This window comes from Dyella sp., assembly GCF_051954575.1.
In the GTDB taxonomy this organism is placed as follows: Bacteria; Pseudomonadota; Gammaproteobacteria; order Xanthomonadales; family Rhodanobacteraceae; genus Dyella_B.
This window is the reverse complement of record NZ_JBQCHP010000036.1, coordinates 1-47,607: the sequence shown is the minus strand read 5'-3', so window position 1 is coordinate 47,607 and position 47,607 is coordinate 1. Positions and strand designations below refer to the sequence as shown.

41 protein-coding genes and 1 tRNA gene are annotated in these 47,607 nt (G+C 61.9%); 27 read left to right on the top strand and 15 right to left on the bottom strand.

The annotated features are described in order from the left end of the window. The 15 genes from ACTHNE_RS05570 to tssJ (ACTHNE_RS05500) all read left to right on the top strand — a co-directional run. A partial coding sequence (locus tag ACTHNE_RS05570; protein ID WP_440268725.1) for a DUF2345 domain-containing protein occupies positions 1–982 on the top strand: 982 nt, incomplete at its 5' end. A gap of 10 nt (positions 983–992) precedes the next feature. Beyond that, positions 993–1,856, top strand: a complete 864-nt coding sequence (locus ACTHNE_RS05565; protein ID WP_440268724.1) for a DUF4123 domain-containing protein — start codon at positions 993–995, stop codon at positions 1,854–1,856. Positions 1,857–2,542: 686 nt separating this feature from the next. Further along, positions 2,543–3,037, top strand: coding sequence for a DUF3304 domain-containing protein (locus ACTHNE_RS05560; RefSeq protein ID WP_324937223.1), 495 nt, complete (start codon positions 2,543–2,545; stop codon positions 3,035–3,037). A 30-nt stretch (positions 3,038–3,067) separates the two neighbouring features. Beyond that, complete coding sequence (locus ACTHNE_RS05555; protein WP_324937221.1) at positions 3,068–4,801, top strand: T6SS phospholipase effector Tle1-like catalytic domain-containing protein; 1,734 nt, start codon at positions 3,068–3,070, stop codon at positions 4,799–4,801. Positions 4,802–4,827: 26 nt separating this feature from the next. After that, positions 4,828–5,079: a PAAR domain-containing protein gene (locus ACTHNE_RS05550; RefSeq protein WP_414649685.1), complete on the top strand. Its 252-nt coding sequence runs from the start codon at positions 4,828–4,830 to the stop codon at positions 5,077–5,079. 10 nt (positions 5,080–5,089) lie between these two features. Beyond that, positions 5,090–6,109, top strand: coding sequence for a hypothetical protein (locus tag ACTHNE_RS05545; RefSeq protein ID WP_324937219.1), 1,020 nt, complete (start codon positions 5,090–5,092; stop codon positions 6,107–6,109). Then, positions 6,106–7,179, top strand: a complete 1,074-nt coding sequence (locus ACTHNE_RS05540; protein ID WP_324937217.1) for a T6SS immunity protein Tli4 family protein — start codon at positions 6,106–6,108, stop codon at positions 7,177–7,179. Before ACTHNE_RS05545 ends, ACTHNE_RS05540 begins: the two co-directional genes overlap by 4 nt. A 116-nt stretch (positions 7,180–7,295) precedes the next feature. Beyond that, on the top strand, positions 7,296–7,544 hold the full coding sequence (locus tag ACTHNE_RS05535; RefSeq protein WP_324937214.1) for a PAAR domain-containing protein: 249 nt from the start codon (positions 7,296–7,298) through the stop codon (positions 7,542–7,544). 85 nt (positions 7,545–7,629) lie between these two features. Continuing rightward, on the top strand, positions 7,630–8,790 hold the full coding sequence (locus ACTHNE_RS05530) for a hypothetical protein (protein WP_324937212.1): 1,161 nt from the start codon (positions 7,630–7,632) through the stop codon (positions 8,788–8,790). A gap of 251 nt (positions 8,791–9,041) precedes the next feature. Then, positions 9,042–12,188, top strand: a complete 3,147-nt coding sequence (locus tag ACTHNE_RS05525; RefSeq protein WP_324937210.1) for an ImcF-related family protein — start codon at positions 9,042–9,044, stop codon at positions 12,186–12,188. Between the two features lie 20 nt (positions 12,189–12,208). Further along, positions 12,209–12,706: a type VI secretion system lipoprotein TssJ gene (gene tssJ / locus ACTHNE_RS05520; protein ID WP_440268723.1), complete on the top strand. Its 498-nt coding sequence runs from the start codon at positions 12,209–12,211 to the stop codon at positions 12,704–12,706. Positions 12,707–12,735: 29 nt separating this feature from the next. Continuing rightward, complete coding sequence (gene tssA, locus ACTHNE_RS05515) at positions 12,736–14,310, top strand: type VI secretion system protein TssA (protein WP_324937206.1); 1,575 nt, start codon at positions 12,736–12,738, stop codon at positions 14,308–14,310. Between the two features lie 22 nt (positions 14,311–14,332). Further along, positions 14,333–16,153 (top strand): type VI secretion system baseplate subunit TssF, encoded by a 1,821-nt coding sequence (tssF, locus tag ACTHNE_RS05510; protein ID WP_324937204.1) that lies wholly within the window; start codon positions 14,333–14,335, stop codon positions 16,151–16,153. Continuing rightward, positions 16,150–17,178, top strand: coding sequence for a type VI secretion system baseplate subunit TssG (tssG, locus tag ACTHNE_RS05505; protein ID WP_324937203.1), 1,029 nt, complete (start codon positions 16,150–16,152; stop codon positions 17,176–17,178). Before tssF ends, tssG begins: the two co-directional genes overlap by 4 nt. A 31-nt stretch (positions 17,179–17,209) precedes the next feature. Next, positions 17,210–17,710: a type VI secretion system lipoprotein TssJ gene (tssJ, locus tag ACTHNE_RS05500; protein WP_324937201.1), complete on the top strand. Its 501-nt coding sequence runs from the start codon at positions 17,210–17,212 to the stop codon at positions 17,708–17,710. 498 nt (positions 17,711–18,208) lie between these two features. Here tssJ (ACTHNE_RS05500) and ACTHNE_RS05495 read toward each other — a convergent pair. The 4 genes from ACTHNE_RS05495 to ACTHNE_RS05480 all read right to left on the bottom strand — a co-directional run bounded on the left by ACTHNE_RS05495 (position 18,209) and on the right by ACTHNE_RS05480 (position 21,699). Beyond that, a tRNA-Gly gene (locus tag ACTHNE_RS05495) sits at positions 18,209–18,284 on the bottom strand. A gap of 37 nt (positions 18,285–18,321) precedes the next feature. Further along, a complete protein-coding gene (gene pgsA / locus ACTHNE_RS05490; protein ID WP_324937199.1) occupies positions 18,322–18,939 on the bottom strand; it encodes a CDP-diacylglycerol--glycerol-3-phosphate 3-phosphatidyltransferase in 618 nt (205 codons plus the stop codon). A gap of 312 nt (positions 18,940–19,251) precedes the next feature. After that, entirely contained in the window at positions 19,252–21,078 is a 1,827-nt protein-coding gene (gene uvrC, locus ACTHNE_RS05485; RefSeq protein ID WP_324937197.1) for an excinuclease ABC subunit UvrC, read from the bottom strand. Positions 21,079–21,132: 54 nt separating this feature from the next. Continuing rightward, the gene (locus ACTHNE_RS05480) at positions 21,133–21,699 is read right to left on the bottom strand and encodes a low molecular weight protein-tyrosine-phosphatase (protein WP_324937194.1); all 567 of its coding nucleotides are present in this window, start codon (positions 21,697–21,699) and stop codon (positions 21,133–21,135) included. Between the two features lie 29 nt (positions 21,700–21,728). On the opposite strand from ACTHNE_RS05480, the gene ACTHNE_RS05475 reads away from it, so the two are divergent. Continuing rightward, positions 21,729–22,106 (top strand): type II toxin-antitoxin system RelE/ParE family toxin, encoded by a 378-nt coding sequence (locus ACTHNE_RS05475; RefSeq protein WP_324937192.1) that lies wholly within the window; start codon positions 21,729–21,731, stop codon positions 22,104–22,106. Continuing rightward, on the top strand, positions 22,103–22,384 hold the full coding sequence (locus ACTHNE_RS05470; protein WP_324937190.1) for a helix-turn-helix domain-containing protein: 282 nt from the start codon (positions 22,103–22,105) through the stop codon (positions 22,382–22,384). Before ACTHNE_RS05475 ends, ACTHNE_RS05470 begins: the two co-directional genes overlap by 4 nt. A gap of 19 nt (positions 22,385–22,403) precedes the next feature. On the opposite strand, the gene kdsB is transcribed toward ACTHNE_RS05470, so the two are convergent. The 5 genes from kdsB to ACTHNE_RS05445 all read right to left on the bottom strand — a co-directional run bounded on the left by kdsB (position 22,404) and on the right by ACTHNE_RS05445 (position 27,743). Next, entirely contained in the window at positions 22,404–23,177 is a 774-nt protein-coding gene (gene kdsB, locus ACTHNE_RS05465) for a 3-deoxy-manno-octulosonate cytidylyltransferase (RefSeq protein ID WP_324937188.1), read from the bottom strand. Between the two features lie 140 nt (positions 23,178–23,317). Further along, entirely contained in the window at positions 23,318–24,625 is a 1,308-nt protein-coding gene (aroA, locus tag ACTHNE_RS05460; RefSeq protein WP_324937186.1) for a 3-phosphoshikimate 1-carboxyvinyltransferase, read from the bottom strand. After that, complete coding sequence (pheA, locus tag ACTHNE_RS05455; protein ID WP_324937184.1) at positions 24,622–25,710, bottom strand: prephenate dehydratase; 1,089 nt, start codon at positions 25,708–25,710, stop codon at positions 24,622–24,624. The genes aroA and pheA overlap by 4 nt, the downstream gene beginning before the upstream one ends. 63 nt (positions 25,711–25,773) lie before the next feature. Next, positions 25,774–26,859, bottom strand: coding sequence for a 3-phosphoserine/phosphohydroxythreonine transaminase (gene serC / locus ACTHNE_RS05450; RefSeq protein ID WP_324937182.1), 1,086 nt, complete (start codon positions 26,857–26,859; stop codon positions 25,774–25,776). 113 nt (positions 26,860–26,972) lie between these two features. Beyond that, on the bottom strand, positions 26,973–27,743 hold the full coding sequence (locus ACTHNE_RS05445) for an FHA domain-containing protein (RefSeq protein ID WP_324937179.1): 771 nt from the start codon (positions 27,741–27,743) through the stop codon (positions 26,973–26,975). Positions 27,744–28,121: 378 nt separating this feature from the next. Between ACTHNE_RS05445 and ACTHNE_RS05440 the strand changes: the two genes are divergently transcribed. Both ACTHNE_RS05440 and infA read left to right on the top strand, forming a co-directional pair. Beyond that, positions 28,122–28,400 carry a polyhydroxyalkanoic acid system family protein gene (locus ACTHNE_RS05440; protein WP_324937177.1) on the top strand — a complete coding sequence of 93 codons (279 nt, stop codon included), beginning with the start codon at positions 28,122–28,124 and terminating at the stop codon, positions 28,398–28,400. A gap of 115 nt (positions 28,401–28,515) precedes the next feature. Further along, entirely contained in the window at positions 28,516–28,734 is a 219-nt protein-coding gene (gene infA / locus ACTHNE_RS05435) for a translation initiation factor IF-1 (protein WP_126686694.1), read from the top strand. A 70-nt stretch (positions 28,735–28,804) separates the two neighbouring features. On the opposite strand, the gene clpA is transcribed toward infA, so the two are convergent. Together clpA and clpS are read right to left on the bottom strand one after the other, a co-directional pair. Next, positions 28,805–31,075, bottom strand: a complete 2,271-nt coding sequence (clpA, locus tag ACTHNE_RS05430; protein ID WP_440268722.1) for an ATP-dependent Clp protease ATP-binding subunit ClpA — start codon at positions 31,073–31,075, stop codon at positions 28,805–28,807. 120 nt (positions 31,076–31,195) lie between these two features. Further along, positions 31,196–31,522: an ATP-dependent Clp protease adapter ClpS gene (gene clpS, locus ACTHNE_RS05425; RefSeq protein WP_188796280.1), complete on the bottom strand. Its 327-nt coding sequence runs from the start codon at positions 31,520–31,522 to the stop codon at positions 31,196–31,198. Positions 31,523–31,659: 137 nt separating this feature from the next. Here clpS and ACTHNE_RS05420 point away from each other — a divergent pair, with 137 nt between their 5' ends. The 3 genes from ACTHNE_RS05420 to hflD are packed head-to-tail and all read left to right on the top strand — an operon-like array spanning position 31,660 to position 33,900. Beyond that, positions 31,660–32,151: an NUDIX hydrolase gene (locus ACTHNE_RS05420; RefSeq protein ID WP_324940611.1), complete on the top strand. Its 492-nt coding sequence runs from the start codon at positions 31,660–31,662 to the stop codon at positions 32,149–32,151. Then, positions 32,148–33,275, top strand: coding sequence for a tRNA 2-thiouridine(34) synthase MnmA (gene mnmA / locus ACTHNE_RS05415; RefSeq protein ID WP_324940614.1), 1,128 nt, complete (start codon positions 32,148–32,150; stop codon positions 33,273–33,275). Before ACTHNE_RS05420 ends, mnmA begins: the two co-directional genes overlap by 4 nt. A 10-nt stretch (positions 33,276–33,285) precedes the next feature. Beyond that, complete coding sequence (gene hflD, locus ACTHNE_RS05410) at positions 33,286–33,900, top strand: high frequency lysogenization protein HflD (RefSeq protein ID WP_440268726.1); 615 nt, start codon at positions 33,286–33,288, stop codon at positions 33,898–33,900. Positions 33,901–33,961: 61 nt separating this feature from the next. Here the strand turns inward: hflD and ACTHNE_RS05405 are convergent, their stop codons facing one another. Then, positions 33,962–34,858 carry a LysR family transcriptional regulator gene (locus ACTHNE_RS05405; protein WP_440268721.1) on the bottom strand — a complete coding sequence of 299 codons (897 nt, stop codon included), beginning with the start codon at positions 34,856–34,858 and terminating at the stop codon, positions 33,962–33,964. A gap of 188 nt (positions 34,859–35,046) precedes the next feature. Next, the gene (gene acnB / locus ACTHNE_RS05400; protein ID WP_440268720.1) at positions 35,047–37,638 is read right to left on the bottom strand and encodes a bifunctional aconitate hydratase 2/2-methylisocitrate dehydratase; all 2,592 of its coding nucleotides are present in this window, start codon (positions 37,636–37,638) and stop codon (positions 35,047–35,049) included. A 297-nt stretch (positions 37,639–37,935) separates the two neighbouring features. Here acnB and acnA point away from each other — a divergent pair, with 297 nt between their 5' ends. Beyond that, on the top strand, positions 37,936–40,686 hold the full coding sequence (acnA, locus tag ACTHNE_RS05395; protein WP_440268719.1) for an aconitate hydratase AcnA: 2,751 nt from the start codon (positions 37,936–37,938) through the stop codon (positions 40,684–40,686). A 64-nt stretch (positions 40,687–40,750) separates the two neighbouring features. On the opposite strand, the gene ACTHNE_RS05390 is transcribed toward acnA, so the two are convergent. Beyond that, positions 40,751–41,185, bottom strand: a complete 435-nt coding sequence (locus ACTHNE_RS05390) for a hypothetical protein (RefSeq protein WP_440268718.1) — start codon at positions 41,183–41,185, stop codon at positions 40,751–40,753. Positions 41,186–41,334: 149 nt separating this feature from the next. Between ACTHNE_RS05390 and ACTHNE_RS05385 the strand changes: the two genes are divergently transcribed. Next, entirely contained in the window at positions 41,335–43,023 is a 1,689-nt protein-coding gene (locus tag ACTHNE_RS05385; RefSeq protein WP_440268717.1) for a long-chain-fatty-acid--CoA ligase, read from the top strand. A gap of 86 nt (positions 43,024–43,109) precedes the next feature. Here the strand turns inward: ACTHNE_RS05385 and ACTHNE_RS05380 are convergent, their stop codons facing one another. Next, positions 43,110–43,478: a PilZ domain-containing protein gene (locus ACTHNE_RS05380; protein WP_440268716.1), complete on the bottom strand. Its 369-nt coding sequence runs from the start codon at positions 43,476–43,478 to the stop codon at positions 43,110–43,112. 785 nt (positions 43,479–44,263) lie between these two features. Here ACTHNE_RS05380 and ACTHNE_RS05375 point away from each other — a divergent pair. The 3 genes from ACTHNE_RS05375 to ACTHNE_RS05365 are packed head-to-tail and all read left to right on the top strand — an operon-like array spanning position 44,264 to position 47,548. Next, positions 44,264–45,196 (top strand): segregation and condensation protein A, encoded by a 933-nt coding sequence (locus ACTHNE_RS05375; protein ID WP_440268715.1) that lies wholly within the window; start codon positions 44,264–44,266, stop codon positions 45,194–45,196. A 52-nt stretch (positions 45,197–45,248) separates the two neighbouring features. Beyond that, positions 45,249–46,202 (top strand): SMC-Scp complex subunit ScpB, encoded by a 954-nt coding sequence (scpB, locus tag ACTHNE_RS05370; RefSeq protein ID WP_440268714.1) that lies wholly within the window; start codon positions 45,249–45,251, stop codon positions 46,200–46,202. Next, positions 46,199–47,548: a pseudouridine synthase gene (locus tag ACTHNE_RS05365; RefSeq protein WP_440268713.1), complete on the top strand. Its 1,350-nt coding sequence runs from the start codon at positions 46,199–46,201 to the stop codon at positions 47,546–47,548. Before scpB ends, ACTHNE_RS05365 begins: the two co-directional genes overlap by 4 nt. The last annotated feature ends 59 nt before the right edge of the window (positions 47,549–47,607 follow it).

Genomic DNA, 47,607 nt, shown 5'->3' with positions numbered 1-47,607 from the left:
CATCGCGGCGTTCCACCACCACAGCCAATCTGTCGACCTGATCACCAATCAGGATCGCTGGATGTCGCGCAACGTGATTCGCACGCAGGCCGACAACAAGCTGGAGATGGAAGACTGGGAAGGCCAGGAGCATGTCAAGCTGTCGACAGAGCATTCCGGCAAGAGTCAGCTCACGCTCGGCCATATGGTCGACGGGCAACGGCAGAAGCGCGGCGAAGGGTTTGAACTGCGTACCTCCGCCTACGGTGCCGTGCGCGCTGGCGGTGGTTTGTTCGTTTCGTCCAATGACCGCCCGAACGCAAAAGGCAAGCAGCTCGATATGCGGGAAGCGTTGGAGCAGCTTATCGCCGCCCAGTCTCAGATGGAGCAACTGGCGCAAGCCGCGCAGACAGCCCAAGCCGATGCCGCCGATGCCAAGGCCATGAACGAGGTCCTGCAGAAGCAGATCAAGGACCTGCAGCAAGCGGTCATATTGCTGTCCGCGAGTTCCTCCATCGCCCTCACCTCACCTGAGACGATCCAGCACAGCGCCGGACACAACCTCACGTTCACTGCGGGCGAAAACGCCGACATGGGAGTGCTGCGCCGATTCACCGTCGCTGCTGGCGAGAAGATCAGCCTGTTCGCGCAAAAGCTTGGCATGAAACTCTTTGCCAACCAGGGCAAGGTGGAGATTCAAGCCCAGGGCGACGAAATGGCCCTCGCCGCCCTCAAAGACCTCACCATTACTAGCACCAACGGTCGGCTCGTGCTTTCCGCTTCCAAGGAAGTGTGGATCGGCGCCGGCGGCTCGTATATCCGCATCAATGGTAATCGCATCGAGAACGTTTCGCCCGGTGACATCCTAGAAAAATGTGCTTTCTGGGACACCGTTGAACCGGCTTCTGAAACCATACCGCTGCCACAGTTTCCCCGAACCACCTGCAAGAGCTGCCTGATCGACGCCATGCGTCGAGGAGCTCCCGGCGTGTACGTCAGCTAGGTGACCCGCCATGTTCCGCTACATCCTTCTCGATTCCTGCCAGCATCCGCGGTTTCACCAGAAATTGCAGCAATGGAACGTGCTATGTCGCTCCCTATTTGAGGGGCACGCCGAAGAAGCGCTCCCTGAAATAGCACCGCTACTCATCGATGTCACGACTGACGGCGAAGCGACCCGAAAGGTGACTGAAGAAACGACTCGAATTGGCCAGCTGAAACCGTGTGTCAGCGTGCTCGAATCAACGCTACCGTTGCTCTCATTGACCGAACATCTCGCTCAATTCCATCTGATTGAAATGCCGGATGGACGATCCATGCTGATGCGATGGTATGACACCCGCATCTTGCCCGTCTGGCTGAACGTCCTGACGGCGGAACAGCGCATGTTCTTTACACGCAACATCACGCGATGGACCAGCATCGATCGGTTTGGCATCGAGCAGGAACACGTACTTCCAGAACGCGACATGACAACGCCTCAAGCCCTGAGTTTTCCACTGCAACTTGATGAGCATCAAGCCGATCAGCTGTTCTCTGCTGCAGAACCCGACGCCTTGATCTTCGAGCTGCGCAAAACCATCCGCGCAGAAATTGACCGTGTACCGCAGCATGTACTCTATCCCTTCGTTCAAAAGCATTGGCAAATGGCTCGATTGAACGGTCTAAGCAAGACGGCCGAACAGCTTCAGCTTCTAATGCTCGCGCTCTACTCCTCTGGTGCCTTCATCGAACACCCATGCATTACGGAACTTTTTGCGTCATTAACCGCTCGCCAGCAATCCTTTTCATACCAATTCAACACCTTGCCTGAGAGCGTTTGGAGTACCGGCAAGCCTTTGTGGGAGCATCACACGGAACTGTTGAAGGAGCCATGACATGAGCGGGATTCACATTTTCGAGAGCAGCAGAACGTGTAGGCAAGCAACGCGAAGGTTTCGGCTCGCCTCGCCAAGCGTTCGTTTTATGCAAAACAATGCAAAACAGCACATCGCACCATGAAAGACGCAGTCAAAAATAGAAGGCTCCTACTTGCGATTGCTGCCCTTGGCCTTTTTACGGCGCTAGCTTTCTGGCTTTACGAATCGCTGTACGGGCCGTCCTTCTGCATTCTCGGCGAACACATCCAAGATTTGCAAACCCGTTGGGAGTGGCCAACCCAGAAAGGACAACGCAACAGGGACGAATTGCTTCGCGACGAAATTGCCTGCATGTGCACACAAGGCCCTCCGGGAGTACCAACCGAATGCGAGTCGGACTACCCCATCAAGCCAGGCACGTCCGTGCAAAGATTGGAGGAGATGGCCGATTACTATTCACACATAGGCTCCCAAGAACCCAAAGAGAAATGTATGGCGAAAAAGGGATACGAGCCTGTCTTGCACAAACAGTGGATTTGTTACTCACGATGGTCTCCCTAAACCACGCTTGACGAAAGACCCGATGAGGGCAAAGGGCGTTCACATGGCCTCTGCCACGACAACACACACCTCAACCTGTTTCAGCAAATGGAAACAGAGCCCCACGTTGTAATGCGCCTGTTGACGTTATAAGGACCACAATCATGTCTGCAACGCTACCCATTACCGGCTCGATGCTTGTCAACAGTTATCGTAGTTATCGCACACGCTCGTCCAGTAAAGTAACGGTGCGACTACTCACTACTGTTTTGCTGTGTCTGTTTTTATCGAGTTGCCGAGCCAGCGACGACACCATGGGTTTGGATGTCGTCGGCTATAACCATACAAACCAAGATATCGGCTGGTTTGCGGTCGCCAATGGTGGGGGGGGATATCTTGGAAAACATGAGCAAGGTGGCTTCGCCTGCTGCGCCTCCATTCCACGTAAATACATGCCAGGGATGACTGTCACCGTGCGTTGGGGCGGGGTGGATAGGGAAACGCAGGAACGAGTCGTCGAAGTCCCTCCTTACACATCAGCAGATGGAGGACATTTTTCCGTTCATTTCCTTCGCAATGGCGATATCAAAGTCTTCGTCACAATGTATTACCCAAGGCACCCCGATTACCCCCTCAAGGGTGACGAAGCCAAGATGTGAAATACTGTTGAGGCTATAAGGACCACACATATGTCTATCGCACTATCCATGCCCGATCCAATGCCCGCGGACGGGTACCGCACACTGTCACCTCGAGAAATGGCGCAGAGACAACGCGCCTTGACCTGTATTGAGAGCAAAGAGTCCGCGCAATGTCAGGGCCAGGTTTACGTCACGGTGTTCTTTGACGGCACCGGCAACAACATGGATTGGAAGGAACCCGGAACTCTGGGCAAACAAGAAGAGCTAGGCAAGCACAGTAATGTTGCGAGGCTCTACAGCGCTGCCATCGCCGAACCTGATAACGGTTTTTTTCCCTATTACATCCCCGGCGTCGGCACGCCTTTCGAGCAAATCGGCGATCGTTATGGTGGTCTCCTCGCGCACGGTCAGCGTAATCTGGGCGGCGTCAGCGGCTATATGGGTGCAGACCGCATAAATTGGGGCATCACCCGTATCTATAACGCTGTTCATCACTATCTGACCGATATCGATCTAATTGGTGACGACCAAGCGAAAACCATTGTCAACAATATAAGCTCGGCAGTTGGCGCACTTTCCTTCGAGAACGGCTATCGCCGAATGGTATTGCGCAATTGGGAAGAAAAACTCACCGCCGTCGTTAAAGGAAGTCAACGCAAAATCACGCAGATCAACGTCGCTGTGTTCGGCTTCTCGCGCGGATCCGCTGAGGCAAGAGCCTTTGTCAATTGGCTAAGCGAGCTGTTGAGGCAAAACGATGGCGGATACGCGTTAGCAGGCGTACCACTACGCATCTATTTCACGGGACTGTTCGATACGGTCGCCTCCGTCGGCATTCCTAACGCCATCCCGGGCATCGACGGCCATCTGGCGTGGGCGGACGGCAACATGCGCATACCTCCTGCTGTGGAGCAGTGCGTCCACTTCGTCGCGTTGCACGAACAGCGCGCCTGTTTTCCGCTGGAAACGGCGGCGAATGTACGACAGGTCGTTTATCCGGGCATGCACTCGGACGTGGGCGGCGGTTATTTACCTACCGAGCAAGGCAAGGTGTCACAACTATCGCAAATCCCTCTGAACGACATGCACTACGAGGCATTCAAGGCAGGAGTCCCCTTGCGTTCCAGAGAGGAGATTGAAGGACGTCCCGACCTGAAGAACGACTTTTTTATTCCTCCGGAACTCGTCAAGGCCTATAACGCATTCTGGCGAGACTGTGGCATCGGAAGCGCCTCCGGCACAGAAGCCACCCGTGATCTCGTTCACCAACATACGCACCAATATCTGCAATGGCGCGGCAGCCTGATGGAGCGCTGGCAAGCTCTTAGCACCCGCGGCTTTTATCAGCGCGCAAATAGGAACGATCAAAAAGAACTCGCTGCTGCCCAGGATGGTCTGGCCAAGCAGGTCGCCGAAGTACGTGAACGCATGCGTATAACTGACAGCGGCTCACCCGACGTGCTCGGTATTTTGCCCACCACAAGGCTTTATCGGCTTTTCTATGACGACCCGACTCAACCGGTGGACGCCACGACCATCGAGTTGCTTGGAGCCATCAACGATCATGCGAGGCTCCACGAGTCTGTTCGAACGTTTATGGACGACTATGTTCACGACTCGCGTGCGGGATTTCTCGAACCCTACCGGGTAACCGGCGGCTACCTCCGCTACCGAAACATTTTCCAGAACGAGCGCAGTCCCGCAAAAATGGCATCCTCCGAGACCGCATTTCCTGCTCCTGGTGCGGTGTCTACCTCAGATGCAGCCATGGAATTGGCATAACTCTTTACAACGGAGCGGCAAACTTCATGAGCAAGTTAATTCGACTCGGCGACAGCACCGACCACGGCGGGAAAGTAATAAGTGCATCGAGGAAGATGCGCATGCGAGGCCGCTTCGTCGCACGCAAAGGCGACGAAGTGTCATGTCCCAAGCACCCAGATGTTCGACCGAATCGAATCATCGAGGGTGACTCCAAGACTACCGATGGAAGGATTCCCGTTGCCCGCGAAGGGCATCGCGCAACATGCGGTTGTCACTTGATATCCAGCCTGAACTGACCATCGTTTCATGCCCGTCGAACTGCCTTCCGCACAGTGGGATACCACGCCCCCATCGCCACCTAGACTGATCGTCTGGCTGGCGGCGTTTGTCATCATCATGTTGACGGGAGTGATTTCCACATTGCTGACATGGCCCAAAGGGGAGCCGACCAATACAGCGTGGTTCTGGATTCGCCTGTTGGCCTTCCCGGCCTTGGCCTGGTCCTTCCTCTACGGTTTGCGTCTGCTCTATCACGATCAGGAAACCGCTCGCCTTCGTGCCGAAAACGATGCTTTGACTGAAGACCGTGACAAAGCCGTCGAATTCGCCCAGGAGCCCTTGGTAGTTCTGGACGTGGGCTATCTGTGCGCCATGGGTAACAACGAGGTCGCCGGACAGATTGCGGGTGGCCATGTCAAACTCGGATCGAGAGATGCCATAACTGGCGCTGCCTCGATTCGGCACACCTCGGTATCCGTTGAAGGCATCACGCAGATGGAGCGACTCGGAGCGTGTTTCATCGTGTTACTGCGCCGCATCAACACGTCACTACTGCAGTTTCCTGGCCGGGCACCGCTCGAGGTCTATCTGCAGTTGCCTCCTGACGCTCCACACGACGACATCCGTGACCTTTGGCAACACTGCTGGAATGCAGAGAAGCACCCTCCAGTGGAAGCATCGTTCCTTTCGTCCGAGCAAGGCATTTTGGCACTCGATGAATTGCTCGATATTCCGGGCGGCCCCGCGCTGGAGAAATTCGCCCTATTCGTTGCCGTGCAACTTCATGACATCCCTCCCGCCAATAGCGGTGAAGCCGCGATTGCGCTACTGCTTGGCTGGGCACCGCTCACGAAACGAAAAGGACTGACGTACCAAGCCCTGCTTCATCGACCGGTAGAAGTCGATCGTAGTGGTGGTGCCGCCATCCAACAGCAACTTGGCATTCCATGTATCGAGCATGAGCCGGCGTATCACCATATGACAGCACATCTCTTCGCGTTGTATGCGCTACAGAAGATCGCAGCCAAGGCCAAGGTAACGGCATGAAAGTGTTTTGGCGGCATGCGCTCAGCGCTCTACTCATCGTTTCATTGACCGCATGCGGTCCGACGTCCAAGGAAAAACAGATGATCGCGGACTTGACCACCCACATGAAACCCGTTTGCGTCGGACGCTTCGTCATGAACGTACCGCAGGACATGACGTTCGGCGGCTACGTCACGCTGTACTACGGCCTGGACGAAAACTACCAAACGGTCGACGTGCGAATCGAATCACTGGATGCCACGCTCGAATCCATGCGCAATCAAATGAATGCCACGGCGAGAGAGATCGATCAGGGGGACAAGAATCGGCAGACCAAAAAATCGATGCTTCTTGACTACCGTTTTCTCGAAAACAACATGATCTATTTGCGCAAGCAGGGGGATCTCATAAGTGCGACCGGAAGTGATCATGAGCTACATCTGCTGGTCGGAAAAACTCAACTGATCCTAAAGGCAGACTCTTATGAAGGCGTTCCCGAGGCTGGTCGTTACGCCCCGAATGGCAAAGTGGAAACGCCTGAACAAGTGGCTGCACGTTTATTCAAGGTCGCGAGCCAGATTCGCGCTGTGGACGATCCCGAGACGGCCGGCCCGGGCTTCTGTCTTGGTCCCGTGGTGATCGATAGCGACAACGACGAAGAGGCCGCTCAACTCTATCTTAAAACGGAGAAATATCCTGATTTGCTTATCACCATCTACAGCAAGGCGCTGACACCTGATGGAGACGAGAAACCGCTCCTCGAACGCGCCACTCATACCGAGAGTCGATTCGAGGTTGATGTGATACGCAAAGGCAACATCGCCATGGCCGGCATGAAGGGACAAGAATGGTTAGTCAAGGGCACTGACGATCACGACAAGCGTGTTTTGCTTTTTCGGACTGAATCCATGCACTCTGATCCCACACTGTCACGGCCTTTCCTGTCAATGAAATTGCGAGCCGGCGGGCAACCCCCTGACAAACGCGAATACGTCGACTCGTCACTAACGCCGCGCGAAGCTATGGCGCTGTGGGACGCCATCATCTCGTCCGTTCAACCGCGAGCAAATGCAGTACGTCCTAAACCATAAAAGTGACCAACAGATAAGGCAGAAGGCGTGAAGGAAGCGGGCACTGGTGACATACCGCACTATTGGCCGTCTCGCGCTTACCCCCAACATTTCAGATGTGACGCGAGGTAGAGAAAATGGATTTCATTCGTCTTGGCGACGCCACGGATCACGGCGGCAAAGTCATCAGTGCATCGTCCACCATGGACTACGACGGGCGACCTTTGGCTCGCAAAGGCGATGAAGTATCCTGCCCGAAACACCCCGATGTCCGTCCCAACCGCATCATCGACGGCGATGAGTCCATGACCGATCACGGCATCTCTCTTGCACGACACGGCTATCGCGCGACATGTGGATGTCGCGTGATCTCCAGCCTCACGTAACACTGCGCTCATGCCGGTTGAATTACCCACCCCAAAGGGAGACACCGCACCACCACAACCTCCTAGACCTGTTGTGTGGTTGATCGTGTCCATCGTCATTGTCGTTGGCGGCGCGGTATCGACGCTCCTGACTTGGCCCAAAGGCGAACCCACCAACACCGTTTGGTTCTGGCTACGCCTGCTCGGATTTCCTGCGCTTGCCAGTCTGCTCGCATACGGATTGCGTCTACATTACTGCGAGCAAGAAACCGCCCGCCTTCAGGCTGAGGATGATGTGCTGGCAGAGGACACGGCAAAGGCCATTCAATTTGCGCGCGAACCGCTGGCTGTACTTGCGAGCACTTATGTCTGCGCCTTTGAGAATAATGCTGCGGAAAAGATCGTGGCGCGTCAGTCCCGACTTGAAGCACACCGCCCTGCCAACGGTAAATTTGCGATTCGCCATACAGCCCTGTCGCAGTTCAACCAAACATCGTTACTCAACCGCTATCGGTCTTGTTTTGATGGCTTATTGCAACACATAGGCCCATCGCTTCACCAACTCCCCACCAAAGTGCCACTCGAGGTGCATCTGCAACTGCCGACGGATGCAGTCCATGACGGCATCGTTGAGGCATGGCGAGACTGTTGGCAATCCGCCGGATTTCAGTCTGTTGAAACTACCCTAGTTCCGCAGGAACTGGGCGTCATGGCGCTCGATGCCTGGCTGGATATTCGAGGCGGCCCTGGACTCGAGAAATTTGCTTTGTTCGTGGCCGCACAACTGCATGATAAGCCACCGGCAAACAGCGCCGAAGCGGTCGCTGCGCTGCTGCTCGGTTGGGCACCCCTCACCGAACGGAAAGGGCTGACGGCGAGTGCTCTCTTGCATCGTCCCGTGCAGGAGGAAAAAGACAACGTGAACGAGGCGATGTCACGAGCCATCCAGTGGGGTAATAGCGAAGCGACCAAGATCCATGATCTGTGGCAGACGGGACTTGAGCCTTCAGATCGGTCGGCGTTAATGCAAACAGCAGCCGACCTGTCCCTTGGTCTTTCGCAATCAGAAGACGGTGGCGGGATATACGATGTTGACGCGGCCGTTGGTCACGCAGGCGTTGCCTCTGCGTGGCTAGCTCTTGCGCTGGCCGTTGAACACACGTCTCACACGCAGAGACCACAAGCTGTGGCGACACGACAAACCACGCTTCGCGTGACTGTCATTCAACCCGCCACAACCATCATGGAGTCAGGACAGCAGGGATGAGCATTCGGAAGTTATCGGGCTATTGGATAGTCATACTCGTGATCACGGCCGGTGCGGCCGTGGCTGCGTGGTATCAAGGTGCAGCGCTGCATCCCTCCCCTCTCGTGAGGGTACTTGTTGTGCTGCTGATAGGCGCCGTTCTGCTGTCCGGGCGAGGTTTGCTGACGGCCGCGTGGCATTGGGCGGCACGCCACGCACCTCACCGTGACACGGATCGCTACATCCGCGACACGGCAGCGCGCGTTGGCGCGATGAAGACCCCCCACACCATCATCGTCGAGCGACGTTGGCAGGACGAGCTGAAGCACGTCCTACGCGAACGCCACGGTTGGCGCTGGCGTTACCGCCAACCGTGGCTACTGCTCACTGGCAACGAAAAAACCATCGCACGGCTACTACCCGAGCTGACCGAACACGGCTACGTGATCACCGACGACGTCCTCCTGCTGTGGCAAGCTGGTGATGCGAATGGACAACCAAACGAAGCGTGGCTGAAGCAGCTTTGCACGATGCGCCGTCGCCGTCCGATCGATGGCGTGGTGCTGGTCGTCAACGGCATCGAAGATAAATTCGCACCAGCGCGAGGCATGCGCGCTCCCGATGTCAACCTCACACACATCGCACAGACGCTGCGCTGGTCCGCACCGGTCTATGTGCTCGACGTGGCACAGGTCGATGACGTCAACGACGGCCACACCGCCATCGCTGGGTGCGAGTTCAAAGCGGATGCGGGCGCGAAACCGATCGAAGCCGACATGCTCACCTTGCGCGACCAGTTGGCCCGGCTTGGCGTGCGACACCTGGGCGCCGACCCCAACGATCTTTACACCGCGAAGCTTTCCGAGCGTCTCGACGGACGGGCGAGTTTGCTGGCCATCTGGATCGCCAGCCTCGCCGCGCGCCGCGTGTCGGTGTGTGGTGTTTTCTTCGCGCCCTTCCCCGCCCAATCCCCCGAGGCGACCGACGCGTCGAGCAGCCTTACCCTGCCCGTCTGGTCGCACCTGGGCAGCCTGACACGACGGGGTCGAGGCCGGCGCGTGGGCATGCATCCGATCACCGTGTGTTCGGTAATCACTCTTTCGCTCGTCGGTCTCTGGACAAGCGGCATGCTGATCTCCGCCTTCGCCAATGCCCATGATCTTCATCGTTCACAAACGGCCGTGCAGTCGTTGAACAAGAATGACGATGCGGCACGCCTGCACGCGCTGCTGGCCTTGCAGCAACGCATCAGCGTGTACGAAGAGCGGGCGCGCCATCACGCGCCGAGCTTACGCGGTTTCGGCCTCAATCACGATCGCCAAACACTCGATGCACTGTGGACGCGTTATGCCGCCGGGAGCCGCGCGCTGCTCACCGCGCCCGTGCAGCTCAGCCTCGAAACCACCCTTGCCGATCTCGGCAAGGTGCGCGCCGATGCGTTGCAAGACGGCGATGTCCAGCACCGCAACTACAACGCCCTCAAGGTGTATCTGATGCTGGCCGAGCCAGCGCGCACCGATGCAGGCTTCCTCGCCAGCCAGATGGCGAACGTCTGGCCGATGGTGACGTCGATGCCCACCGGCGAATGGCAAGACACCGCGCAACGCCTGGCGAGTTTCTTCGCGAACCATCTGAAAGCCCATCCCGACTGGCGCATCCAGGCCTCGCCATCGCTGGTCACCACCGCGCGCGGCGCACTGGTCAACCAGATTGGCCTTGCGAATGCGGACGACACCCTCTATCAATCCGTTATCGCCGGTGTGCGTGGCAAGTATGCGGACGTCTCGCTACCTACGCTCCTCAATGGCACTGACGCGCAGGGACTGTTCACGACCCAGGCGATGGTGCCGGGCATTTACACGCGCGCCGCGTGGGACGGCATGATCGCCGAGGCGATCGACAAGGCGGCGAGCGAGCGCCGCGTCGAAGGCGATTGGGTGCTCACGGGCGGTGCGGCGCGCACAGCCGGTGCCACGGCGGACGACGCGCAGCGCGATACGACCGACCTGAAACAACGGCTTACCGCGCGCTACTTCGCCGACTACAGCGCAGCGTGGCAGCACATGCTCAACCGTTTGCAGTGGCAGCCCGCCGCCAACCTCAACGCGGCGATCGATCAGCTCACGCGCCTGACCGATGCGCAAACCTCGCCGCTGATCGCGCTGATGAAGTCGGTGCAATATCAGGCGCAAGCGGGTCGTCCGACGCAGGCCATCGGCGACACGCTCGTGCGACGCGCGCAGGGGCTGTTCGGCCACGACGACAAAACCGCCGGCCCGGTCGTCAATCCACTCGATACGTCGTTCGGCCCGCTGCTGGCCCTGATGGGCGACAGCAGCGTGACAGCCGGCAACGGTGCGAACAATGCAAACGGCAACGCGCCGTCCACGCTCAGCGGCGTCAGCCTGCAAAGCTATCTCACCTCCGCGACCACCATGCGACTCAAGCTTCAGCAGATTGGCGGCAGTCCCGATGCGCAAACGATGGCGCGCTCACTCGCGCAGGCGGTCTTCCAGGGCAAGCTGTCGGATCTTGCGCAGGTGCGCGAGCAGGCGGCATTGACGGCAGCCAGTCTCGGTTCCGCCTGGGCGGGCTTCGGCGACGCGCTGTTCGCACGCCCCCTCGACGGCGCATGGCAAACGATCCTGCAACCGGCGGCGGCGAGCCTCAACGACGTCTGGCGCGCCAGCATTGCGGCGCCGTTCAACAGCGCGTTCGATGGCCGTTATCCATTTGTCGATTCGAACGCCGACGCGTCGTTCGCGGAACTGGGGCGCTACGTGCGTCCCAACACCGGTCTCATCACACGCTTTCTCAGCGTGGAGCTGGCCGGGGTACTCGCGCAGCAAGGCGACCAGTGGGTCCCGAATGGACTGGCACCGCAGACGCTGGCGTTTGATCCGGCGTTCCTGAAGGCCATCGAGCAGCTGTCGGTGCTCGGCGCACGCCTGTATTCACAAGGCAATGCGGGCTACCACTTCGAGATCATGCCGCAGCCAACGCCGAACGTGACGCGCTCGGAATTGACGGTCGACAAACAGCAGATCGTCTATTTCAACCAGCAGGAAATGTGGACATCGCTTGCGTGGCCCGGCGATGGACTCAACGGCCACTCGGCGCTGACGTGGCAGACGCTCAACGCCGGCGTGCGGCAGGCGTTCGACGCGACGGGCGACTGGGCGTTCCTGCGCCTTCTCGCCAAAGCCGACGTCAAGGCGCTCGACAGCACGCGTTACGAACTCACCTGGAAACAACCCGATGCGGAAGCGTTGCACTACGTGCTGCGTACACAAGTCGGCGCTGGGCCGCTCGATCTGCTGAAGCTCAAGGGCTTCAAGTTGCCCGAGCGCATTTTCATGGTCGGCAAGAACGAAGCTGTGCCCGTGATGCCGCTACCGCCCGAACTGACATCGCCATGAGGACGCTTTTCTTTTCCACCTTGCGCACCGGCGCGGGCCTCGTGCTGGCCGCGCTGCTGATGACCGGTTGCGGTGCGTGGCAAACCGCCAAGGACACATCTGCGGATGCGGCGCGGGCGATCTTTATCGCCAAGGTCAAGCGGATGAACCTGGTTGTCGAAGGTCGCGCCGAACTCAATCGCGACGAGCGCGGCGCGTCACTGCCGGTTGCCATGCGCATCTATCAATTGAGAGACTGCAAGGCCTTCGAGACCGCGACCTATCCGCAACTGCTGAATGACACAGGCACTGTTCTGAAAGCCGAGACCCTCACCCGCACGGATATCGTGCTGGGACCGAAGGCCACGATCACGCTGAACACCGCCATGTCCGACGACACGCAATACGTCGGTGTGGTGGCGTTTTTCCGCGATCCCTCGCAGGCCACATGGCAGCTCGTGGTTCCCAGGTCGCAATGGAAGCAAACCGATCCCGTCAAGGTGAGTGTGATCGGCAACACGATGGAACTGGAGCCGTAAATGACAACGCTCGCGCATCCCCGCCACGTATGCTGACGAATCTTCTCAAATCGCTGTTCGGTACGCGCAAGCCGTCCGACCTCGCGCGTGCATCGCTTTCAAATTGGGATGACTGGCTGCAACCGATCAGCGCGTCCTCACCCGTCGGCGCCGATCCGGTGTACGACGATGCGTTCCAGTCCGTGCGCGACGAAGTCGCCAAGCTGAGCGATGTCAACGATGATGTGATCCTTCAAACCGCGGAACAGTTGCTCAAGCACACCGCCAAGGATGCGCGCGTTGCCGCGTACTACGTGTACAGCCGCATGCGCCGCGACGGCGCCGAGGGTGTGGCCGAAGGCTTCGAGTTGCTGGCGGCGCTCGTCGACCGCTTCGGCGACACGCTGTTGCCCGCCCGTGCCGAAAGCCGCAAGGCCGCCATCGAATGGCTCGCCGGCAGCACCTTCGCCAACCGCCTGGATCAGGTGCAAGGGCTGAGCGGCCCCGTGCTCGAACGCACGCTCTCGGCGATTGCGTTGATGAGCGAACGCACCGCGGACTGGCCCGATACCACGCGTCCGGAACTGGGTCCGCTCTTTCGACGTTTCGAAAGCCGCGTCGAATTGCCGTTGCCGGCGGATGCCGCGATGCCGTCGGTCGGCGCAACATCTTCGGCGCCGTCGGCAATACCGACGGCAACTGCGATTGCGTCGTCGCACGAGCTGCTCGAGCGCGCGCGCCAGATGGCGGCGTTTCTGCGCGAGCAGCCCAACGGCTACCTCGCTGCATGGCGCCTGATGCGTTGCATCCGCTGGGACACCCTCGACGACGTGCCGCCGCATGAAGCGAGCGGCAAAACGCGGCTGCCCGCGCCGCGCACGGAACTGCGCGCGCATCTCAAGCGGCTCGTGCTGCAGAAGCAATGGCCGGAACTCCTGGAACGCGTGGAAGCGGCGTTCGCCGAAGGCGCCAATCATTTCTGGCTGGACTTGCAGCATTACGCCTTCGTCGCGCAGGAACATGCCGGCGCCGCCTACACATCGATCCGTGAGATGGCAGCGATGGATTGCGCCCTGCTGCTGCAACGCCTGCCCGGACTGGAGCACTTGTCATTCACCGACGGCTCGCCCTTTGCCGACAGCACCACCCTCGAATGGATGGCCCGGCACGCGACCGTCTACGACGCGAGCCAGGACCGTGACGCACCGGTGAGCGTGACCACCGAAGGCGACAGCCATTGGGCGGATCTCGAAGCACAAGCGCTCACGCTGGCGACGCAGCAAGGCCTCGACGATGCCTTCGCCTGGCTGCAGCAGCTGCCCGGCCACGACAGCGAACGGCAGCGCTTTCTGCGTCAGCTCGTGATGGCGCGTGTGGCCGAGCGCACTGACCGCGTGGATATCGCGACGCATCTGCTGACGTCGCTCGACGCGATTGCGCACCAGCATCGCCTCATGCAGTGGGAGCCCGCGCTCGCCTTCGACGTCAAACAGCACCTGATGCGCGCACTCAAGGCGCGGATGAACCGCAAGGACGCTGACAAGGCGTCGCTCACCCAACGCATCGACATGCTGATCGGCGAACTCACCGCGATCGATCCGGCGCGCGCCGTGATGCTCAAGTAACTTCTTTTACTTCGTTGCCCCTATGACCAGTCCTACCCACGACAACGACATCCTCCGCTACTACGACGCGGAAATGCGCTACCTGCGCGAAGCAGGCAAGGAATTCGCGAAGGCGTTTCCGGATCGCGCGCGTGCGCTCGGCCTGGATCGCCTGGGCGACCGCGATCCGCATGTGGAGCGGCTGTTCGAAGGCTTCGCGTTTCTGATGGGCCGATTGCGCCACAAGCTCGATGACGAGTTGCCGGAACTCACCGAGGGCCTCGTCAGCATGCTGTGGCCGCACTACCTGCGCATGATTCCGTCGCTGTCGATCCTGGAACTGCTGCCGGACTACGGCGCGTTGCAACGGCATGAGCGACTGGAACCCAGTCTCGAAGCGGTGTCCGATCCCATCGCACTGGGCACGACCAAGGTCGATGCCGCCACGGTGCAATGCGTCTACCGCACCACGCAGCCCGTCGACCTCTATCCGTTGCGCCTGACCGAAGCACAGGCGACCACGCGCGATGACGGTCGCTCCGTGCTGCGCTTTCGTTTCGCCATCGAGCCACAGGCGCAACGCGCGCAACTCACTGTGCCGCGTCTGCGGTTGTACCTGCATGCCGATCGCCCGGTTGCGCTGACCTTGTACGCGGCCCTGACGGCTGAGCCACTCGCCATGCAGCTTCGCGTGCCGGGCTACCCCGACGATCGGCCCGGTGCACCGTTCGCGATGCCGGGCCTGCGTCTCCAAGCGGCGGGCTTTGCGACGGACGAACGGTTGTGGCCGAAGGCCGATAACGCCTTCGGCGGCTACCAGCTCCTGCTGGAGTATTTCACGTTCCCCGAGAAGTTCATGTTCGTGGATCTGCTGGGGCTCGACATGCAGGCGATCCCCGAAGACGCGCCGTACGTCGATGTCGAAGTGGTGCTGCGCAAACCCTATCCCGATGACATGCGTTTTTCCGCCGAGAACGTGCGGCTGTATTGCACGCCGATCATCAATCTGTTCGAGCTGGAAGCCGATCCGATCACCAGTACGCAGTTCGACACCGACTACCGGGTCGTCGCGAACGCGCGTCACGGCGCGCACGTGGACATCTATGCGGTGGATGCCGTGCAAGGGTTCGAAGTCGGCACCGGCCAGCGCTTCGAATACGCGCCCTTCGGCGCGTTCCGCCATCGCGGCGGCATGCTGCGGCATGAAATGCCCGAGCGGTATTTCCACACTCGCATGCGGCGCGGCCCGTCCGGGCGCTTCGACGCGTGGGTGGTACTTGGCGGCCACGCGTGGGAACAGCAAACCACCTTGCCGCGCGAAACGCTGTCGCTGTCGGTCATCGGCACGAACGGCATGTTGCCGCGCAAAGGCCTGCGCGAAGCCGGCATCACACGCATGCGCGGTGGATTCACCAACGTCGGCGCGGTGCGCAACCTGGTCGCGCCGACGCGGCCCGTCTACCCGCCCACCGGTGACCGTTTTCACTGGCGTGTGCTGTCACATCTGGCGCCCAATTATCTCTCGCTGCTCGATGCGCAACTGCTGCGTGGCGCGCTCGCGTTGTACGACTGGACCGACGGCGAACTCAATCGCCGACGTATCGATGCGATCACAGACGTGCGTCACCGCCCGGTGCAGAAGCTCGTCAAGGGCGGCTTGCTGCGCGGCGTGGAGATCCAGGTCACGCTCGACGCCCACGCGTTCGCCGGTGATGGAGATGTCGAGCTTTTTGGCAGCATGTTGAATCGCTTTCTTGGCCTCTACGCCACGCTCAACTTGTACACGCGCCTGGTCATCGTCGCCCAACCGATGGGGCAGCGACTCGCATGGCCGGATACCAAAGGTGAAGGAGCGCCGTTTTGACCGCCCGCGCATCCCTCGATACGCCGCCGCTGTGGGCCGCGTTGCGGGACCATGCCACGCAGATGCACTTCTTCCGGTTCTGCGAACTGCTCGAACGCAGCGCGCCGGATCGCCCGCTGCTCGGCACGACCGACTCGCCGGGCGATGATCCGATCCGTTTCCGTTCGAAGTTCCGGCTGGGTTTTCCGGGACGCGAAATCGATGCGGTCGAATGCGATCCGCACGGCGATCCGGACGATCTTTCGCAACCGCCCACGGTGCGCACGACTTTCCTCGGCCTGTACGGCGTCGATGCGCGCATGCCGTCGTATTTCATCGACACCATCGCGCAAAACCACGACGGCGCCGAACCGCTGGCGGCGTTCCTGGATCTGTTTCATCACCGCATCGTCACCCAGTATTACCGCATCTGGCGCAAGTACCGCTATCCCGTCGGCTTCGAGCGCGATGGCCGCGATGCCATCTCCACGCAGTTGTTGAGTCTCGCCGGACTCGGACTCGGTGCGTCCGAAATCGGCGAAACCGTGGGGCCGCGCAAGCTGCTCTCGATGCTCGGCCTGGTGAACCAGAAAACGCGCACGGCCGAAGGCCTGTCCGGCGTTCTGCAGCACGCCGTACCCGACGCCACGCTCTCAGTCGAAGAGTTCCACCCAGCCTGGGTAGCAATCGACGACACCGAACCGATGCCGCTCGGTGAACACTGCGTGCTGGGCGGCGGCTTTTTCGATTGCGGCAACTGCGTGCGCGTCGTCATCGCGCCCACTTCAACCACGTCCGTACAGGACCTGATGCCGGGACAAACGATGCATGCCGATCTCATGCACCTGTTGCGCTTTTACCTCGGCTACGAAGCGCAGGCGGTCATCGAGATGCACGTATCGCCCGATCTCATGCCCGCGCCCGTGCTCGAACCGAACACCGTGAGCCTGGGTTACACCACGCTGCTCGCGCGCGATGACACGTCATCGCATCACGCGCCGATCCGCGTGCAACTCGGCGCATGGAATGTGCCGTCCCGGTCGTAATGCGAACGGCGTACTCGAAGGAACACCATGCATGAGTCCGACACGCACCGTTCGACACGCGATCCTCGTTCTTGCCGCGCTGAGTGTCAGCGCATGCGGCGTCGCTCAAGCGATTCACGACGGCACGGTGAACGTGGCAAAACGCACGTTCACCACACCCATTCCGACGATGAACCTCGATGTCGTCAACCAGGCCAGCGACAACAGCGGTCCGGCGATCGTGAGGATTTACCAGTTGACGTCATCGCAGGCGTTCGAAGCGCTCACCGATGCGCAGTGGTTGACGAACGATCTGTCGACGCTGAAAGCTGACCTTCTCGCCACCAGTAATCTCGTCGTGCCGCCGGGTGCCGGCCGGAGTCTGCGTCCGCCCATGCATCAGCAGACGCAGTACGTTGGCATGGTGGCGTTGGGGCATGACGACGACAGGAAGCCCATGTGGCTTCTGATTCCCCGCAAGCAATGGGCGAAAACCCAACTCGTGCAAATCGATCTCGACCGCGACACATTGCGCTTGCATCCGGCGATGTGAGCATCAACCCAGCCTTCTCGATAGCCAGCGACTGACCGTCCTGTTTGTCGCCCACGACATTCTTCGATGCTCTCGACGGCACGATGGGCTTCGCTGCCGGAGAATGAGAGAGTTTTGATCTAGAAAAATGATCGCTCATAGACGTGCGCCCAAAATCGCAGCATCGGGATATATGTCATTGTTTTGTCTACTTCAAATGAATATTTCGTCGAAATGCGCGGATATTCGGGTGCTAAGCCCATCAAATAACCCACCTATCGCTGCGCGGGTTCCACTATGTGAACGCGCGCACAAAAGCCCATGCCGGACCAGTAGAGGTCTTTCACCTCCTGGCAGTGCGCCCTGCCGGGCGCACAAAGAAATGCCCTCGGGGTTTCCGAGGGCACTTTTGCTTGCGACCGCTTCAGCGTCTATGTGTCAGATGAGTTTTGACACAGGCTGTTTCGCCCCTTGTCTCAAGGATCTGCGGACATCGATGGATATCCGTGGATCAAAATCTGGAGCGGGAAACGAGACTCGAACTCGCGACCCCGACCTTGGCAAGGTCGTGCTCTACCAACTGAGCTATTCCCGCATCGGAGCCGCGCATTTTAGCGGCTGAAACGAAACCGTCAAGCGTTTCGATCCTGCTCCGTGCTGGAGGGCGTCGCCGGCGCGTCATCCTGCAGCGCCGGCCAGGCGGCACGCAGGTAATACAGACCGGACCAGATGGTGAGCACGCCCGCCAGTACCAGCAGGCCCTCACCGATGTGGTACAGGCGCAACGCCTCGGCGTCTTTTTCGTGCTGCAGGATCAGCACGATCAACGCGACCATCTGCATCACGGTTTTGAGCTTGCCCAGGAACGCCACGCGCACGGTGGAGCGCATGCCGATTTCCGCCATCCATTCGCGCAGCGCTGAAATGCTGATCTCGCGCCCGACGATGATCGCCGCGGTCACCGCCATCACGATGCCGGACCAGTCGCCGCGGTGGGAGGCGACCAGCAGGAACAGGGTCACCGCCACCATCAGCTTGTCCGCCACCGGATCGAGGAAGGCGCCGAACTTGGAGGTCATGTTGAGGCGGCGCGCCAGGTAGCCATCGAGCCAATCAGTGATGCCGGCCAGCGCGAACACGATGGCGGCGACGATGTTGTGGCCGCGAAACGGCAGGTAGAACACCAGCACCATCACCGGCAGCAGCGCTACGCGGAACAGCGTCAGCCAGGTCGGCAGATTGATGCGCATGAGCTCCTTCCGTTTTTTTTGGGATGCTCCGACTCATTTTTCACAGGCGTCACCGACCCTGTCTGTTCGCAGCCCACAGGATCATCGGCGAAGGCAGCCTGGCCGTCTGTCGAGACGATGGGCCGACGGGATGCGGACGGACAGAGCCGGCCCGAAAGGTGATGTCCAGAAGGCCCGCAAGCTGCGTCGCGCGGCCTGAACAGACGGCGGGTCTGCCCTGCGCCACGCAACACACCCTGCGTGCCTTCTGGACATCATGCCGCCTGTGAAAAATGAGCCGGAGCATCCCTAGTGTCTCACGAACGCCCGTGATCAAGCATGGAGCGCGTCATAGATGCGCTCGGCCAAGCTGCGATCGATACCTTTCACCTGCATCAGTTCCTCCACGCCCGCGGCCTCCACGCCGGCCAGCCCGCCAAACGCCTTCAGCAGCGCGGCACGGCGGCGTGCGCCCACGCCTTGTACGTCCTCCAACACGCTGCGCTCGCGCGCCTTCTCGCGCCGCTTGCGATGTCCACTGATGGCGAAGCGATGGGCTTCGTCGCGCACCGCAGCCACCAAGTGCAGCGCAGGCGACGTGGGTCCGGGGTGAATCTCGCGATTGGAGCCCGCCAACACCAGCGTTTCTTCGCCTGCGCGCCGGCCCGGCCCCTTGGCCACGCCAACCACCTCGATGCCGCTGATGCCGAGCTCGCGCAGTACATCCAGCGCCTGCGCCACCTGGCCGGTTCCACCGTCGATCAGGAGGATATCCGGCCGTGCGCCCTCCCCTTCGGCCAGTTTGCGGAACCGGCGCGTGAGCGCCTGATGCATGGCGGCGTAATCATCGCCGGGCGTGATGCCGGCGATGTTGAAGCGGCGGTAATGCGATTTCTCCGGCCCTTCCGGTCCGAACACCACGCACGAGGCCACGGTAGCTTCACCGCGCGTGTGACTGATGTCGAAGCATTCGATGCGCTTGGGCGATTCGTCCAGGCCCAGCACGTTCTGCAGATCGTCGAAACGCGTGCCCAGTGTCTGGCGGCTGGCGATGCGCGAAGTGAGCGACGCCTGTGCATTGCGTTCGGCCATTTGCAAAAACTGCGCACGATCGCCGCGCACGCGCGTCTTGATTTCCACCGCATGCCCGCATTGCTGGGACAGCATTTCGCTGAGCAGTTGCTCGTCCGCAATCGCCTCGCCAAGAATGATTTCGCGTGGCACCGGGCGATCCAGGTAGTACTGCGCGACGAATTGCGCCAGCACGTCGGCCGGTTCGGCATCCAGCGGCAGGCGCGGATAGAAATCACGCGTGCCCAGGCTGATGCCATTGCGGAAGAACAGCACGCTGACGCAGGCGATGCCCGCTTCGATGCGGCAGGCAATCACGTCCATATCCGCCGTAGCGCCCTGCACGTGATTTTGCGCGTGCAGTTTGCGCAAAGTGGCGATCTGGTCGCGCAACGCGGCGGCGCGCTCGAAATTCAGCGCGGCGCTGGCCTGCTCCATCGCCGTGACCAGCTCATCGATCACCGCGCTGCCACGGCCTTCCAGGAACATTTCCGCATGGCGCACGTCGTTGCGGTAGTCCTCGGTGCTGATCAAGCCCACGCACGGGCCGGTGCAGCGGCCGATCTGGTATTGCAGGCACGGGCGCGAGCGATTGCGAAAATAGCTGTCCTCGCACTGGCGCACCTTGAACAGCTTCTGCATCAGGTTGAGGCTTTCGCGCACGGCGAAGGCGCTGGGAAACGGCCCGAAGTAGCGCCCCGGCTGATTGCGTGCGCCGCGGTGAAAGGCCAGGCGCGGATACTCTTCGCCGCCGGAGAGATAGATGTACGGGTAACTTTTGTCGTCGCGCAGCAGGATGTTGTAGCGCGGCTTCAGCGCCTTGATCAGCTGCGATTCCAGCAGCAGCGCCTCGGCTTCCGTGCGCGTGACGGTGATTTCGCAGCGCGCGATCTGCGCCACCATCGCCGCGATGCGCGGCTCCATGCGCGGCTTCAGGAAATAGCTGCCGACGCGTTTCTTGAGGCTGCTGGCCTTGCCGACGTACAGCAAGTCGCCGGCCTCGTCGAAGTAACGATAAACGCCGGGGGACGTGGTGAGCGTGCTGACGAAGACCTTGCCGTCGAAGGCCTGGGTGGGGGCGGGCTGCATAGAGGAGGATTTTAGCCCGTTTGGCGGATTTCCAACCCCTTCGGCGAAAACGATTCAGCCCGCGCGCAGGCGCTCGAGCAGCCCGCGGACACCCCGCTCGGCCAGGTCCACGCACTGCGTGAAAGCGGTCAGCTCCTCGTAGTACGGATCGGGAAAATCCCTGGGCGGCGCCGCGCCGGCCCAATCCAGGAACAGGGCCAGTCGGACATGCGCCTTGCCGCCGGATGCACGCCGCAGGTCGCGTAGGTTGTTGCCGTCCATCGCCAGCAGCAGGTCGTAACGCTCGAAGTCGGTCGCGTGCAGTTGGCGCGCGCGATGCGCTTCCAGTGCATAGCCTGCCTTCGCCGCGGCGGCACGCATGCGCGGATCGGCCTGCTCGCCCGCGTGCCAGCCGCCGGTACCGCAGGAGGCGACCTCGATAGCCAGCCCGGCGTCCGCCAGATGTTTGCGCGCGACTGCCTCGACCAGGGGCGAGCGGCAGATGTTGCCGAGGCAGACAAACAGGATCGACCTTTCCATCTTTTCTTTTTTTGGTTCCAGGGAAATCGACGTCACGCGTTGACGCATCAGGATGTCGCAATGAACAGCACTCTTCGGATCAACCGCCGCATGGCCGCACATTACGCTCGGTGATCGCGCACGAACAAACAATGCTTGAAGGAATATACAAAATTTTGTATAAACGCACCACCATCAAACCCAAGCCCATCGAATTTCTCGGTACCGCGCTTTCCGACTTGCGCGCCTTCCTGCTGGCAGCGCGACGCGACGCAGGCCATCAACTTGACCAGGTGCAACGTGGCTGGGAACCGGACGATTGGAAACCCATGGAAACAGTGGGCGCTGGCGCGAAGGAAATCCGCATTCGCGATGCGACGGGAGCGTTTCGAGTGATCTACGTGGTCAAATTTGCCGAGGCGATCTACGTGATGCATTGCTTCCAGAAGAAAACTGCCAAAACCAGCAAGGCAGACCTCGACCTGGCAGCAAAGCGCTACCGCGAATTGTTGAAGGAGAGGCATCGATGAACAAAAAGCGATTTTCCAGCGTCTGGGATGCCATTGAAGACAATCCGGTCGATGCGGAAAATATGCGGCTTCGCTCGATCCTGATGATGGCCTTGAAACATCACATCGAGCGCAACGGCATGAGCCAGGTGGAAGCTGCCAGGCTTTTGGGTATCAGCCAGCCGCGGGTTTCGAATCTGCTGTGCGGCAAGATCAATCTCTTTGGCCTGGATGCACTGGTGAACATGGCGACGGCCGCGGGCCTGCATGTGGAGATCCGGGTGCGCAAAGCCGCCTGAGGCTTTCAACACGCTAGGGTCAGTGTGGATCGCTTATCCATGCTTCAGCGCGACGCAGATCCGCTTCGGTATCGATCCCCGGCGGAAACGGCTCCGGTGTCAGGCGGACGGCGATGGGATAGCCGTGCTCCAGCACGCGCAATTGCTCCAGCGATTCGGCCTGCTCCAAGGGCGTGCGCGACAAACCGGTGTATTGCTGCAAAAACCCGGCGCGATAAGCGTAGATGCCGATATGCCGCAGAAACGGCGTGTCTTGCGGCAAGGTCTGACGATCCGCCGCGAACGCATCGCGTGCCCACGGTAGCGGCGCACGGCTGAAGTACAGCGCGCGGCCATGGGCGGAGCTGACCAGCTTCACCACGTTGGGATCGAACAGTTCGTGCGCATCGGTGATCGGCGTGGCGAGTGTCGCCATCGGTGCATGGTCCTGCACCAACGCGCGCGCCACTTCGCGAATGCCCGCCGCGGGTGCGAACGGTTCATCGCCTTGCAGGTTCACCACGATGGTCTCAGGAGCCCAGCCGTAGTAGGCCGCGCATTCGGCCAGCCGATCGCTGCCGGAGGCGTGATCGCTGCGGGTCATGCAGACATCCACGTTTTGCTCTTCGAGTGCTTCGACGATGCGCTCGTCATCGGTCGCCACGACCACTTGGGACGCCCCCGCCTGCTGGGCGCGTTGCGCGACGCGCACCACCATTGGCACGCCGCCGATGGCGCGCAGCGGCTTGCCTGGCAGGCGGGTGGAGCCGTAGCGGGCGGGAATGGCCACGATGAAGTTAGGGATTGTCGGCATGCGGAAGCCTTTGTCTCTTTCTTTGCGCATTAACTTCCATTTTGCCTCACCGTCGCCACGGCGAAGGCCGGGGCTAGCGCCTTGCAGGCCGCCAAAGCCACTGGGCTCCGGCTTTCGCCGGGACGACGAGCAATGAAGCGTTAGCCCAAAGCAAATCCGCACCTATTGGCGAGTTCCACAAACCCCGGAAACGAGGTCGCTACGTTCGCGCAATCGCCGATCGTGATCGCCTCGCGCGCCACCAGTCCTGCCACCGCAAAACTCATCGCGATGCGATGATCGCCGTGGCTGTCCACCGTGCCGCCGCCCAGCGCTCCGCCGTCTATGATCGCGCCATCGGGCGTTTCCTCGATCTGCACGCCAAGCGCGCGCAAGCCAGCCGCCATGGTGGCGATCCGATCGGATTCCTTCACGCGCAACTCGGCGGCGCCACGCACCACGGTGCGCCCTTTCGCGACCGATGCGGCGACGAACAAGGCCGGGAACTCGTCGATCATGTCCGGCACCAGGCGCTCGGGCAGTTCAATGCCATGCAAGGGCGCGTAGCGCACGACCAGATCGCCCACCGCTTCGCCGCCGCTTTCGCCCTGGTTTTCGACGCGGATATCCGCCCCCATCAGGCGCAGCGCTTCGAGCAAGCCGGTGCGGCGCGGATTCAAGCCCACCGCCGGCAAGCGCACCTGCGAACCCGGCACGATGCTGGCGGCCACCAGGAAGAACGCGGAAGAAGAAAAGTCCGCTGGCACCACCACGTCGGTGGCGCGCAGGCGATGGCCGCCTTCGAGCCTGGCGTGGCCGGGCGAGAATTCGATCGGCCATCCGAACGCTTGCAGCATGCGTTCGGTGTAGTCGCGCGTGGGATGCGGCTCGATCACCTCGGTGGTGCCCTCGGCATACAACCCCGCGAGCAGCAGCGCGGATTTCACCTGCGCGCTGGCCACGGGCAGCTCGTAACGGATGCCATGCAGCTTGCGACCGCCGCGGACCTGCAACGGCGGCAGTCCGTCCTGCGTATCGATCTGCGCGCCCATCTTGGCGAGCGGATCGGTGACGCGCCGCATTGGACGCTTGGAAAGCGATTCATCGCCTACCAAGGTGCCGTCAAATGCTTGACCGGCCAGCAGACCCGCCAGCAGGCGCATGCCGGTACCCGCGTTGCCGCAATCGAGCGGTTTGTTCGAAGCGCGCAAGCCATGCAGGCCCACGCCATGCACGATGCGTTCACCGGTCGAAGGCGCCTCAATCGACACGCCAAGCTGCGCCAGCACCGCGGCGGTCGCGCGCGTGTCTTCGCCTTCCAGGAAGCCCCGAATATGCGAGGTACCTTCGGCAATCGCCGACAGCATCATCGAGCGATGCGATACCGATTTATCACCAGGCACCACGACGTCGCCATGCAAAGCTTTTGCGGGCCGGCTGACCCAATCCACACGTTGCGCACCGCTCATGGCAGTGCCACCGGGTAGGCACCGAGCACACGCACTTGCGCGGCGTGCGGGCCCATGTCTTTCAGGGCCGCTTGCAGCGGCGCGTCATCAATATGGCCGGAGACGTCGATAAAGAAGGCGTATTGCCACTTGCCCGTATGCGCCGGGCGCGATTCGATGCGATTCAAGCTGACACCATGTTTGGCGAACGGGCTCAAGATTTCGTAGAGCGCGCCCGGTTTGTCGTTGACAGTTATCAAAAGCGACGTGCGGTCGTTACCCGACGGCGGGAACAACGAACGGCCGATCACCAGGAAGCGGGTGGTGTTGTCGGCACGGTCTTCGATCGCCTGCTCGATGATCTTCAAGCCATAGACCTTCGCCGCCGTGGCGCCGGCAATCGCGGCGGCATCGTCGGCATGACGCGCCAGGCGCGCGCCTTCCGCATTGCTGTGCACGGCAATGCATTCGGCGTTCGGCAGGTTCACGCGCAACCAGGTCTTGCACTGCTGCAACGACTGCGCATGGCCGTAGACATGCTTGATGCCTTCCAGCGAATCGCGCTGCGACAGCAGGCATTGATGCACGCGCAATTCCACTTCGCCGCAGATGCGCGCTTCGGAGGTGAGGAACATGTCCAGCGTCACCTGGATCATGCCCTGCCCGGAATTCTCCACCGGCACCACGCCGAAATCCGCATGGCCGGCAGCCACTTCCTGGAACACTTCCTCGATGCTTCCCAGCGGCAGCCCATACGCGGCATGACCGAAATGCTTGCGCACGGCCTGCTCGCTGAAAGTGCCTTCGGGACCGAGATAACCCACCTTGAGCGGGTCTTCCTGCGCCAGGCAGGACGACATGATTTCGCGAAACAGGCGCACCATCTCCGCATCGGAAAGCGGGCCGTGGTTGCGATCCACCACCATGCGCAGCACGTGGGCCTCGCGCTCGGGGCGGTAATAATCGATCGCCGAAAGCCCCTCGCCTTTCACCTTGGCCACTTCGCGGGCCCAGTTGGCACGCTCGGAGATCAGCTCCTGGATCTGCCGGTCGATGCTGTCGATGCGGTCGCGCACCTGCACCAGCGTTGGCTTGGGTTCGTTCATGCGATGGATGTCCAAACGTAAAGATGTCCGGCAACGGCGGTTCCGTTCCGGCCTTGCAGTGTATCAGCCATGCCGGCGGGCGAAGTCGCGCATGAAATCTACCAGCGCCTGCACCGCTTCCAGCGGCACCGCGTTGTACAGGGATGCGCGCATGCCGCCGATCGCCTTGTGGCCTTTCAGCGCCAGCAGGCCGGCGGCTTCCGATTCCTGCAGGAACGCGGCGTCGAGGGCACTGTCGTGCAAGGTGAAAGGCACATTCATGCGCGAGCGTACCGGTGGATCGATCGGGTTGCGGTAATAGCCGCTGGAGCCGTCAATGGTGGCGTAAAGCAGCTCGGACTTCTGGCGATTGCGTTCGTCCATCGCGACCAGACCACCGTTGTCCTTCAACCACTGGAAGGTCAGTCCGGCCAAGTACCAGCCCCAGGTGTTGGGCGTATTGAGCATGGAGTCGTGCGTCGCGTGCTCGATGTAGCGAAATATCTTCGCCATCGGCCGCGTCGGGCGCTGCAGAATATCCCGGCGAATGATGATCAGCACCAGGCCGGAAGGGCCGATGTTTTTTTGCGCGCCAGCATAAATCAGGCCGTAGCGGCGCACATCGACAGGCGCGGAGAGAATGTCGGACGACATGTCCGCCACCAGCGGCACGTTGCCCACGTCGGGCGGCTGCTTGAACTGCACGCCGTGGATGGTTTCGTTGGTCGCGATGTGCACGTAGGAAGCGTTGGGATTGAGCTGCCAGGTATCGCGCGCCGGCATGCGCAGGTAGTTCTCGGCCTTGCTGGTGGCCGCCACGTTCACGCGCACGTAGGGCGCCCCTTCGCTGGCGGCTTTCTCGCTCCAATGGCCGGTGACGATGTAGTCGGCGCTATCGCCCTCGCCGGCAAGGTTCATCGGGATCTGCGCAAAGTGCTGCGTGGCGCCGCCCTGCTCGAACAACACGGCGTACTCGGCGGGAATGCCCATCAGTTCGCGCAGATCCGCTTCGACTTGTTGCGCCATGGCGATGAAGCGCTTGCCGCGATGGGACTGCTCCATCACCGAGGCGCCGCTGCCGTTCCAGTCCAGCAGCTCGCGCTGCGCACGTTCGAGCACCGGCAAAGGCAATGCCGCCGGACCTGCGCTGAAATTCCAAACCCTGCTCACGCAACCGTTCCCGTCTTGAAAGATCGCTGCATTATGCCGCGACGCAGCAACATGACGTCAATGTTACTTGCGCATAAGGCCGGCGATTTCGCGCCTAAGTGCGGCCGGGGATATCAGGAATGCAGCAACAACAGCAACGCGATGCCCAGCGCCAGCACCGCCGCCGTGGCGATCAGCCACCACACTTCCCCGCGCGGGCCGGCGGTATCTTCCGGCAGGGGCTCGACTGGCTCGGGCGGCAGGACGATTTCCGGCTCGGGTTCCAGGCCTGGCGCATCGATCAGGAAACGGTGCATGCCGATGCCGATCTGGTCACCCGGCAGCAGCACGGTCTGCTGCAACACAATGCCGTTGACCCGCGCCGCGTAGCGCGCATCCACCGGCTGGCCGGATTCCATGCGCAACTGGCCGTCGCGCCAGAAAATCGTCAGCGTGGCGGTTTCGCCCTGGGGCAGATCCAGCGCTGCGCGGCCTTGCGGCCCCAATTCCAGGCGATCGGCCAGCGGCAGCACCTGGCCCGACAGCGGACCGGCGACGGCGCGCAATGCCACCGTGCAGCGTTCCTGCTCCGGCATCCCGGGCAATGCGCGCTCGCCCGGGGCTTCATCCGCACACAGCAGCATGCGGCAATCGCCCATGCTGAGCATGTCGCCGGGACGCAGGATCGCCCGTTCGCGCACGGGACGCGCGTTGACGTAGATGCGATTGGCCTCGGGCAGCACATCGAGCACCCAGCCGCGCTTGTCCAGATGGATCAACAGATGATTCGCCGCCGCTTGTCCCGTTCCCAGCACCAGGTCGTTGCCGGAACCACTGCCCACGCGCAATTGCGGCTGGCGCCAGTGGAAATCCGCCCTGGTGGAATGGGGAAACTCGATGCGCATAAGAGCCTGCTTAATGTCTCCGCGTAGCCCGCGTTGTGTGTGAGCGATCGTCAGGTGGTGGTGCGCGGCGCAGCGCCAGACTGGCCGTCTGGTCAAGCTGCGCGCCGCCGCATGGCGACCGCTCACACACAACCCGAAGGGCCGGGTCGGTTTGCCCGCAATACTGCGTCCTCGCTCGGTTACGTATCGACATACGCGCCCTCGCTCCTCCTTGCCTTGCGGGCAAACCGACCCGGCGCGGGCTATGCGGAGACATTAGGTAGGCTCAAGACCAACGACGTGACGGCGCGACTCTAGCAGATGCGCAGAAAATATCGACAGGATTTGCGTTTATCATGCCTAGTTCATCCATTAGGACAGCTCCAGCAGAGCCGCATCATGCCCAGTCTCGATATCCGCCGCCCGCACCGTTTGTCCGCCGCCGAAGCCCATGCCGTGATCGATCAGGTCGCCACGCGCATGCGCGAGAAGTTCCAGGTCCAGACGCAATGGCAGAATGACAGCACGCTGAGCTTCGAGCGTCCCGGCATCAGCGGCAAGATCGCCATCGGCAGCGATGAAATCCACGTGAGTGCGCAACTGGGCATGCTGTTTTCGCCGCTCAAGGGCATGATCGAACAGGAAATCCGCCGCAAGCTGGACGAGCATTTCAGCTGAGCGCTGGCGACTGTTTTTCAGCCTGCAAGGCCTGGCGTCTTGGACCGGCCTGCGATACGTGGCATAATTGATGGCTTACGCGGCCATGGTGGTCCGCGCACACCTCCCGGAACGCATGGCCAAAGACGACGTCATTGAAATGGATGGTACGGTCATCGAGACCCTGCCCAACACCATGTTTCGAGTGAAGCTGGAAAATGGCCATGTCGTCATCGCCCATATCTCCGGCCGCATGCGCAAGCACTACATTCGCATTCTCACCGGCGACAAGGTGAAGGTGGAAATGACGCCCTACGACCTCACCAAGGGCCGCATCACCTACCGCATGAAATAAGCCGGTCGGCATCCGTACAAAAAAAAGCCGCGCAAACGCGCGGCTTTTTTGTTGTGACGAACAGCCGGCGTCAGGAGATCGTCGCCGGCACCGGTTCGGCGGCTTCGGTGCTCACGGAGAGCTCGCCGTCCTTCACGCTCAGGCTCACTTTACCGCCTTCGGACAGCTTGCCGAACAAGAGCTCGTCGGCCAGCACGCGCTTGATCTTCTCCTGGATCACGCGCGCCATCGGGCGGGCACCCATCTGCGGATCGAAGCCGTGCTCGGCCAGCCAGCGACGGGCGTCGGCGTCCACGTCCAGCGCCACGTGTTTCTCGCTGAGTTGCGATTCCAGTTCGATCAGGAACTTGTCGACCACGCGCAGAATGTGGTCGAAGTCCAGCGGGGTGAACTGGATGATCGCGTCCAGGCGATTGCGGAACTCCGGCGTGAAGGTGCGGCGAATCACTTCCATCGCGTCCATCGAATGGTTCTGTTTCACGAAGCCGATGCTACGGCGCGACGCCTGCTGCGCGCCGGCGTTGGTGGTCATCACCACGATCACGTTCTTGAAGTTCGCTTCGCGACCGTTGGTATCGGTGAGCACGCCGCGATCCATCACCTGCAGCAAGATATTGAACACATCCGGATGCGCCTTCTCGATCTCGTCCAGCAGCAGCACCGCGTGCGGATGCTTGGTGACGGCCTCGGTCAACAGACCGCCCTGGTCGAAACCGACATAGCCTGGAGGCGCGCCGACCAGGCGCGACACCGAATGCGCTTCCATGTACTCGGACATGTCAAAGCGGATCATCTCGATGCCGAGCTGCATCGCCAGCTGCTTGGTCACTTCCGTCTTGCCCACGCCGGTGGGGCCGGCAAGCAGGAAGCAGCCGATCGGCTTGGACGGATCGGCCAGGCCCGAACGCGCCATCTTGATCGAGGCGGCCAGCGCTTCGATCGCCGGATCCTGCCCGAACACCACCATCTTGAGGTTGCGTTCCAGGTTCTTCAGCACGTCACGATCCGACGCCGACACCTGCTTGGCCGGGATGCGCGCCATCTTGGCGACGATGTATTCCACCTCCGGCACGTCGATCTTGCCGGTACGCTGCTCGATCGGCAGCAGGCGCTGGCGGGCGCCGGCCTCGTCGATCACGTCGATGGCCTTGTCAGGCAGCAGGCGATCGGGAATGTGCTTCACCGACAAATCCACCGCAGCCTTCAACGCCTCCACCGTGTAGGACACGTTGTGATGCTCTTCGAAGCGCGACTTCAGGCCTTTCAGGATTTCCAGGCTCTCAGCCACGCTGGGTTCGACCACGTCGATCTTCTGGAAGCGGCGCGCCAGCGCGCGGTCTTTTTCGAAGATGCCGCGAAATTCCTGGAAGGTGGTGGAACCGATGCAGCGCAGCTCGCCCGACGCCAGCATCGGCTTGATCAGGTTGCTGGCATCCATGGTGCCGCCCGAGGCGGAGCCGGCACCGATGATGGTGTGGATCTCGTCGATGAAAAGCACCGCGCCCGGCTGCTTCTTCAGCTGGCCGATGACGGCTTTCAGGCGCTTCTCGAAATCGCCGCGGTACTTGGTGCCGGCCACCAGCGCGCCCAGGTCCAGCGCCCAGATGGTGGCATTTTCCAGCACTTCCGGCACTTCGCCGTCGACGATGCGCTTGGCCAGGCCCTCGGCCAGCGCCGTTTTCCCGACACCGGCCTCGCCGACATAGAGCGGGTTGTTCTTGCGGCGGCGACATAGCACCTGAATGGTGCGTTCGATCTCGTCCTGGCGGCCGATCAGCGGGTCGATCTTGCCTTCCAGCGCCAGTTCGTTGAGGTTGGTGGCATATTCGCTGAGCGGATTGCCCTTGCCCTCGCCGCCTTCCTCGGCATCACGCTCACCGCTGGAAATGCCGCTGGTGGGCTCATCGCCGATCTTGGCGATGCCGTGGGAGATGTAGTTGACCACATCCAGGCGCGTAATTTCCTGCTGGTGCAGGAAATAGACGGCGTGGGAGTCTTTTTCGCCGAAGATCGCCACCAATACGTTGGCGCCGGTGACTTCCTTACGGCCGGAGGACTGCACGTGGTACACCGCCCGCTGCAGCACGCGCTGGAAACCCAGCGTGGGCTGCGTATCGCGTTCGTCGCCGTGCGGCAATACCGGTACGGTCTCGGCGATGATCTTTTCCAGTTCATGGGTGAGTCGCGGAAGGTCGGCGCCACAGGCGCGCAGGGCGCCCAGGGCCGACTGGTTTTCCGTGAGGGCGAGCAGGAGGTGCTCCACGGTCATGAACTCGTGGCGCTGCTCGCGGGCCTGCTTGTAGCACTGGCCGATGGTGACTTCGAGATCCTTGCTGAACATCCGGACCTACTCCACTGCAAAGTTGGGCGGCTTCACCGCGATAGATGCAAGATGGGGGCCAAAAAGGCCTCATCAATATCTCCGCACGCGGGCCGTCTTGACGAAATCTTGAACAGATCCTCAAACCTTCTCCATCGTGCACAACAGAGGATGCTGGTTGGCTCGTGAATATTCGTTTACCTGGGTGACCTTGGTTTCTGCCACTTCACGGGTGAACACCCCGCACACGCCCTTACCGCGGGTGTGTACGTGCAACATGATCTGTACGGCTTTTTCCTGGTCCATGCCAAAGAACATACGCAGCACCTCGACCACGAAATCCATCGGTGTGAAATCGTCGTTCAACAGCAGTACCTGAAACAGCGGCGGTCGCGCCACTTCAGGTTTCGATACTTCGACGGTGAGTCCATGCCCACTGCCATGTTCGTGTTCGGATTCGTTCGCCATGCTCTGAAAAGTGGATTCGGCCTGTTCGGTTGCAGTATACGCCTGGGGATTATTTTGCTACCCGGCGGCTACGCTTGAGGTAATGGCACAATAACGCCATTTCCAGTGCCTTTCCCCAAGGCCGCGTTGACCTCACGATGACAACACCTGACAACTCCAGCCATGACGTGTGGCGTCCGCATGTGACGGTGGCGTGCGTTGTAACAGACCGCGACCGCTATTTGATGGTGGAAGAGGAGGTCAACGGCCGCGTGGCGTACAACCAGCCGGCCGGCCATCTGGACGATTTGGAGAGCCTGCAGCAGGCCGCCGTGCGCGAGACGCGTGAAGAAACCGGCTGGACCGTGGCGCTGACGCATCTGATCGGCGTGCATCAATGGCGCAGCAAGGAGCACGGCGATGTCATCGTGCGTTTCAGCTTCGCGGCCAAGCCCTTGAGCCACGATCCCCGGCAACCGCTCGATGTGGGCGTACGCCGCGCAATGTGGCTCACCCGCGGCGAAATCGCGGCGCTGGGCGAGCGCCTGCGCAGCCCGATGGTGCTGATGAGCATCGACGAATGGCTGGCCGGCCAACGCCTGCCGCTGTCTGCGGTGACCAGCCTGATGCCTGCCGGTGCCCGCGCATGAAAGTGATGCTGGGCATTTCCGGCGGCGTCGACTCCTCCGTCGCGGCCCTGCTGTTGCAGCAAGCGGGTTACGAGGTGGATGGCCTGTTCATGCAGAACTGGGAGGAAGACGACCGCAACGGTCCCTGCACCGCCGATGCGGACCGCAAGGACGCTGTCGCCGTCTGCGGCCGCCTGGGCATTCCCTTCCACTCCCGCAATTTCGCTGCCGAGTACTGGGATGGCGTCTTCGCACACTTCCTGGCCGAATACCGCGCCGGACGCACGCCCAACCCGGACGTGCTGTGCAACCGCGAGATCAAGTTCAAGACCTTCCTGGACGAAGCGCGCGCGCTGGGCGCGGAAAAGATCGCCACCGGCCACTATGCACGCGTGGATTGCCTGCATGGCCGCTATCGCCTGCTGCGCGCGGTCGACGCCGGCAAGGACCAGACCTATTTCCTGCATGCCCTGGGGCAGCAGCAACTGGCCGCCACCCTGTTTCCGGTGGGCGAGATCGAGAAATCGCAGGTGCGCGAGATGGCGCGCCAGGCCAACCTGCCCACCCACGCCAAAAAAGACTCCACCGGCATCTGCTTTATCGGCGAGCGCGATTTCCGTCAGTTTCTGACGCAATACATCCCTGCCCGCCCCGGCCAGATGCTCAGCCCGGACGGCCGCCTGATCGGCGAGCACCAGGGCGTCATGTATTACACCCTGGGCCAGCGCAATGGCTTGGGGATCGGCGGGCGCCAGCATGCCGGCGGCGAGCCCTGGTACGTGGTGGGCAAGGATGTCACGCACAATGTGCTGTACGTGGCCCAGGGCGGCGAGAACGAATGGCTGCAATCTAAGCGCCTGCTCGCCGAAACGCCCACCTGGGTGGCAGGTGTCGCGCCGGCCGCGGAGTTTCGCTGCACGGCCAAGACCCGTTACCGGCAGCACGATCAGGCCTGCGTGGTGTCCATGCATGATGACCGGCTGGAAGTGCGCTTCGACGAACCGCAGCGCGCCGTCACTCCCGGCCAATCGGTGGTGTTCTACGCCGGCGAGGAATGCCTGGGCGGCGCGGTGATCGCCGCCACGGACGCCGCGTACGGCGGCCTGGCCCACTCAACTGCACAGGAAATGACGCAGCGTGTTTAAAGCTTTCGCCATCAACGAGGAACGGGTGCTGGCGCTGGCCGGATTGTTCCAGGCATCCGCCCTGGCCCATCAGCTCGCCAACGAGGGACGTTGCGACGATCTCTCCTTCGACGCCAGCCTGGCCAGCGTGTTTCGCATCGACGCGCCGTCGGTGGTTGGGGTGTACGGCAACGTATCGGGCATCCGTCTTGGATTGCGCACGCTGATCGGGCAACTGGACGAAAACAGTCGCGACATGGCGATCACCCGCATGGTGGTCACCGTGATGCGCCTGGAACGCAGCCTGGCACACCGCAAGGACCTGCTCGATCAACTGCAGCAAGGCATCGTGTCCACCAAGCGCCAGGTGGACCATTTCGGGCTCAATTCGCCGCAGGTCTTCAGCCGTTTGGCCGAGTTGTACGCCACCACGCTGTCGACGCTACGGCCGCGCGTGATGGTTACCGGCAATCCGCAATGGCTGCAGCAGCCGGCCTTGGTCGAACGTGTGCGCGCCAGCCTGCTGGCGGCGGTGCGTTCGGCAGTGCTGTGGCGGCAGATCGGTGGCCGGCAATACCAGCTGCTGCTGCATCGGCGGCAATGCACCATGTTGGCGCGTGGACTGCTTACCGGCACCACCCTGTAGATTGGGGTGCAAACCCCAACCTCGGTATGCATGGGGAAAATGTTGGGGTTTGCATCCCAACCTATGCTTCGATCAGCTGCAATCCAGGCCGTTGCTTCGCCAGTTTGCGCAACAGATCGGCAAAGGCTTGCAGATCGCTGTGCCAGGGCGAGGCTTCGCGCCAGTACAGCGCAATCTCCCGCCCCGGCGCTTCGCCCTTGATCTTGGCGAGCACGATATCCGGCATCGACGCCAGCCGGTCGTGCGCAAGCGCCGGCACCAGCGCGTGGCCGCCGCGCAGTGTCACCAGTGCGGCGAGGCTTTCCAGGCTGACGTCCTGCACGTAGCCCTCGCCATCGGCATGGCTTTCGGCCATCAGGATCGCCTGGCCGGCGTCGAGCTGATCCATCGAAATGCTGCGCTTTCCCGCCAAGGCATGATCGGCGCGCAGCAGCACTTCCCACGGTTCGAAGAACAGCGGGCACATCACGATGCCGCTCAATGACGATGCCGGCGGCGCCAGCACGGCATCGAGCTCGCCTTCATGCAATCGGCGCAGCAAACCACGCGGCTTGCCTTCCGACAGGCTCAGGCGCGCACCGGGAAAATGCTGCGGAAAAGGTTCGATCAGATGCGGAAGCAGGTACGGCCCCAAGGTAGCCAGCACGCCTAGCCGCAATTCGCCACCGAACGCCTTTTCACCGGCGCGTGCTGCTTGCTGCAGGTGATCGGCAGCCAGCAATACCGCATCGATCTGCTCCAGCAGGCGCTGCCCACCCGCCGTCGGCACCACTTTTCGACCGCCGCGCTCGAACAGAGGCGCACCTAAAGCCTGCTCCACTTTCTGCACCTGATGCGAGAGGCCGGATGCGCTGATGTGCATGGCGCGCGCGGCGCTGTTGAAGCTGCCATGGCGGTGCACGGCTTGCACCAGGATCAGGTCGCGCAAGGAGACGGCGGAGAGGTAGGAGGAGATCATCGCGCAAGCATAAACGACGAAGCCCGGCATACGCCGGGCTTCCTACTCCCTCCCCTGCATGCAGGGGAGGGTCGGGGTGGGGTTGCATGAGCTTGCGGTGTTGCCGGAACTCACCGCGGGATGGCTTCACCCCACCAACCCTCCCCTACTACACGTTGGAGGGAGACGATCACGGAACGTATCCGCACTCAGGCTTCAACCGAATCGGCCACTTCCTTGAAATCAGCGATCTGATCGAAGTTCATGTAGCGATAGATCTTCTCGCCGTTCGCGTTGATCACGCCGATGTCGGCCATGTATTCCTGCTTGCTCGGAATACGGCCCAGGCGCGAGCAGATCGCGGCCAGTTCCGCCGAGCCCAGGTACACGTTGGTGTTCTTGCCCAGGCGGTTGGGGAAGTTGCGCGTGGAGGTGGAGAACACCGTGGCGCCTTCGCGCGCCTGCGCCTGGTTGCCCATGCACAACGAGCAGCCCGGCATTTCCATGCGCGCGCCAGCCGTGCCGAGCACGCCGTAGTGGCCTTCCTCGGTGAGCTGCTGCTGGTCCATCTTGGTCGGCGGCGCCACCCACAGGCGGGTGGGAATGTCGCGCTTGCCTTCCAGCAGTTTCGACGCCGCACGGAAGTGGCCGATGTTGGTCATGCACGAACCGATGAACACTTCGTCGATCTTCGCACCAGCCACGTCGGACAGCGTCTTGACGTCGTCCGGATCGTTCGGGCACGCCACGATCGGCTCGTGCACGTCGGCCAGGTCGATCTCGATCACCGCTGCGTATTCGGCGTCCGCATCGCGATCGAGCAACTGCGGATTGGCCAGCCACGCTTCCATCGCCTTGATGCGGCGCTGCAGGCTGCGGGCATCCTGGTAGCCCTGCGCGATCATGTACTTCAACAAGGTGATGTTCGAGTTGAGGTACTCGATGATCGGTTCCTTATTGAGCTTCACCGTGCAGCCGGCGGCGGAACGCTCGGCCGACGCATCGGACAGCTCGAACGCCTGCTCCACCTTCAGGTTCGGCAAGCCTTCAATTTCCAGGATGCGACCGGAGAAGATGTTCTTCTTGCCCTGCTTGGCGACCGTGAGCAGACCCTGCTTGATGGCATAGAGCGGAATTGCGTTGACCAGGTCGCGCAGCGTCACGCCCGGCTGCAGTTCGCCCTTGAAGCGCACCAGCACCGATTCGGGCATGTCCAGCGGCATTACGCCGGTGGCGGCGGCGAAGGCCACCAGACCGGAACCGGCCGGGAAGGAAATGCCGATCGGGAAACGCGTGTGGCTGTCGCCGCCAGTGCCGACGGTGTCCGGCAGCAGCATGCGATTGAGCCAGGAATGAATCACACCATCGCCCGGACGCAGGCTGATGCCGCCGCGGGTGGAAATAAAGGCCGGCAGTTCGTGGTGCGTCTTGACGTCGACCGGCTTGGGATAAGCCGCCGTGTGGCAGAACGACTGCATCACCAGATCCGCGGAAAAGCCCAGGCAAGCCAGATCCTTCAGCTCGTCGCGCGTCATGGGACCTGTGGTGTCCTGTGAACCCACCGAGGTCATCTTCGGCTCGCAATAGGTGCCCGGACGCACGCCCTTGCCTTCCGGCAAACCGCAAGCGCGGCCGACCATCTTCTGCGCCAGCGTGTAGCCCTTGCCGGTATCGGCCGGATTCTGCGGCAGACGGAACAGCGTGGACGGTGCCAGGCCCAATGCCTCGCGCGCCTTGGCGGTAAGGCCGCGGCCGATGATCAGCGGAATGCGGCCACCGGCGCGCACTTCGTCGAACAGCACGTCGGACTTCACCTGGAACTCGGCGATCACCTGGCCGTTCTTCAGTGCCTTGCCTTCATACGGGCGTAGCTCGACCACGTCACCCATCTCCATGCCGGAGACGTCCAGTTCGATCGGCAGCGCGCCGGCATCTTCCATCGTGTTGTAGAAGATCGGCGCGATCTTGCTGCCCAGGCACACGCCGCCGAAGCGCTTGTTGGGGATGAAGGGAATATCTTCGCCGGTCCACCACAGCACCGAGTTGGTGGCGGACTTGCGGCTGGAGCCGGTACCGACCACGTCGCCGACGTAGGCGACAAGATGGCCCTTTTCTTTCAGATCCTGGATCAACTGGATCGGGCCGCGCTTGCCGTCCTCTTCCGGCTGGAACGGTGCACCGTCGCGCTTGTTCTTCAGCATCGCCAGCGCGTGCAGCGGGATGTCCGGGCGCGTAGTGGCGTCGGGCGCGGGCGAGAGATCGTCGGTGTTGGTTTCGCCCGGCACCTTGAACACGGTGATGGTGAGGCTTTCCGGCACGGCTGGACGGCTGGTGAACCATTCGGCATCGGCCCAGCTCTGCAGCACGCCCTTGGCGTTGGCGTTGCCCTTGTCGGCCTTCTCTTTCACGTCGTGGAAGGCGTCGAACATCAGTAGCGTCTTCTTCAGCGCTTCGGCCGCGATGCCGCCGACCTGCGCATCATCCAGCAGCTCGATCAACGGATGGATGTTGTAGCCGCCGAGCATGGTGCCGAGCAGTTCCGTCGCCTTCTCGCGACTGATCAGCGCGCACTGCTCGCTGCCGAACGCCACCGCGGCGAGGTAGGACGCCTTGACCTTGGCCGCATCGTCCACGCCGGCCGGCACGCGGTGGGCGATCAGGTCGACCAGGAAGGATTCCTCGCCTGCGGGCGGATTCTTCAAGAGCTCGATCAGCTCGGCGGTCTGCTGGGCCGACAGCGGCAGCGCGGGAATACCCAGCGCGGCGCGCTCGGCGACATGTTGGCGATAGGCGTTGAGCATGCGATCGGATCCTTGGGGAAAGAGGGTGCCTTGAACCCTCCCCAGCAGGGGAGCGGCAGCAAAGAAGCGCATATTTTGCCAGCCGTCCCCAAACCCCAGCAACGACAAGCTGTTTCCGGCTGCGTTCGAAATCCTGCAACCTCGCGGCAACTTGCGCGCTCGCCGATTTGGCCCAAACTGCGCGGCATCCCCCGGACGGAACGCGACCCTTTTTGCAATTCCCCTAACGCGCGCTGCTCTAGCATTTCCCTTTACGCCGCGCGCGCCCGCCGTCTTCAAGCAACAGGAGCTATCCCCATGCTGGACTCATTCGCCACCCGCGATACCCTCAAGGTCAACGGCAGCTCGTACCAGATCGCCAGCCTCGCCAAGTTCGGCCGGCAGTTCGATCTGAAACATCTGCCCTATTCGATGAAGATCCTGCTGGAGAACCTGTTGCGCCACGAGGACGGCGTCAACGTCACCAAGAAGGAAATCGAAGCGGTCGCCAAGTGGGATCCCAAGGCCGAACCGGATACCGAAATTTCCTTCATGCCCGCGCGCGTGGTGCTGCAGGACTTCACCGGCGTGCCCTGTGTGGTGGACCTGGCTGCGATGCGCGATGCGGTGGTGAAGCTGGGCGGCGACGCCAACCAGATCAATCCGCTGGCGCCGGCCGAACTGGTGATCGATCACTCGGTGCAGGTCGACGTCTTCGGTTCGCCTGCAGCGCTGGACAAGAACGTGGAGATCGAGTTCGAGCGCAATCACGAGCGCTACTCGTTCCTGCGTTGGGGCCAGAAGGCGTTCAACAATTTCAAGGTGGTGCCGCCGCGCACCGGCATCGTGCACCAGGTGAACCTGGAGCATCTCGCACGCGTGGTGTTCACCGGCAAGAAGGACGGCGCCGATTGGGCCTACCCCGATACCGTGTTCGGTACTGATTCGCACACCACCATGGTCAATGGCCTGGGCGTACTGGGTTGGGGTGTAGGCGGCATCGAAGCGGAGGCGGCGATGCTCGGACAACCGTCGTCGATGCTGATACCGCAAGTGGTGGGCTTCAAGCTCAGCGGCAAGCTTTCCGAAGGCGTCACCGCCACCGACCTGGTGCTCACCGTCACGCAGATGCTGCGCAAGCTCGGCGTGGTGGGCAAGTTCGTGGAATTCTTCGGCGATGGTTTGAAACATCTGCCGCTGGCCGACCGCGCCACCATCGGCAACATGGCGCCGGAATATGGCGCGACCTGCGGCATCTTCCCGATCGACCAGGAAGCGCTGAACTATCTGCGCTTGTCCGGCCGCAGCGAAGACCAGATCGAGCTGGTGAAAAGCTACGCGCAGGCGCAAGGCTTGTGGCACGACGAACACACGCCGCACGCGCAATTCTCCGCCACGCTGGAACTCAACCTCGCCGACGTAAAGCCATCGCTGGCCGGCCCGAAGCGTCCGCAGGATCGCGTGCTGCTCGAAGATGTCAAGAAGAGCTATCACGACAGCCTCGCCGCACTCACCGTCAACCGCAAGAACGGCAGCGAAGCACGTGCCGAAGCGCGCCTTGCCGGCGAAGGTGGCGGCACTGCGGTAGGCCACGACGCCAGCGCGCTGGCGCTAGGTCCGCATGTATCGATGAATGGCCAGGATTTCCACTTGCAGGACGGCGCGGTGGTGATCGCGGCAATCACGTCATGCACCAATACTTCCAACCCGGCGGTGATGCTCGGCGCCGGCCTGGTCGCCAAGAAAGCGGCCGAGAAAGGCCTCAAGGCCAAGCCGTGGGTGAAGACCTCGCTCGCGCCCGGCTCGCTGGTGGTCACCGATTACCTGGAAAAAACCGGCTTGCTGAAGGAGCTGGAGAAAGTCGGCTTCTACCTGGTCGGCTACGGCTGCACCACCTGCATCGGCAACTCCGGACCGCTGCCGCAGGAAATCAGCAAGGGCATCGGCGATGGCGACCTGGCGGTCGCGTCGGTGCTGTCCGGCAATCGCAACTTCGAAGGCCGCGTGCATCCGGAAGTGAAGATGAACTACCTCGCTTCGCCGCCGCTGGTGGTGGCGTATGCGCTGGCCGGTTCGCTGGACGTGAATCTCGCCACCGATCCGCTCGGCACCGGCAGCGATGGCAAGCCGGTGTATCTGAAAGACATATGGCCGAGCAACAAGGAAATTTCCGATGTCATGGCCGGCGCGGTCAGCCCCGATATGTTCACCAAGAACTACGCCGACGTGTTCAAGGGCGACAGCCGCTGGAACAGCATCGCCTCGCCGGAAGGCGCGGTATACCGGTGGGCCGATTCCACCTACATCAAAAATCCGCCCTACTTCGAAGGCATGACGATGGAGACGGGCCGGATCGAGGACATCCACGGTGCGCGCGTGCTGGGCCTGTTCGGCGATTCGATCACCACCGACCACATCTCGCCCGCCGGTTCCATCAAGAAGGACAGCCCGGCCGGCCGCTTCCTCATTTCCAAGGGCGTGGAGCCGAAGGATTTCAATTCCTACGGTTCGCGCCGCGGCAACGACGACGTGATGGTGCGCGGCACCTTCGCCAACATCCGCATCAAGAACCTGATGCTCGATGGCGTGGAAGGCGGCTACACGCTGTATGTGCCGAGCGGCGAGCAAATGTCCATCTACGACGCGGCAATGAAATACAAGGCCGACAAGACGCCGCTGATCGTGATCGCCGGCAAGGAATACGGTACCGGTTCCTCGCGCGATTGGGCGGCCAAGGGCACCTTGCTGCTGGGCGTAAAGGCAGTGATCGCCGAAAGCTTCGAGCGCATCCATCGCTCCAACCTGGTCGGCATGGGCGTGCTGCCACTGCAATTCAAGGATGGCGAGAACGCCAAGTCACTCGGCCTCAGCGGCAAGGAAACGTTCGAGATCACCGGCCTGACGGATGGCGAAGCGAAGCAGGCCAAGGTGGTGGCCAAGAGCGAGCAAGGCGAGAAGACCTTTACCGTGAAAGTGCTGCTGCTTACGCCGAAAGAGCGCGAGTTCTTCCGGCATGGCGGGATTCTGCAATACGTGCTGCGCCAGTTGGCCAGTAAGAAAGCCGCCTGACCTCAATGCAACCCCAACACCGCCATGTCGATCGGCATGGCGGTTGTGGGGTTTGCACCCCAACCTAAAGTTGCTGCGTCCACGTCGCGTTGTAGCAGCGCCACTCGCGCCCTTCCCTGCGCCACGCGGTTTCCACCTTGTAGACGCCCAATTCCGAAGGGAACAGCTTTCCGCCACTGGTCAGCGTGATGGTAAAGCTGGCCACGTAGCGCTCACCGCGTGGCTGCACATCCACCGGCCCCACCACGGCATGCAAGGTTTCGCCGCGGAATTTCGCCGCCCGCAGCAGGTTGGCGATGTCCTGGCGGGTCATCGTGCCGCTGTTGCCGTCGAAATCGTCGGCCAGCACGGCGGCCGCCGCGGCTGCATCGACCTGCTCGGTGGCCTGGACGGTCTTGTCGATGGCCTGGCGAATCAGCACTTCGTCCGGCGCGCGATGGCACCCGGCCAGCGCCACCAGCGGCAAGACCAGCAACGAAAAACGGTACAGATAGTTCATGGTCGGCATCCGGCTGCTTTTTCGCATGGAAACGCGCTGCGACGCGGCTTGCCGCTGTACGCCAGCGTATGCTCCAATGCTTCGCCCGCATGATGCCCGATGCATGCGGTCGCCACCAACGGTATGTCATCAGGAGCTTGGGATCGAACATGAGTAATCAGCGTCCGTGGCTGGACCACTATCCGGATGGCGTACCCGCAGAGATCGACATCAACCAATACGCCTCGGTGGTGGCCGTATTGGAAGAAGCCTTTGCGCTCTATCGCGAGCGCGACGCGTTCTCCAGCTTCGGCAAGCGCATCACCTACGGCGAAGTCGACGCGCTGAGCCGGCAATTCGCAGCCTACCTCACCGGCGAACTGAAACTCACCCCGGGCGACCGCGTGGCGATCATGCTGCCGAACGTGCTGCAGTATCCGATCGCACTGTTCGGCGCGCTGCGCGCCGGCATGGTGGTGGTGAACACCAATCCGATGTACACGGCGCGCGAACTCAAGCACCAGCTGGAAGACGCCGGCGCCGTGGCGATCGTGGTGCTGGACAACTTCGCGGCCACCTTGCAGCAGGTCGTAGCCCAAACGCAGGTCAAGCACATCGTCACCACCGGCCTGGGCGACCTGCTCGGCCTCAAGGGCGTGGCGATCAACTTCGTGCTCAAGCACGTGAAGAAGATGGTGCCACCCTACTCGCTGCCGCAGGCGACACGCTTCAAGGATGCGCTGGCTGCCGGCGCGAAGCACGCGGTGCCGAAGCCTTCCATCACGCACGACGACATCGCCTTCCTGCAATACACCGGCGGCACCACCGGCGTGGCCAAGGGCGCCATGCTCACCCACGGCAACATGGTGGCGAACATGCTGCAGGCCGGTGCGTGGATCGGCGCGAACCTGAAGAAAGAACGCGAGATCGTCATTACCGCGCTGCCGCTGTATCACATCTTTTCGTTGACGGCGAACGGCCTGGTGTTCCTGCGCCTGGGCGGCTTGAACATCCTCATCACCAATCCGCGCGACATGCCGGCCTTCGTGAAAGAGCTGCGCAATTCGCACTTTTCGGTGATTACCGGCGTCAACACCTTGTTCAACGGGCTGCTCAATACGCCCGGCTTCGAGAGCGTGGATTTCTCCAACCTGCATCTGAGCCTGGGCGGCGGCATGGCGGTGCAACGCGCCGTGGCCGAACGCTGGAAAAAGGTCACCGGCTGCACGCTGGCCGAAGCGTATGGCTTGACCGAAACCTCTCCCGCCGCCTGCATCAATCCGCTGGATCTTAAGGAATACAACGGCTCGATCGGCCTGCCGATCTCCTCCACCGACGTGGCGATCTGGTCCGAAGACAACCAGCCGCTGCCGATCGGCGAAGTGGGCGAGCTGATGGTGCACGGCCCGCAGGTGATGAAGGGCTATTGGAAGCGCCCGGACGAAACGGCCAAGGTGCTGACCGACGACGGTTGGCTGCACACCGGCGACATAGCCAAGATGGATGCGAACGGCTACGTGTACATCGTCGATCGCAAGAAGGACATGATCCTGGTGTCGGGCTTCAACGTGTATCCGAACGAGATCGAGGATACGGTGATGAAGCATCCAGGCGTGGCCGAAGTCGCCGCCATCGGCGTGCCGGACGAACACTCCGGCGAAGCGGTGAAGCTGTTCGTGGTGCGCAAGGACCCGAACCTCACGGCGGATCAGCTCAAGGAGTTCTGCCGCGAGAACTTCACCGGCTACAAGCGGCCGAAAACGATCGAGTTCCGCGACGCCCTGCCCAAGAGCAACGTGGGCAAGATCCTGCGGCGCGAGTTGCGCGATGAGAAGAAGCAGCCGGCGGTAGCGGGGTGATGGGTAGAGCGGGAATCGTAAATGGTAGAGAGCAGTCACCTGCGAGCTTGCGTCGTACTGCTCTTACGATTCACGATTCACGCGTGCTACGCGTCATGCCACATCTCCAGAATGTCCGCATAGCCGCCCAGCAAGTTCCATAGCGGCACCTGCTTGTCTTCCGGAATGCGCGTATAGGCAAAGCCGATGTGGCGCTCCGACACACGCGCCACCTTCGCTTCCAGGTGGATGTGCAGATCGTCGCCGAAGATCATGTCCAGCACCCAGCTCTCGCCAGCACTGCCGAACCACTCGTTCGGGCGCAGCACCAGGGCGCCGGTCGCGGAGATATCGATCAGGTCGGTCGGATGCGATTCCTCGCCGTGACTCATCAGAACCGTGGTCTTGATGCGCATGCGCGCCGGACGCAGATGGTCCTTGGAACCGTCCATGGCGTCGTCACGTTTTGTATTCATGTTTCTTAGCTCCCTACCCGCCCTACACCGTTGACGCGCTGCCAGATCCGACCTGCGTGGCGATGGAACCGCGCTGTGGGGAGCGGCTTGGCCACCGTCGCACCAGCGTATTCCTGCCGGCGTCTCCCGGATGTGCGATATGATGAAGCAAGCCACATGCCACTGCTACAACTGCGTTTCACGGCTCGATAAATGTGTCTGTTCCCGCGCTGCATCTGCCCAGACAGCGGACCGAAAGGGTCACATGCTGCCGCAACGCGAACAATGGCGAATCAGGCCAGTTTTCGGTGCTTGGCGACGCTTTTTCCGCCCGCGCTGCGACACCTGAGATTTTCTTGACAACCCCATCCGGCGGCTGAAGCCTCGGCTGGACATGCCGCAGCAGTGCCGTTAATCTGTAACCCGCGCGTGGAGCCATGCATGGACGGGCGCCGGGAACCCCGGTTGGAATGGCCTTCACCCGATGTACTCAGCCGACCTTTTTACGAATCGCGGGCAACGCCAGCGGCGTCACGCCGGTTCTTGCCTGATCGTATCTTTACCGACCCGGCGCCCGACGACCGCCAGCCTGACACGAAGCCACATCGTGTGGATTCATCAGGACCAGCTATCGCGGGAAACCGCACGCTCGGTTGAGCATCGTGCAGATTGGCTTTATCGGAATGGCCTCAAGCAACCAGGCATTCCAGGCATGAACCCTTGTTCTATGCGTATTGGATAAGGGTTCTGAGTCGTCAACAGAACGAACGCCGGCCCACTTGAGGGCGGGCCAATGACATGCATTGATGAGCACTGAGCCAACCGAGTCTCAGCCAATAGAAGCAACGCAAAATGCGTTCGCCGGGGTACCGCAGCAGCAGGAAATGCCGCTGGCGGTCGTGCGTGGCGAACCGATTCTGCAGATGCCGCAGGACCTGTACATCCCGCCGGACGCGCTGGAAGTTTTCCTGGAAGCGTTCGAAGGACCGCTGGACCTGCTGCTGTACCTGATTCGCCGGCAGAACCTGGACATTCTCGATATCCCGATCGCCGAGATCACCCGGCAGTACATGGAATACATCGAGATGATGCGCGACGTGATGCGCCTGGAGCTGGCCGCCGAGTACCTGTTGATGGCGGCGATCCTGGCCGAGATCAAATCGCGGCTGCTGCTGCCGCGCCCGCCCGCGGAAGAAGGCGTGGAGGAAGATCCGCGCGCCGAGCTGGTGCGACGCCTGCAGGAGTACGAACGATTCAAGAAGGCGGCCGAGGACATCGAAGGCCTGCCCCGCCTGGAACGCGACACCGTAGTGGCGCAGGCCGATACGGGCGAGCGTAACGTGGTCAAGCTGCCGCCGCCGCTGGATCTGAAAGAAATGCTGCTGGCCCTGAAGGACGTGCTGCACCGGGCCGAACTGTTTGGGCATCACGCCATCAAGCGCGAGGCGCTGAGTGTGCGCCAGCGCATGGGCGAGCTGCTCAGCCGGCTCGACAGCGCCCAGTTCCACCGTTTCGAGTCGCTGTTCGATCCAACCGAAGGACGGCTGGGCGTGGTGGTCACCTTCCTGGCCATGCTGGAGCTGGCCAAGGAATTCCTGATCAGCATCGTGCAGGAAGAACCGTTGGCGCCGATCTACGTGAAGGCCAACGCAGCCCCCGGCGGCGAAGCCGCCGTGGTGGAGGACATCGGCGGCGACGATGTGTTCGAACAACCCACCACCGCCTCCGGCGGCGAATGACGCGCAGCCCTCAAGAGAAACGCAACCGCTATGGATATCCGATCCTAAGGCCATGCAGATCGAGCAACTCAAACCGATTATCGAAGCCGCCCTGATGGCCGCCAGCCAACCGTTGAGCGTCGCGCAACTGGGCGAGCTGTTCGTGGAGGAAGACGAGGTCGACCGCGCCCAGATCGCCATGGCGCTGGAGCAATTGGCCGAGGATTGCCAGGGCCGCGGCGTGGAACTGAAGGAAGTCGCCTCCGGTTTTCGCTACCAGGTGCGCCAGGACGTGCACCCCTGGGTTTCGCGCATGTGGACGGAAAAGCCTAGCCGCTATTCGCGCGCCCTGCTCGAAACGCTGGCGCTGATCGCCTACCGCCAGCCGATTACCCGTCCCGAAATCGAGCAGATCCGTGGCGTAGTGGTGTCCTCCAACATCATCAAGACGCTGGAAGAGCGCGAGTGGATCCGCGTTGTCGGCCACCGCGACGTGCCCGGCAAGCCCGCGCTGTTCGGTACCACCCGCGCCTTCCTCGATTACTTCAATCTCAAATCGCTGGACGAGCTGCCGCCGCTGTCGGAAATCCGCGACATGGAAGATCCACAGCTGCGATTGGATGACGACTCCTTCCCGCCCCGGCCGGTACGCGATCTGCCGATCGATCCGGACGCCGAGGCCGAAGAAGCCGAGCACGAAGCACCAGCGCAGAAAGCATCCGCTGCAGAACAAACAACCAGCACCGAGCACCACGAAACGCACACCGACGATCCACTCGCCCATGCAGAACACGGCGAACCGCACGCTGACGATGAACCCGTCGCACACACCGAAACACCGGACGAAGGCGAAGACCATTCCGAGCCGACGCCCCCACCGCAACACACCGCACCTGAACACGACGAGCCCACCCACGAAGTGAGCGCCATCGTCGAAACCCATCCCGCCACTGCCGACGAGGCAGCGAACCCCGCGGATGCCGATCACGGCACCGCCGAGCAAGACACCGAGGAGTACCGCGCATGAACGCGCCGCAAAAATCCGTATTGAGCCTGAAGCGCGCCGCACCGGCCGAAAACACCCCGCAGATCGAGGAGCGCCTGCACAAGGTGCTCGCCAACGCCGGACTCGGCTCGCGCCGCATGCTGGAGCAACGTATCCAGGCCGGTGAGGTCGAAGTCAACGGCAGCGCCGCCGCCATTGGCGCCAGCGTCCGCGCCGGCGATCGCGTGGTAATCGACGGCAAGCAGTTCGTGGTCGCCACCGACAACCGCGACGATGCCGAAGTACTGGTCTACCACAAGCCCGAAGGCGTGGTGACCACGCGCGAAGATCCCGAAGGCCGCCCCACCGTGTTTGAGCAATTGCCGCGGCTGAAAGGCGCGCGCTGGGTCGCGGTGGGCCGCCTGGACATCAATACCACCGGCCTCTTGCTGCTCACCACCGACGGCGACCTGGCCAACGCGCTGATGCATCCGCGCAACGGCCTGGAGCGCGAATACCTGTGCCGCGTGCACGGCGAAGTGCCCGACGAAATCATCGAGAAACTCAAGGCCGGCGTGGAACTGGAAGACGGCCCTGCTCGCTTCGACGAAATCGCCATCATCAGCCGTGGCGGCAGCCATAGTTGGTTCCGCGTGGTGATCCGCGAAGGCCGCAACCGCGAAGTGCGCCGATTGTGGGATTCGCAAGGCTTCCTGGTCAGCCGCTTGAAGCGCATCCGCTACGGCGGCATCGAATTGCCGCGCATGCTGCGCCGTGGCGATTGCGAAACGCTCAACGAAGAAACCGTCAAGGAGCTGCGCAAGAATGCCGGCCTTGGCGCGCCGCAACCGGTGCTGACGCTGAGCCCGGTACTGCATCAGCGCCGCGCGCCGCGCAACGTCGTGGAATATCGTCCGGAAAAAGGCGGCACCGCCGCATGGAGCGGCGGCTATCACGACGAAGCGCGCGAATTGCGCGCGTTCGACCGCATCCGCGAAGACCAGCCCGCGCGCGGCAAGCAGCGTCGCCGCGCCAATCCCAATCGCGAAGTGAACGGTAACGTGGCAGCGCCCGAGCGCCAGCAGAAGAAGGTTTACAAAAAGAAGCGCGGCATTGGTCCGGGGCAGGAGCTGCCGCCAGCACGCACCTGGTTCGCCGGCGAAACCCGCGAGGGCGGACGCGCGCAAGGCGGCGGCCAGGCCCAAGGCAAGCGTCGCGGCGGCGGTGGTGGCGGCGGTGCCAATCCGTATGGCGGCTTCAACGCCGGCGGCAACGGCAACCGCAACAACCGCGGCGGCAATCGCCCCGGCGGTCCCGGTGGCCGTCCGCAGCGTGGCAATCGCCCGCATGGACAAGGTGGCGGCGGCAATCGCGGCGGCAATCGCTGAGTCGTCGCGTGATCCGCATCTATCACAACAGCCGCTGCTCGAAATCGCGCAGCGCGCTC

Coding starts and splice junctions, on each gene's coding strand:
- pgsA (WP_324937199.1), bottom strand. CDS start 18,939: ATGCGCATCAATCTGCCGACCTGGCTGACGCTGTTCCGCGTAGCGCTG.
- infA (WP_126686694.1), top strand. CDS start 28,516: ATGGCCAAAGACGACGTCATTGAAATGGATGGTACGGTCATCGAGACC.
- ACTHNE_RS05475 (WP_324937192.1), top strand. CDS start 21,729: ATGCTTGAAGGAATATACAAAATTTTGTATAAACGCACCACCATCAAA.
- ACTHNE_RS05445 (WP_324937179.1), bottom strand. CDS start 27,743: ATGCGCATCGAGTTTCCCCATTCCACCAGGGCGGATTTCCACTGGCGC.
- ACTHNE_RS05560 (WP_324937223.1), top strand. CDS start 2,543: ATGTCTGCAACGCTACCCATTACCGGCTCGATGCTTGTCAACAGTTAT.
- ACTHNE_RS05540 (WP_324937217.1), top strand. CDS start 6,106: ATGAAAGTGTTTTGGCGGCATGCGCTCAGCGCTCTACTCATCGTTTCA.
- ACTHNE_RS05525 (WP_324937210.1), top strand. CDS start 9,042: ATGAAGACCCCCCACACCATCATCGTCGAGCGACGTTGGCAGGACGAG.
- ACTHNE_RS05440 (WP_324937177.1), top strand. CDS start 28,122: ATGCCCAGTCTCGATATCCGCCGCCCGCACCGTTTGTCCGCCGCCGAA.
- tssF (WP_324937204.1), top strand. CDS start 14,333: ATGACCAGTCCTACCCACGACAACGACATCCTCCGCTACTACGACGCG.
- uvrC (WP_324937197.1), bottom strand. CDS start 21,078: ATGCAGCCCGCCCCCACCCAGGCCTTCGACGGCAAGGTCTTCGTCAGC.
- ACTHNE_RS05545 (WP_324937219.1), top strand. CDS start 5,090: ATGCCCGTCGAACTGCCTTCCGCACAGTGGGATACCACGCCCCCATCG.
- ACTHNE_RS05365 (WP_440268713.1), top strand. CDS start 46,199: ATGAACGCGCCGCAAAAATCCGTATTGAGCCTGAAGCGCGCCGCACCG.
- ACTHNE_RS05405 (WP_440268721.1), bottom strand. CDS start 34,858: ATGATCTCCTCCTACCTCTCCGCCGTCTCCTTGCGCGACCTGATCCTG.
- mnmA (WP_324940614.1), top strand. CDS start 32,148: ATGAAAGTGATGCTGGGCATTTCCGGCGGCGTCGACTCCTCCGTCGCG.
- ACTHNE_RS05555 (WP_324937221.1), top strand. CDS start 3,068: ATGTCTATCGCACTATCCATGCCCGATCCAATGCCCGCGGACGGGTAC.
- tssJ (WP_324937201.1), top strand. CDS start 17,210: ATGAGTCCGACACGCACCGTTCGACACGCGATCCTCGTTCTTGCCGCG.
- ACTHNE_RS05420 (WP_324940611.1), top strand. CDS start 31,660: ATGACAACACCTGACAACTCCAGCCATGACGTGTGGCGTCCGCATGTG.
- clpA (WP_440268722.1), bottom strand. CDS start 31,075: ATGTTCAGCAAGGATCTCGAAGTCACCATCGGCCAGTGCTACAAGCAG.
- ACTHNE_RS05535 (WP_324937214.1), top strand. CDS start 7,296: ATGGATTTCATTCGTCTTGGCGACGCCACGGATCACGGCGGCAAAGTC.
- ACTHNE_RS05380 (WP_440268716.1), bottom strand. CDS start 43,478: ATGAATACAAAACGTGACGACGCCATGGACGGTTCCAAGGACCATCTG.
- scpB (WP_440268714.1), top strand. CDS start 45,249: ATGCAGATCGAGCAACTCAAACCGATTATCGAAGCCGCCCTGATGGCC.
- pheA (WP_324937184.1), bottom strand. CDS start 25,710: ATGAACGAACCCAAGCCAACGCTGGTGCAGGTGCGCGACCGCATCGAC.
- ACTHNE_RS05375 (WP_440268715.1), top strand. CDS start 44,264: ATGAGCACTGAGCCAACCGAGTCTCAGCCAATAGAAGCAACGCAAAAT.
- ACTHNE_RS05385 (WP_440268717.1), top strand. CDS start 41,335: ATGAGTAATCAGCGTCCGTGGCTGGACCACTATCCGGATGGCGTACCC.
- ACTHNE_RS05390 (WP_440268718.1), bottom strand. CDS start 41,185: ATGAACTATCTGTACCGTTTTTCGTTGCTGGTCTTGCCGCTGGTGGCG.
- acnB (WP_440268720.1), bottom strand. CDS start 37,638: ATGCTCAACGCCTATCGCCAACATGTCGCCGAGCGCGCCGCGCTGGGT.
- ACTHNE_RS05470 (WP_324937190.1), top strand. CDS start 22,103: ATGAACAAAAAGCGATTTTCCAGCGTCTGGGATGCCATTGAAGACAAT.
- acnA (WP_440268719.1), top strand. CDS start 37,936: ATGCTGGACTCATTCGCCACCCGCGATACCCTCAAGGTCAACGGCAGC.
- clpS (WP_188796280.1), bottom strand. CDS start 31,522: ATGGCGAACGAATCCGAACACGAACATGGCAGTGGGCATGGACTCACC.
- kdsB (WP_324937188.1), bottom strand. CDS start 23,177: ATGCCGACAATCCCTAACTTCATCGTGGCCATTCCCGCCCGCTACGGC.
- ACTHNE_RS05550 (WP_414649685.1), top strand. CDS start 4,828: ATGAGCAAGTTAATTCGACTCGGCGACAGCACCGACCACGGCGGGAAA.
- aroA (WP_324937186.1), bottom strand. CDS start 24,625: ATGAGCGGTGCGCAACGTGTGGATTGGGTCAGCCGGCCCGCAAAAGCT.
- tssA (WP_324937206.1), top strand. CDS start 12,736: ATGCTGACGAATCTTCTCAAATCGCTGTTCGGTACGCGCAAGCCGTCC.
- ACTHNE_RS05480 (WP_324937194.1), bottom strand. CDS start 21,699: ATGTGCGGCCATGCGGCGGTTGATCCGAAGAGTGCTGTTCATTGCGAC.
- ACTHNE_RS05565 (WP_440268724.1), top strand. CDS start 993: ATGTTCCGCTACATCCTTCTCGATTCCTGCCAGCATCCGCGGTTTCAC.